Genomic DNA, 57671 nt, shown 5'->3' with positions numbered 1-57671 from the left:
GCTTGACCTGGTTCAGCAGAATGAGCAGATAAAAAAATATGCCGAGCTTATTAACCAGGATGAAGAAGCGATTGTTTTACGCAGCGCTGTAACAAGATCTGCTGAAGCACAATTGAGCAACGGTGTTATAACCACCCACGAGTACATCCAAAAGGTAGCCGCTGAACATTTGGCAAAACAAATCAAAATATTGCACGAAATACAGTTATTACAGGCGAAGTATAATCAAAAATTTATAACGGGAAATTAAAACAGCCCTGATATATGAATAAGATCATTTTCATTTATAGTAAGTAAAAATAAAATAATAAAAATGAGAAATTGGATAGTATTTTTTGCTGTTGCAATATTTCTGAATGGCTGCAGGCAAAACAACAATTACGATGCTTCCGGCAATTTTGAAGCCGATGAGGTGATCGTATCTGCACAGCAGAATGGTGTATTACTCTCCTATAATGTGAGAGAAGGCAACCTGTTAAAAGCCGGGGATCATGTAGGCCAGATTGATGTTAAGATAGTAGAACTGCAAAAACAGCAGGCGGACGCCAGCATTGCGGCATTACGCGAAAAAACGGCAATGCCTAATGACCAGGCTGAATTAGTGCGCCGGCAGCTTGATGTGCAGAAAGCACAGCTCGCACAGCAATTAAAGGAGAAAACACGTACCGAAAATCTCGTAAACGCAGATGCCGCTACGCGCAAGCAGTTAGACGATATCAATGCATCGATAGACCAGTTACAAAAACAAATTTCTGTCACACAACAGCAGCTCAAACTGAACACCTATACCACCAATATGCAAAACCGCAGTATATTAAGTGAGAAAGCCCCGATGGAAAAGTCGGCTGCTCAACTCCAGGAGCAGATCAATAAAGGGCAGATCATAAATCCTGTTACCGGAACGGTACTGGTCAGCTATGCTTTACAGGGAGAAATGCAGACGGTTGGGAAGCCATTGTATAAAATAGCTAACATGGATACGCTTGATTTGAGAGCATATATAACAGGAGCGCAATTATCTCAGGTAAAGATCGGGCAACAGGTGAAAGTGAAAATTGATAATGGTAAGGATAAATACAAAGAATATCCGGGAATTATTGTTTGGATTTCGGAAAAGTCTGAATTTTCTCCTAAAACCATTCAAACCAAAGACGAAAGAGCCAATTTGGTTTACGCGGTTAAAGTAAGAGTCAGGAATGACGGTTATTTGAAAATCGGGATGTATGGCGAAGTTTTATTTTAGCTGTTCGCCCAAAAACAGGCAGTGAGAACCTCCAAACATTGTACCGTAATGGTATTTCACACATTCAAAAGCGATTAGCTAATGGCTAAAAGCCAGTAGTTAACATCTGGCTGCAGTGAATGGAAAACAATGAGTGTATTATAAAAAATATAAGGGGCAAAATCCCGAAGGGAAAAATAAAAATAATGCTGTCGATATCAGCCTTTCAGGTTTTTACTAACCCCATGTATCGGATTTATATTTTGGTTAAAATAACAAAAGTATGCCTTCAGTAATTGTAAAAAATATAACCAAAACCTATGGTGATGTTAAGGCGGTGAATGATGTTTCCTTTGAAGTAAATAAAGGAGAATTGTTTGGCCTGATCGGTCCTGATGGTGCGGGTAAAACTTCTGTTTTCCGTATCCTGACCACCTTGTTGCTTGCTGATAACGGTACTGCTGCCATTGAAAATTTTGATGTAGTAAAAGACTACCGGCAAATACGCAACAGGGTGGGTTATATGCCCGGACGGTTTTCTTTATACCAGGACCTTACCGTAGTCGAGAACCTGGATTTTTTTGCTACTGTTTTCGGAACTACCATCCGGGAAAATTATGAGCTGATAAAAGACATTTACGAGCAGATCAAACCATTCAGCAACCGGAGAGCAGGAAAACTGTCGGGTGGTATGAAGCAGAAGCTGGCATTATGCTGTGCCCTGATTCATAAGCCGGATATATTATTTTTAGATGAACCGACCACGGGCGTGGATGTGGTTTCCCGAAAAGAGTTTTGGGAAATGCTGGCGAAGCTGAAAAAGCAGGGCATTACGATCGTCGTTTCCACGCCTTATATGGACGAGGCTAGATTATGCGACCGGATTGCGTTGATACAGGGCGGCAAAATCATGTCCATTGACCAACCGCAAACTATTGTACAAAATTATCCGAAACCGCTTTTCGCAGCCAGAGCCAACAATATCTATAAGCTGTTGGAAGATTTTCGTTCGGATGATGCCATCGAAAGCTGTTATGCGTTTGGAGAATATGTGCACCTTACACTTAAAGCAAATGATGCAGATGCGCTAAGTATTATAAGAATTGCAGGTAAGGACCATCTGGAAGGACTTGAAGCAAAAATTATCACGCCCACTATTGAAGATTGTTTTATAAGGTTAATGAATAACAGAGAGTGATATATATTACAAATACACAGGTCATTATTTTTTACCTGTGCATCTGCAGTAAAAAAATAGAATATGGAGCATAAAGTAATTACCTGTAAAAATCTCACCAAACAGTTTGGCAATTTTAAGGCAGTAGACAGCATCAGCTTTGAGGTGGATAAAGGCGAAATATTTGGTTTTCTGGGTGCCAACGGTGCGGGCAAAACTACGGCCATGCGTATTCTTTGCGGATTGTCTTATCCAACATCGGGAACTGCATTGGTGGCGGGTTTTGACGTATACAAACAGCAGGAACAGATTAAAAAGAACATCGGCTATATGAGTCAGAAATTCTCTTTATACGACAATCTTTCCATGCTTGAAAATATTGAGTTTTACGGTGGCGTGTATGGTGTATCCCGCGCCGAAATAAAACAACGGAGCAAAGAGCTCGTAGCTTCACTAGGGCTGGAGAATGAAGCCAGGAAAATGGTTGGTTCACTGCCTTTGGGCTGGAAACAGAAACTGGCTTTTTCGGTAGCCATTTTTCACCGGCCCAGAATTGTTTTCCTGGATGAACCTACGGGCGGGGTTGACCCTATTGCAAGGCGGCAGTTTTGGGATATGATTTACCAGGCTGCGGCAGACGGCATCACGGTATTTGTAACCACCCATTATATGGACGAGGCCGAATATTGCAACCGCATTACCGTAATGGTGGATGGTCGTGTTGAAGCGCTGGGCACACCAGCAAATTTGAAAAAACAATTCAACGCGCACTCAATGGATGATGTATTTTATCAACTGGCAAGAGGAGCGAAGAGAGGGGAATAGCATAGGAAATAAGGAATGAAAGAATTATAAAAACAAATGAAACAATTATTATCCTTTATAAAAAAAGAATTTTATCACGTATTCCGTGACAGAAGAACCTTGCTGATACTTTTCGGGCTCCCGATTGTGCAGATCTTGCTGTTTGGTTTTGCATTAAGCAGCGAGGTGAAAAATATCGGCATTACCATACAGGATAATGCCCGTGATGTACAATCGGAGCAAATCATCGCTAAAATACAATCCAGTTCCTACTTCAAAATAAAACAGCCTGTATTAAATTATCCTGATATTCAAAAGCGCTTCAAATACGGAAGCATCAAATGTGCCGTAATATTTCCTGCTGGTTTTGGTTCGGATCTTTACAAAACAGGAGGGGCAAAAATCCAGCTTATTGCCGATGCTTCCGATCCCAATACAGCAACCATCGTTACCAATTATTTAACCGCCATCATCAGCAATTACCAGCAGGAGCTCAATCCGAACAGCAAACCGGCGTACCAGATTGTACCGGAGTTAAGACAATTATATAACGAAGAGCAGAACGGTTCGCTTAACTTTATCCCGGGTGTCATTGCATTGATTTTTATGATTGTCAGCACCGCGCTCACATCCGTTGCAGTGGTTCGTGAAAAAGAGCTGGGCACTATGGAAATCCTTCTGGTATCGCCATTTAAACCCATTATGGTATTGATAGCAAAAGCAATTCCGTACCTGATACTTTCGCTCATCAATTTTACTCTCATATTGTTACTTTCTGTATTCCTGCTGCATGTGGAAATAAGAGGCAGCCTGATGTTACTTTTTGCTGAAAGCATCCTGTTTATCATTACCTGCTTGTCGTTGGGCTTACTTATTTCTAATGTTACCAATTCACAGCAAACCGCTATGCTGATATCGATGATGGGAATGATGCTGCCCACCATGTTGCTTACCGGGTTTATGTTCCCGATAGAAAATATGCCATGGATATTTCGTGTTATATCCCGCATTATCCCGTCAGGATATTATTATGCTATTGTAAAAGCCGTAATGCTGAAGGGGCTGGGCTTTAGTTATGTGTGGAAAGAAACGCTGGTATTGGCAGGAATGTCCGCTTTATTGCTTACTATATCATTAAAAAAATTTAAAATCAGGCTTTCGTGAAAGTATTGCAGTTCCTGTTACAAAAAGAATTCCGCCAGATATTCAGGGATAAGACGATCCTGGCCATGATGTTTGCTATGCCCGTTATCCAGCTTATCATCTTGCCTTTGGCTGCTGATTTTGAAGTTAAGAATATTAATATGGCTTATGTAGATAACGACCACAGCAGCTATTCGAAAAAGCTGGTTAACAAAATTGCTTCATCAGGTTATTTCCGCATGGTGGGAGATCCGAATTCCTATAAAGGAGGTCTGAAAATGATTGAAGAGGGTGCCGCCGATTTAGTGCTGGAAATCCCGCCTCACTTTGAGCGAAATTTGGTTCGGGAAGGCAGTCAACAGCTCAATATTTCGGTAGATGCGATTAATGGTACAAAATCGGCATTAGGCGGAGCATACCTGGTTTCCGTTATAGCCGACTTTAATAGTAACCTGGACGTGAATATCAAATCGCCCACAAGTACTGTTTCTGCCTCAAAAGCATCCATCAGCATTGCCGGCTCCAACTGGTACAACCCACGTGCCGAGTACAAGTATTATATGGTTCCCGGCATATTGGTATTGTTGCTTACCCTTATCGGCGGATTTATTACGGCGCTCAATATCGTGCGGGAAAAAGAAATCGGCACCATTGAGCAGATTAATGTAACACCTGTTAAAAAATGGCAGTTTATTCTCGGTAAGCTTATACCGTTCTGGATTGTAGGAATGATCGTATTTACGGTAGGGTTAACAGTAATGTATATTTTCTACGGCATTTTCCCACAAGGCAGTTTGGCCGTACTTTACCTGTTTGCTGCAGTTTACCTGGTGGCCTTGTTAGGTTTGGGCTTATTGATTTCTACTTTTGCCGACACGCAGTTACAGGCTATGTTCATTGCCTTTTTCTTTATGATGATATTTATGCTTATGAGCGGATTTTTTACCAGTGTCGACAGTATGCCGGATTGGGCCAGGGCAATATCTAATCTTACACCGGTAACGCATTTTATCACGGTAGTCAGGCTGATTGTATTGAAGGGAAGTGGTTTGGCAGCAGTAAAAAAAGAACTGCTCTACCTGATTGGTTTTGCTATTGTACTAAACGGATTTGCGATATGGAACTACAGGAAAACGAGCTAAAACCTGTTGAATCCCCACATCATATACAAACAGGTTAGCAGAGGCCTCTTCAAATTCTTCATCCTGATTTACAACTCGTGTTGCTCAAAAAAAGGCATCACGCCAAGCATCAGGCTCGTATTCTTTTTGGTTTGCTGTTATTTGTTATGTTACCGTCTGAAAACCAACCGGGATGCCGCCCCCGGATCTTATTTTCAGCTTTCGGTATGCTGGTGCTGAGTGGCCTTACAAGCAATTTGCAAATGACTTTATACTTAGACCCCTGCGTATTTTTGTATGTGAAATATCTGTTTAAACCTGCTGCGATGTTCTATTTAAGCAATGCTGAATATTTTTGTTGATTGTCGAAAATAATCAAAGAGGTATAGCCCATAATACAATTGCGATGGGAGTTCGCCGGGTGCTACGAAAAAATGGGTGAGCAATATTCCAACCATTACGGGAAATACTAATAATACGCCTAACGTCCTTGTTTTGGGAAATCTAATGAGCAGGCAGCCCAGACCGATCAGCGGCAACAGCCAGGAGATCTCCAGAAAAGCAGCATTGTCTTTTATCAACGCATCAGGCAGATCATCATGCAGCGGCATATAATTGAAGAATTTGCTTAAACCACCGTGAATCAGTAAAAGCGCGAATATTACAGAATGTTTAAAATTTCCCTTTTTTAATAAAATTTTTACATCTTTTTTAAAGCTTTTTCAAAAGTGTTCAGGTTACGTGAAGTGAAAGCATGCTTGAGGTCTTTGCGTCCGAGTATTTTCCCGAATGTAGAATCGAGCGTATTCCCTTTGGGTACTTTCCAGTAAAAATGGTTAGCTGCGATCCGGCCTTCTTCTCCATTTATTTTCGCGGATCTTTCAAATTCCTCCTTTAACCTTTCTTCGATTCCGTCAACGCCTAAAAAAGCATAAATGTGAAAACCGGCGTCGGCTGTAAAAGGTTTTTGGCTGAAAATAGATGCTACTTCATTTTTATCTTTTATAAAAAGAAAGGCTTCATAACCAAAATACGCTGACATGGCTTTTTCTAATAGTTTCTTTAATTCGTTCCTGTTTTTCGAAGATGAAAACAGGATGTTGCCTGAAGCCAGGACCGATGATACATTTTCCATGCCGCCTTTTTCAAATACTGAACAGGCTTCTGCCATTTTCATGGCAGTCCCTTTTACATTTACACCCCGAAGGAAAGCGCAAAATTTAGTATTTTCACTACTGCTCTTCTTTTTCATATTTTGATATATTTTTGATCAGGGTAATTTCCAGAGTCGTTCAAAGTGCTGGGCCTGTCTACCCTTACCATTGAATACATGGACAGCTCAACCGGAGCTTTTATAGTTCCCGTCATTCCCCGAGCTCGGTTATATATATTTTCCATAGCTTATTTCTTTTGAATTTTTGCCAGTAGCTTATCAAGGGTATCAAAACGGTCTTTCCATATTTTTCGGAACTGCTCCAGCCACCTGTCTATTTCCTTCATTTTATTCACTTCAAGCTGGTAATAGATCTCCCGGCTTTTATGTTCCTGTTTGATTAGTTCGCATTCCGTAAAAATGCGTAAATGTTAGATATGGCTTGCCGGTGGTATCAAAATGTTCAGCTGTAGCATTGGGTGTCATTGCCTGCAGGGCAATTAAAGTGTTGATTGCCTGTCTGGTGGGGTCGGCAATTACCTGAAAAATATCCTGTCTGGTTTCCATTGCAATTATTGAGGTTCGTAAATGAGTTGCACAACGCCTGATTTAAAAGTGTTGGCTGTAATCAGTTTCAGCGCTATCCGCTTTTTCAGGTCTTCAAATAATGGCTTCCCGCTTCCTAAGACTATAGGATGCACCGATATCCTGTAAATATCTATAAGACCGGATTCGATAAATGTCCGGATGATGCCGGCTCCACCATAAAGCCAGATGTTTTTGCCTTCCTGCTGTTTCATCGCCTCAACTTTTTGAGCTATGCCGCCATTTATAAAAATGGCTTTATGATCGGTTCTTCTTTGCGTTGAAAAAACGTATTTTTTTTTAGAGTGAATATTTTGCCAGAGTTTTACTTCCGTTTCATGCGCATTTTTGCCGGGCTCAAAATGTCCCCAGGCGTCATAGCTGGCTCTTCCGTAAAATATGGCATCAATAGTGGATAAAAAGCCGTCGAAGTTCATATCCTCTTCCATGATGCACCAATCGGTTTCGCCTTTCGGGCCTTCAATAAACCCATCTATAGTAACCGCCAGGTCTAGAATTACTTTTCGCATCTTTTAAAGTTGTTGAACCTACAAATCTATGCAACTTTATGGTTTCTTTTTTTATGCAGACTTCTATTTTAAAACCATCTTTCAATGAAGCGGAAAAATTTCAATTATGTTAAATTTTTTTAAAATTAGTTTATAATATTTCCCGGTTTTATAAATTAGCATGCCGTTTTTACAAAATTTTACTGGTTATAATTATTGAACAGAGATTCTTTGACGCTATTATTTATAAATTTTAGTTATTAGATTATGTTAACAGGATCCTTTTTTACCCGTTTGCGCAAATGGCGCTTATCTATGTTTGTAACTGTTTATTTCTCGGCATTTTTGTTATCAGGCGTTGCCCTTGCGCAGCAGCCGCCCGCCGGTGCAGATGGAAAATCATCTTTTACGACCAAACTGATGAATATTGAAGCCGCTGCCAATGAAACATTCCGTTACAATACTTCTTTGCATAATGGTGCCGCAGTTTCACGAGTTTATGAATTAAAAGCTGATCTGCCTATTGGCTGGCTTATTTCTTACAGAGTAGATGGCAGCCAGGTCACTTCACTCAACCTTAATAGTGGTCAAACCCAGGATATATCTATAGAGATTAATGCAACAGCAGCTGCAAAACCTGATAAATATAAGATACCTGTAAGGGCTGTATCCAGCGCTGATACTTTATTGCTGGACCTGGAAGCAGTGGTAAAAGGCTCTTATAGCGTAGAGCTAACCACTCCTACAGGACGGTTAAGTGACGAAGTAACATCAGGCAGCCGGAAAGAGCTTCACCTGGTGGTAAAAAATTCGGGGACGCTTCCTTTAAACGACCTGGAGCTTTCTGTGCAGGCACCTTCAAAATGGGAAGCTACTTTCGAACCTTCAAAAATCAAGCAGCTGGAGCCGGGCAAGACATTGGATGTAACCGCCACATTAAGCATACCTGATAAAACTATTGCAGGCGACTATGCCACCACCTTTACCGTTAAAAATCCTAATGCCAATGCTAATGCAGCATTCCGCATAGTTGTAAAAACATCACTGCTTTCGGGCTGGATAGGTATACTCGTCATACTGCTGTCCATTGCCCTTGTGTATTATCTTATCCGTAAATACGGCAGAAGATAAGTATGAGGCAAAGTATACTCTTTTCGGTAAAAAAAATACAGGCTGATTTTCTTTTTGCCTTGCGGGATTAAAAACATAACGATTTACAGATGATGGATCCTATCATACAATTGAAGGGGCTGACAAAATGCTATGGTACGCTGAAAGCAGTGGATGAGCTGAACCTGGATATTCAAAAGGGAGAAATATTTGGCCTGCTGGGTCCCAACGGTGCCGGTAAAACCACTACTATATTAATGATGCTGGGCCTGACAGACCCTACTTCAGGTACTGCTTATGTTTGCGGACATAATGCGACCAGCAACCCTATTGCTGTTAAAAGAAGGGTGGGTTATATGCCCGATAGTGTAGGATTTTATGATAATATGACTGCGCTCGATAACCTGGTATATATTGGCCGGCTGAATGGTATTCCGGAACACGAAATAAAAACACGCGCACAGGAAATGATGGAGCAGGTGGGTCTTGCAAATGATATGTATAAAAGAACAGCCACCTACTCGCGTGGTATGAAGCAGCGCCTGGGACTGGCAGATGTGCTGATCAAACAGCCCGATATTATCATTTTGGATGAGCCTACACTTGGTATTGATCCCAGTGGTGTAAAAGACTTTTTAGTATTGATCAAGCAGCTGAGCAAACAGCAGGGGCTTACGGTTTTGCTTTCCTCTCATCATTTACACCATGTACAACAGGTGTGTGACAGGGTGGGCATTTTTGTGGGCGGCAAATTACTGGTTGAGGGTAATATGGACGCTTTATCCGGCGACCTTTTTAATAAGGAAGGGCATGTAACAACTATTACTCTGAAAGAAATAATACCTCAACCCTGGCACCTGGAACCGGAATTAAAAGACTGGGAGGCGATCAGGCAGATCACCGTAAAAGAAAAAACAGTAGAGGTGGGGTGTGGCAGTGATGTTACTCCGGACATCGTTCGTTTTTTTGTAGAGAGAGGATATGATATTATGGGCGTGCATAAAAAAGAGTACGGACTGGACGATATTTATCAAAAATATTTTGAAAACAATTTAACTGAAAATACAGCTAATGGAAAGTCAGGCGGTTTCTTTCAAAGATCGTTCTTCAAAAAAGGCAAAAAGCAATAAAATATTGCAAAGTGCATCAAATGCAGGTCCTTTCCGCGTAATGGTAAGCAAGGAAATTGCGGATCATATACGCAGCTGGCGCTTTATTGTGCTTATAACATTAATTGTACTTACTTTTTTTGCGTCAATGTATGTATCCCTGGGAAATATAAAAGCAGCTATCAGCAATACAGATGATCCTGACCGGATTTTCCTGTACCTGAAGTTATTGACCACTACCGATAATTCGATACCTCCCTTTCATGTGTTTTTAAGCTTTTTAGGCCCGTTGCTGGGTATCAGCCTTGGATTTGATGCCATTAATGCAGAACAAAACAGCGGCACGCTTACGCGGCTGATGGCACAGCCTGTATACAGGGATAACCTGTTGCTTGCAAAATTTGTGAGCGCTCTTATAGTCATAAGTACCCTGTTCCTGTCGTTGACACTGCTGATGATAGGAGGTGGGCTGGTTTTAACCGGGGTTCGTATGGAACCCCAGGAGCTGCTGCGCATACTGGCCTTTATAGCGCTGAGTATTGTTTACGTGGCTTTCTGGTTAAGCCTTGCTATTTTATTGTCCGTTAAGTTCAAACAGGCGGCCACTTCAGCACTTACGGCCATTGGCATCTGGCTATTTTTTACCGTATTTTACCAGATTGTTGTAAATCTTGTTATAAGGGCGTTTTTACCCGATCCGGATTTTCTTTCACAGGATCAGATCGTAGCATATAATGATTTAATATTGAACCTGCTGCGCATAGCGCCCGGACAGCTTTATACAGATGCCACTACTACGTTACTGATGCCCTCTGTTCGTAGCCTGGGGCCTCTTACAATGGAACAGATGGCCGGAGCTATTCCTGCACCGCTGCCAATTAAAGAAAGCCTGATGATCGTATGGCCGCAGCTAAGCGGCTTACTGGCTGCAGCTGTGGTTTGCTTTGCGCTGGCATACTACCTTTTTATGCGCCGTGAAATACGAAGCTGATAAATGATTACTGTACCGCACAGGAAATGAAGACATCTCCTAAAGTCTTCCTGTTTGCGCGGAAGAAAAGTCATATTTCCTGACAATGTTTCTTTGTTGAAATGACAAAGTGTAGTGTGTGGTGCAATCTGGTACAGCATTTGAATTTTTTATTTCAGTTCATTGAAAATTTTATTGTTTAATCTATTTAAAAAAGGAGGTCTGATTATGTCACTCGTTAAAAAAAACAATGGTTTTTTAACTACCCCCTCTTTGTTCGGCGACTTTTTTAGCCGTGAACTTTTTAATTGGGGCAACAATAACTTTTCATCCACCTTAACCACCGTACCATCGGTGAATATTAAAGAAAACAGCGATAATTTTGAGGTGGAAGTAGCAGCGCCGGGAATGGAAAAAGAAGATTTTCATATTACGCTGGAAGGATCTGCGCTTACTATTTCTTCATCGAAGAAGTTACAGGATGAGGTTAAGGAAGATAATTATACGCGAAGAGAATTTAGTTATCAGTCTTTCCAAAGAACCTTCCAGTTGCCTAAGGAGGTGGTAGATGCGGAGCACATTGAAGCCAGGTATAATAATGGCCTGCTGAAACTGGTGATCCCTAAATCAGAGAATGCCAGGAAAAAAACTCCCCGCACAATCGAGATCAGCTAATTGATCAACCTGTTTTGGTGCTATGCCAAAACAGGTTTTTTTTGCTGCAAAGAAGAGGTTACCCGATCCTTAATCTTTCTTCTTCCAGGTCTAGCTTCATCAGATAATTCCTTATGAGCTCTTCATCAACTTTTAGGTTATTTTTATTCTCATCCCGGAGCCAGGTGCGTTGCTGCTCCAATGTCTTAAAATAAATTTCTTTTGCCTGGTCAGACAATTTATGTATGGCATCCTCCCGGTCTTCCTGTTCCAGCCGATCCATCAGTCTGTGAAAGTATTCGCTCTCCACTTTTTTATCTTTATGATTTTCATTTAAATAAGTAAATGCTGCATGCCGCATACCTTTTCTCAGAAAGGTTTCCATTTCTTCCTCAGACAGGCTGTCCTCCTTTTTATCAGCTAATTGCAGCTTTTTGATCAATGCAGGTAAAGTAAGGCCCTGCACGATTAATGTAACGAGTATCACGATAAATGTAATAAAAAGTATCAGGTCCCGATGCGGGAATGCCAGCCCGTTATCCATCTGAACCGGGATCGATAAAGCGGCCGCCAGCGAAACCACGCCCCGCATACCTGTCCAGCCTAATAATAAGGGTGCTTTAAAGCCGGGATCAGGATCGGCTACGTTTATGAAGTTCCGCATAATTAAAGTAACGATAACCGCTCCAAATGAAGCTAAAAACCTCACCATTACAAGCACGCCGGTAATTAAAAGCCCGTAGCCAATAGCTGCCGACAGGCCAATACCCTCATTATTCAGCCCGTGCATAATTTCGGGCAGATCCAGTCCTATTAGCAGGAACACAATTCCGTTGATGAGAAAAGCAAAACTTGCCCATACATTAGCGCCCTGTAACCGGGATTGGGAGGTGCGGAGGAACCGGTGCCTTCTCACAGATAAAAATAATCCGCCGCTTACTACAGCCAGCACCCCTGAAGCATGCACTTCTTCAGCAGCGATATACATAATGTAAGGAGTCACGAGTGTGAGTATGGTATCCATATTGACATCGGTAGGAAATAAACGATGCACTTTTAAAAAAATAAATGCGAGCAGAATGCCCAGGCCCACGCCGCCAACTACCATCCACCCGAAGCTCAACGCCGCATCCTGCCACAGGAACTGGCCCGTAGCTACCGCGGCCATTGCAAACCGGAAAATGATCAGGGAAGAAGCATCATTAAATAAGCTTTCTCCTTCCAGAAGCGTACCTATCTGTTTAGGCACTTTTACAAATTTCAGGATAGCACCGGCGCTTACTGCATCGGGAGGGGAAACAATTCCTCCCAGTACAAATCCTAATGCCAGCGAAAAGCCGGGAATATAAGAATTGGCAATAAAGGCTACAGACATAGCCGTAAGGAAAACCACTATAAAAGCAAAACTGGTAATAATACGCCTTAGCTTCCACATCTCTTTCCATGAAACAGCAAATGCGGCTTCATATAATAAGGGTGGCAGGAAAATAATAAAAATCAGTTCAGGGTTAATTTTTATTGCAGGTATGCCTGGAATAAAGCTGATCAGTAAGCCAGCTATAACCAATAGAATCGGGTAGGCTACTTTTAATTTGTTAGCCAGCATTATAGCGGATATGATGATCAGCACGAAGCCTAAATAGAATACAAAATGTTCAACCATATAATGTTTATTATCATCCTGTTTAAACTTTTCTTTTATTGCATTTTAACGAAGTAGTCTAACTGTGTTTTGCTGTTTCAGGTTTATACAAAAGCTAAACTAAATATTTTTATCTAAAGAAGCGAAGCCAGGAGCGCCCCAAAAATTCAGAAGACCCGCCTGCCTGCTGGTCTCTCATTCCTCCCGACATTCATCGGTATCCATTCGGGGCGACGGTAAAAATCCTGCTCTGCAAATGCCCGTTCTTTGGTGTATTCATTCATCGATAAGCGATGAAGACGATGTGATTTTCACATCGGCATATCGCCATGCTTCGTCAAAAGCGGCTTTTATTTTTTGAGCTTCACCGGTTTTACCTTGTTTAGTAAGTGCGTTGTATAAACCTATCAGCCCCCAGCCGTTCCTCGGCCATGCCTGCAGGTCTTCCCTGTATGCCATTTCGGCTTCGCTGTATTTTCCCGCTTTTAACAGCACTGCGCCCAAATGGTGCCGTATGGAGAAAAACCAGTCGGGCGGTTCGTTATAGTTCAGGTTATCTTCAATGGCAACGGCCTCCCTGAGCAGGAAAACAGATTGATCTGATTGATACAGTTTGGATGCTATTTCGGCAGCCAGCACTTTAACGGCAATCTGTACAAGGTCTGCCGTGGAGTTAATTTCCCAGATCGTGAGCTCTTTCAATGTAGTGTCGGCAGACAGCCAACTGAGGCTGCTCATTTCTTTTTGTGCACCTGCTATATCATTTTTGCCCAGTAAAGCCATGCCTTTTGCATAATGCCAGATTGCCTGGGGGTACACAAGGTCTTTGGGTGGTGCCGGAAGTGAAAGAAGGGTGTCCCACATCGAAAACTTTACAGCGATGTAGTAGGGTATGGTGTAATAATGCTGTAGCGTGCCCCAGCCCGGCATGCGCATAATTTCTTCCGGGGTATGCTGTTGTAATTGTGTTGCTGCCATCCATGCCCATTTCAAATTACCCTCCAGCGTGGCTGTTGCCGCCAGGAAATGGTAATTGTGCGGATAATAAGAGAGGGGGTAAGCTCCCTGTGCATGGCAGGTGGTAGTATAGCTGCTGTCCGCTTTCACTGCACGGATATTGGAAAGAGATCCGAGGTGGTAATCACCGGTTTTGATATAAATATGTGAAGGCATGTGCAATAAATGTCCCGATCCGGGAACCAGTGTTTCCAATAGCTTTGCGCTGCCTAAAGCTTTTTCGGGGGTGGCAGAGGCTTCCAGTGCATGCACATAAAAATGATGTGTGCCGGGGTGTGTTGGATTGATCTTTACCAGGTGCTCCAATACGGCAATCAGTTCGGGGGTCCATGCTCTGGGCGTTTGGGTTTTCTTATCGTACAGATCCCAGGGGTGCAGGTTCATCAGCGATTCGGCATAAAGAGCTCCAACGTCGGGATCAGCAGGATATTGACTGTACACCTTTTTCATGGCTTTAGAATAGGCTATATCCAAAGCGCTGCGGTCGGCGGGTGGCTGCGCCACATAGCGCAACGATATTGCCTCTATAAGCGCCGCTTCTTTCGGGGTGCAGTTTTGGCAAAGTGATTGTGCTTTAACCACTGCTGTATAAGCCCGCTGAAAATTATCTTCTTCCATTCCGGCGTTGTAATTAGGTCCCAGCACATAGGCAAGGCCCCAATGAGCCATGGCACAGGCCGAGTCGAGCCTTGTCGCTTCATAAAATGACCTCGCCGCTTCTGCATGGTTAAAGCCATAAGCAAGCATCATTCCCTGGTTAAAATATTCCTGCACTTCTTTATTGCTGGTTGAAATTTTAAAATCAATACCTCCAAGCCCATCAAATTTAGGGGCTTTTTTGCCTGATGTATACCAGTCTTTATCGTTGGTTGCCGGGCTGTAACATCCAATAACTCCCCGAGCTTTTTCTTTGGGTTCATTGGTGCCGCTACAGGAAATGAGGAGTAGCACCAGCGGGATTGAAAAAAAACGGGTCATAATAAACAGGTTGAATGTACTGGTTTTTCGGAAATTTCTCACATGTATGATCTTTGGCGCAAGCTTATGAAGCTCCTCGTAGTCCTGACTAAGTTACGATAAAAAACCAATGCGGCAACATGCATATAAATTGAGCACCGACCATGTTCTTCGAAAGTGTCAAACTGAGTTTATAGCTGTTTTTGTTGATGTACAAATTCATATTAGATAAATATTTATTTAATGCTGGTGGTATTTAAGTCCCGAAGTTTTTTACTTTCGCAGTATGAGAAGCCTGGCGGCCATATCATTACTATTTATCCTGATAACCACAAATACAGTGTTTGGAGAGCTGCTCAGGCTGCCAACGCTTATTCATCATTATCTCGAACACTGTGAATGGGATAAAAACGATTCTGTGATTGATTTTTTATCCAAGCATTATTCAGGCGCAATTAATCATCCCGATGACCAGCACAACGATCATCAAAAGCTTCCTTTTAAATCTGCAGACGGCTTTACGGCACAGGTAGTTACTATAGTGCCACCTGCATTATTCGAGCTGCCAAGGATAGTACCTGGAACAAATTCTTTTAAAAAAATACCTTCTCTTAGACAGGATTATTCTAATCATTATTTAGACAGTATCTGGCAGCCTCCCCGCTTGAGTTAATCATTTTTAAATTTTTTTTTTAATGTAAGGCGCATAACGCTTTGCTGTATATGTGCGCATGTTTTAATTACAGTGCGACTGTCTGAATGATTAACTAAACAAGATGTTGAATAAAATTATTGCGTTCTCTATAAAGAACAAACTCATTATCGGCCTTTTTGTAGCGGCTCTTGCAGGATATGGTATTTATGAAGTAAAGCATTTACCTATTGATGCTGTTCCGGATATTACCAACAACCAGGTACAGGTAATTACAGTAGCCCCTGCACTGGGAGCTACGGATGTGGAAAGGCTGATCACGTTCCCTATAGAACAGGCTAACAGCAATATTCCCGGGCTGACCGAGCTGCGTAGCTACTCCAGCTTTGGCCTTTCGGTAATTACCGTTGTATTTGAGGAGGATATCGATATTTACTGGGCACGGCAGCAGATAACCGAACGGCTGCAGCAGGTGCAGGACCAGTTACCCAAAGGATTTGGTACGCCTGCCCTTGCGCCGGCTACCACAGGCCTTGGCGAAATTTATCAGTATACGGTTCGCGCTGAGAAAGGTTTCGAAGCTAAGTATGATGCTATGGAATTGCGTACCATTCAGGATTGGATCGTGCGCAGGCAGCTGTTAGGCGTAAAAGGCGTGGCAGATGTGAGCAGTTTTGGCGGGCTGCTGAAACAATATGAAATCGCCGTAGTACCTGCCCGGCTGTTGGCGCATAAAATTACGATTACAGATGTATTCAATGCCCTGGAACAAAACAATCAAAATACCGGTGGATCTTATATAGAAAAAGGACCAACTGCGCTTTTTATCAGGAGTGAAGGTTTGGCAGGTAGTAAGGAAGATATTGAAAATATTGTTGTCAGAAATCTTCCCAACGGTGTGCCGCTGCTGGTAAGAGATGTGGCTAATGTGCAACTGGGTCATGCTACCCGTTACGGGGCTTTGACCTATAATGGGGAGTACCAGGTATCAGGAGCGATCGTGCTGATGCTGAAGGGGGCTAACAGCAATGAAGTGATCCAAAATGTAAAGGAACGTATTGGACAGATTAAAAAAACATTACCGGAAGGCGTAACGATAGAACCCTTTATCGACAGGACCAAAATGGTTAACAATGCCATCAATACGGTTATTAAAAACCTGCTCGAAGGTGCTTTGATTGTAGTGTTTGTACTGATCCTGTTCCTGGGGAATTTCCGGGCAGGCCTGCTGGTGGCTTCGGTCATTCCTTTGTCTATGCTCTTTGCTATCATTATGATGAACCTGTTTGGTGTAAGCGGTAACCTTATGAGTCTGGGTGCGCTCGACTTTGGCTTGATTGTAGATGGTGCCGTGATTATCGTGGAAGCGGTCATGCACCGGCTTACACACAGCAGGCATTTCAGGAAGATCAGCAGGCTTTCCCGGCCAGAAATGGATGCAGCGGTAAAGGTTTCGGCATCAAGAATGATGAACAGCGCTGTTTTCGGGCAGATCATTATCCTGATTGTTTACCTGCCTATCTTCACTTTACAGGGTATTGAAGGCAAAATGTTCAAACCCATGGCTCAGACAGTTGCCTTCGCCTTGTTTGGCGCTTTTCTGCTTTCGCTTACTTATATCCCCATGATGAGCGCTTTGGTCCTCGGCAAAAGGATCACGCACCAACCAACCTTTTCTGATAAAATGATGTATCGCCTGGAACGCTTGTACCAGGGTTGGCTGACAAAAATATTACGTTTTCAAAAAATGGTATTAGCCGTAGTGTGCGTATTATTTGCTTTATCGCTTTGGGTATTAACGCATTTGGGTGGAGAGTTTATCCCGGCTTTGCCTGAAGGGGATTTTGCGGTGGAAACAAGGGTATTGCCCGGCAGCAACCTGAATACTTCTATTGATGCCATTTCTAAAGCATCCAAAATATTATTGAAAGAATTTCCTGAAGTAGAGCAGGTAGTCACCAAAACAGGAACCAGTGAAGTGCCTTCCGAACCGCTACCGATAGATGTGTCGGATATGATCATTGTGCTTAAAGAACGCAAAGAATGGCGTTCGGCTAAGACCTACGAAGAGCTGGAAGCTAAAATGACAAAAGCTGTGGAGACGGTTCCCGGTGTTACGTTCAGCTTTCAATACCCGGTAGCCATGCGTTTCAATGAGTTGATTTCAGGAGCAAGGCAGGATGTGGTATGCAAAATTTTTGGTGAGGATCTGGATACGCTGGCTTATTATGCCGCTCAGTTGGGAAAGATCTGTAATACCGTTGATGGCAGCAGTGGCCTGTATGTAGAAGCAGTTACCGGCATGCCGCAGATCGTTATTCAATATAATCGTGCAGTAATGGCACAATACGGCTTAAATATCAGCGATGTGAACCGTACGGTAAATGCAGCTTTTGCAGGGGAAAGCAGTGGTACAGTGTATGAAGGAGAAAAAAGATTTGATCTTGTTGTCCGTCTTACAGGAGACAAAAGAAAAGACCTTACCGATGTACAGGACCTGTTAATCGCAGCACCGCAGGGCACACAGATACCATTAAGGACGGTTGCCAATGTGGATATTATTGAGGGCCCTGTACAAATTCAGCGGGAGAACTCCAGGCGCAGGATCATTGTGGGCTTTAACGTCCGGGGCAGAGATGTGCAAAGCACTGTAGCCGAGCTGCAGCAAAAAGCAGCACATCAAATACAATTGCCTCCCGGCTACTCGATCACTTATGGAGGTGCTTTTGAGAACCTGGAAGCGGCAAAGTCAAGGCTTTACATAGCCGTACCTGTTTCGCTGGCGCTCATTTTTATTTTACTATTCTTTGCATTCGGCTCTGTAAAGCAGGGATTGCTCATCTATTCTGCTATTCCGCTTTCTGCTATTGGCGGTATACTGGCATTGGCGGTAAGAGGTATTTCATTTAGCATCAGCGCAGGAGTAGGGTTTATCGCGCTGTTTGGGGTAGCGGTCTTAAACGGAATTGTGCTGATTGCTGAATTTAACCGCCTTAAAGCCGAAGGCTATACCAATCTGAAGCGTATTGTGATCCAGGGAACAAAAATCCGGCTGCGGCCGGTATTGATGACTGCCTTCGTAGCGTCTTTAGGTTTTTTACCTATGGCTTTAAGTACCGGTGAAGGAGCGGAAGTACAACGCCCGCTGGCAACTGTTGTGATCGGCGGATTGCTGATCGCTACTTTTTTAACCCTTTTTGTTTTACCCATTTTATATATGATGTTTCATAAAGCTTCCCCGGTTAAAGGAAGATCGAAACCCGTTACAGGATTGATATTATTGTTTTCAATCCTTTCATTCTCCGGTACAAATGCTCAAACGCCTGTCAGTTTACAACAGGCTATTGATATGGCCTTAAACAATAACCTTTTGATGAAAAATGAGCAATTGCGTACAGCCTATCAGAAAAAGCTCATTGGATCTGCAGCAAATATACCGGCTACAGCCATGAACGCGCAATACGGGCAGATCAACAGTTTTTATCCTGATCTGTCTGTCGGCGTTTCACAAACCGTTAGTTTCCCCGTGGTATATGCCCGGCAAAAGACCTTGCTTACAGAGGAGTGGAAAAGCAGTGTTTTAAAAGTTGGTATGCAGGCATCGCAATTAAAAAAGCAGGTAACACAGCTTTATTATCATCTTATCTTTTTGCGCTGCAAGCAGCGGCTTCTGCAAAAGAACGACAGCCTGTTTGCTGCATTTTTACATAAAGCCACGCTACGTTTCAATAAAGGTGAAAGCAATGTACTGGAAAAAACAACAGCCGAAAACCAGCGGGGACAAATTGCTTTACAGCTATCGCAGTTGCAGCAGGATATGGAGCTGGCCCAGTTACAGTTTCAATTGCTGCTGAATACTTTTGCTGATCTGGTCCCGGTAGAAGAAAGGACGCCTGTGGTGAGCATATCTATAACCGACACTGCACAACTGTTGCTTCACCCGGAAATGCAGTACCTGAAACAACAGGAACAGGTAGCACAGGCGGTTACGAGTGCAGAGCGCAGCAGATTATTACCCGATTTTATTTTAGGGTACGGTATTATGGGTATGAAAGGGATGGGGGCCGATAATAAAGCGTATAACAGTTCCCTGCGTTTTCAGTCGGTACAGTTGGGGTTAGGCATTCCTATTTTTACAGGTGCGCAAAAAGCAAAGATCAGCGCGGCAAAGATGAGTGAGGATATTGCTGCAGGTGAATATATGGCAGGTATGAAAAGCTTTACAGCAGCCTACCGTTCTGCTTTTATTAATTATCAGAAATTTCAGAATGCCTTACAATATTTTGAGACAAAAGCATTGGCCCATGCTGAAACGATCACTTCGGCAGCCCACCTACAGTTCCTTAATGGAGCGATCAATTATTTAGAGTGGGTATTGCTTATAAACCAGGCCATCGGTATAGAAAGTGATTATATAGAAGCAGCGAACAACAGGAACAATGCCCTGGCCGAACTTGATTTTTACATCAGTAAATGAAAATGATTAAAAATTGACCATAAAAAATTTCGGACAATTTTATAGGGCAATGAGATTTTTATGTAAAATCCCTTTTCACAACAATCAATAAAAATATATACATGAAAAAGCTTATTATATATATACTTGTGGTTATGCTGATCGCTGCATGCGGTAATAAACCATCTTCAGAAGAAAAAAGACCGCCAGCTATTGGGAAGAACACCGTTGTACTTACTGATGCTCAATATAAAAATGCGGGTATTGAAACAGCAAAGCTCAATACCCGGAGCATTGCCGCTGTGTTAAAAGTAAATGGCAAAATAGAGGTGCCGCCACAAAACAGGGTATCTGTAAGTGTGCCATTGGGCGGATACCTGCAATCTACCCGGCTTATGCCTGGTATGTATATCAGCAAAGGGCAGGTGCTGGCTGTTATGGAAGACCCGCAATATATACAGCTACAGCAGGACTATCTTACCGCCAAAGCCCAGTTCGCATTTAATGAAAGCGAGTATAGGAGGCAAAAAGAATTAAATGAAAGCAAGGCCGCAAGCGATAAAGTGTACGAGCAGGCCAGGGCCACCTACCATACGCAAATCATTTTAATAAGGTCTCTGGAAGAAAAGCTAAAATTAATAGGCCTGAATCCCGGCCGCGTAACAGCAGGTAATATTTCAAAAAGTATTCCTGTATATTCACCTATTTCCGGTTATGTAGCAGCTGTTCTTGTCAACAGGGGCAAATATGTTAATCCCAGCGATGTGCTTTTTGAACTGGTTAATACGAGCGATATACACCTGGCCTTAACTGTCTTTGAAAAAGATATCAATAAGCTGGCAACAGGGCAAAAATTACTGGCATATACTAATAACAACCCGTCGAAAAAGTATACCTGCACCATTATGCTTATCAGTAAGAACCTTGCCAGCGACAATGCAGCAGAGGTACACTGCCATTTTGAGAATTACGATAAAAACCTCCTGCCCGGAACATTTATGAATGCAGACATAGAATATTCAGGAAGCACAGCAATGGCTTTGCCGGATGAGGCCATCGTTCGTTTTGAGAATAAACAATATGCCTTTGTTTTGAAAGACAAAAACCGGTTTCAAATGCAGGAAGTTCAAACCGGTGTTTCAGAGAGTGGTTTTACAGGTTTGCTTAATGCAGATGCTCTTGCACAACACACTTTTGTAACAAAAGGAGCTTATACCCTGCTGATGGCTCTGAAAAATGCAGGGGAGGAATGATTCTGCAGGACAACAACCTTTTAAAAACGGACGATAGCAGAAAATATACGTCAGGCAACCTTTCATTTTTATATATCGTCAAAAAAACTAAAATTTGGCGTTATAATTGATCTATAAATTTAAACTGATAAAAATGAATACAAACAGAAACCTCGCAGCACTTTTTATGGTAGCTGTAATTTTTTTAGTATCCTGTTCTTCTGCTAAAAAAACAGCTATAGCGCCCCGTAAAGATTTTAAAGGTAACTGGGCCATTACGTCGGCAACTTTGGAAGGTGTTGAAGGAAAAGTAAATGTAACGGCCTTTGATGATGTTCCTCTTCACTGTTTTGAAGGCAGCAGCTGGGTGCTTCCCAATAATGGTTATGGCTCTTATACAATTAATGGCGGTGGCGATTGTGCAGCCGGTGCCAGGCAGATTTTGTGGTCGCAGCGTGTAAACGGAGGTACTACTTTATTTAATTTTAAAAGGATGGATGGTGTAAAGAAAAGCGATTCTAAACATGTAACGGAGGGATACTCTTTGGAAGTTACATCATTTAATGAAAACGCTTTTACAGCAAAAAGCCCGATCTTTTTTGAGGGAAAGACCGTATATATTGTTTATAATTTTGAAAAAAGATAGCTCATATAAAACCTGTATATAGGTCGAGGCCGCTTCAGAACAAACCGAAGCGGCTTTTTTGTGCGTATAGAAAAATATATGAAGGATATTGTGAGTAATGAGTAAGATGACAGAGAACGGATGACAGCGTTGAAAGGGTTAAAGTTCAAATCTTAGTACTTAGAAGATAGTACTTAGACGTTAGACAGTAACGCGCGACCAATAACCAGCAACCAGTAATCAGCATCTATGAACCATCAACCCTATAGTGCGGAAATTCTATACTTAGATAATAACGGCAATGCTCTTTTGCTGAAAGCTGGAAGCAAAAGCTTTAAACCTTCGGCCTTTACTAGTGTCATGTTAAGTATACCTTTCCGTAACGGATGTCAGGCTGAGCTTGCCGAAGCCTACTCCCAATACACCCTTCGTCAGGCTCAGGGTGACAATCAACACGACATTTTACACTTGACATAACACTAGTAACCTGTATCCAGTAACCAATATCCAAAACCATAAGCTATTGTCCTTATCAATGTGAAGGAGCACAGTGGCTCATATCCTGCGGACTGCTGAATGCCGGGCTTATATAAGGAATGCCAAGATTAAGCCCCCTCAATATCATCAGCACCGCTACAAATGCTATAAAATAGGGAACGGCTTTTTTCATTTTTGATCTTAAAGAAAAAGAAATAAAATGCCCAGTCAGCATGAGCAAAATCATAAGGGGAATGGTTCCTAAACCAAACGAAGCCATAAAAAGTCCCGATTCTACCGGCCCGCCAATAATTAAGGCAGAGGCAACGGCCATATATACAAGTCCACAGGGCAGCAGTCCGTTCAGAATGCCGAAAATAAAGAGGTTTAAAACAGTATTTTCTTTTTTAAAAAAGCCGGAAAGATATTTTTTAAGCTTTGTTTGAAATACGGTAAACACAGGCAGGGAAGGCAGATGCCGGCCTGTAATAAGTAATAATAAAACAATAACTCCTGCAGCTACCGAAAACGCCTGCTGGTAGCCCATCAATACCAGCCTTGATCCGGTCCAGCCAAGCAATGTGCCCATTACAAAGTAAGTGGCAGTGCGCCCTGTATTATAGGCTAATGCAGAGAAAAAACGGCTCTGCCGGCCTGCATTTCCCAAAGGCAGTGAAAGCGCCAGGGGGCCGCACATGCCCACACAATGCAGGCTGCCGGCCAGGCCCATTATTAGTCCCATAAAAATGATCTGCATCATTTAATCAATATTATAGCTTTGCTCGTGGTAATAAGCGGTACCGCTATTGCTCCATTCTATCCGTACTTTATATAATCCTTTTGAAAACGAAGCTACAGGTATTTTGTACAGGCTGCCACTTTCTTCTTTCATTTGAATACGCTTATCGCTTTTGCTGTCTGAAAGTCTCATGAACTGGATATTGCCTGAATCCAGTTGAGTTGTTGCTGCCTCCGGGAAGTGTATTTGTACATACCCTTCTGCTGTTTGTATCGCTACTGTATCTGCAAGCGCATGGAGGTTTTTTTTCGCATCTATCACACTTTGATATTTCATTTCCTGCTCGTAATAATTAGCATCTATCACCTCGTTGGTCTGGCGCATGGAAATGTATACCATGGAAATCATGCCTGCAAGGAAAACAATAAGAATAATGATTACTCTATAACCCCAGCTCATTTTTTTATTTTAGTTGTTACATAAACGGTCCCAGGAACGTAGACGTAATGGTTTGTGTTTTTTCCCCATTCGCATATACGCCGATATTAATTTTTGAGGACCTCTTTTTTATATTACTTACAGGAACCACTATGAAAAACGTGGCATCGTTCAAACTTTCTGCTTTAAGTGTATGATGATGCATGTCTATCATTTTTACTGTTCCGGGGATATAGCCTTCCACTTTTAGCTCATAGGGTACATCATAGTGGGTTTTGTTAATGATCTTGGCCTGGAACAGGTTCGACAAAGAATCTTTTCCTACTTCCTGGTACAATTGTCCTTTTACCCTTGATACAGAAACGTCAATGCTTTTTCTGGATACCAGCAGAAAGGTCATTACCCCTGTCAAAATTATTAGAAGTGCAGAGTAAAATTTCATCCGGCCGTTAAAACGGAATGGCTGCTTTTGGGAGATCTGGTTTTCGGAAGCCATGCGGATGAGCCCCAACGGGCGGTGCAGCTTTTCCATTACACCATTGCAGGCATCTATACAGGCCGTACATCCCACGCACTCCATCTGTACGCCATTGCGTATATCGATACCGGTAGGGCAAACATGCACACATAGCCTGCAATCCACGCAGTCCCCCAGCACAGCAGGCTGCCCTGCGTTCTTCCTGACCTTTCCCCTGGGTTCGCCACGGTTATAATCGTAAGAAACCTGCATGGTGTCTTTATCAAATAACACACCCTGCAGGCGGCCATAAGGGCAAACTGTGGTGCAAACAATATCCCTGACAAAAGCAAAAACAAAATAGAATAATCCTGTGAAAAACAGTAAACCAACGAAAAGACCTGCGTTTTCAGAGATGGGTGATTGAACCAGCTGCAATACTTTTTTTGCACCAAGTATGTAGGAGAGAAATGTATGAGCGATAAGGAGTGAAATGGCAATAAAGATAAAGTGCTTTAATCCTTTTTTTATGATCTTATTGCTATTCCACTGGCTTTCATTAAGCTTCTTTTGCTGAGCCGGCGTGCCTTCTATCCACCATTCTATTTTTCTGAAAACAAATTCCATGAAAACCGTTTGCGGACATACCCAGCCGCAAAACACACGCCCATATATTATGGTGAATAATGCAATAAAGATAATAAGGGCAATCATCGCAATGGCAAATATAAAAAAGTCGTCGGGCCAGAAGATCTTGCCAAAAAGTATAAATTTCGCTTCGGTAAAATTCAATTGTACCGCAGGCATACCGCTTATTTTAATAAACGGAAGTGTAAAAAATAACCCAAGGTATATAAAGGATAAGTAGTTGCGATAGCGGTACAGTTTGCCTTTAGGCTTTAGTGCATATATCCAGTTGCGCTTTCCTTTCTCGTTCACATTGCTATGCCTGTCGCGGAAGCTATTCCCAACTTTCTGTGGTCCGATATCTTCAACACTCGAGTTCATATACTTTAAAATGACTTATAATTTTGCTGTACCGTTGTTGGTACTGTCTGCTTTTGGCGATTCTTCCTTATACAGCTCTCCCTGCGCCTCTTTGGCACCTGCAGGTTTGGTTCCATGTATGGACTTTATATAGCTGGCAATCTGGGCAATCTGGTCTGCAGAAAATACATCTTTCCAGCTCATCATACCTTTTTCTACAACACCCAGCTTTATAACTTTAAAAACATCGCCCAGGCTGCCGCCATGCAGCCAGTAATCGTCTGTTAAATTAGGCCCTACACCGCCTTGTCCTTCATTGCCATGGCAGGCGACACAATTATTCGTGAATAATTTTTTTCCTTCTGCAATTCCTGCGGCATCCGCCATAGTTACCGTAGTTTCGTTTACATTATCACCTTTTAGCTTCATATAAGCTTCTTTTGCCAGATTGGCTTTGGTTACAGAAATTTCATACTCTTCGTATTGATTGGGAGCAGCATTTGCCACGTGGTAACGCCATAAGTATCCCAGGCCAAATATAATGGTGGCTATAAATGCGATTGTAAACCATGGGGGAGTGGCATTGTCCAGCTCCCGGATGCCATCGTAGCTATGCCCTACATCGAGCGAAGCTTCTTCTTCCATGGGTTTAAGCTTGTTGGCTTTAACCCACCATGAAGGCGCTCCCTTGAATTTTTTCTTTCTTTCTAATGCTTTTTCTCTTTGCAGGTCTTCTATCCCGGTAAAAAACCGTATCCAGTAAACCAGAACAAAAACCGTGATCAGCTCAAGTGTTAGGATCCCAAACAACAGATAACGGAATATGCTGGCATCAGAGAATATGCCAGTTGACGGCGCTGCGGCAACGGCCCCATCCTGCCCAAATGCCTGTAATGCACCTAACGACAGGAAAGCCAGCAACACAGATTTTACCACCTGACCTTCGTTACTTTTGGTAGCCTTTCTTTTTTTATACAGATCAAGAGAGGCTCTTAAAGTATATCCTAATACACCTATTACCATAGCCAGCACTGCAATTGCAAATACCAGCACCGAATTGGCGTCTAATATAAAGGAAGCGCTTGTTGCAGGAGCAGCAGCCTGTTCCTGTGCCAGGAGGGGGGCTACACCCGGGAGGGTAAAAAACACGAGTACCAGAGCAGGTTTATATATGGGTTGTAATTTTTTCATTGCAGCTATTTTAATTATCATCAAGAGGTAGATTTTCCATTTCTGAAATAGATTCACGGCTCGTTTTCATAGCATAAATTATAACGAGCACGAATACTGCCGTGAACAATACCAGTGAAATAATGGGGAATATGCTTACTCCGCTTATTTTTTCAAGATAGTTAATGAATTTCATCCTTTGATTTGTTATTTATTTAAGTGGTATGAAACCCGGTTTCATACCACCGTTTTTTTATTTGTTTGTCCGTTCAGCCTTAATGTCTGTGCCCAGGCGTTGCAGGTAGGCAATAAGTGCAACGATTTCCTTATCGCCGGGTATTTTGATTTTCTCTTTTTCCAGGCGGGCTGTAATCTCATTTGCCTGCTTTTTTAAATCATTCACCGCTTCGGCTTCATATCCCTTTTCATAGGGCACGCCTAATTTTCTCATGGCATGGATCTTAGAGATAGTAGCGCCTGTATTAATGCTTTTTTCGAACAGCCAGGGATAAGGAGGCATTACAGAGCCGGGCGCCATGGATGTAGGTTCCAGCATGTGATTAAAGTGCCAGCTATCAGGATATTTGCCTCCGATGCGGGCAAGATCCGGGCCGGTACGTTTGCTGCCCCACAAATGAGGGTGGTCGTACACTGACTCCCCTGCTTTGGAATATTCGCCGTAACGCGCTACTTCATATCTGAAAGGTCTGATCATTTGCGTATGGCAATTATTACAGCCTTCTTTTATATAAACGTCTCGCCCATGCAGTTCAAGCGGGGTATAGGGTTTAACACTGGCAATAGTAGGTACATTTTCTTTCACAAGAAAAGTAGGCACCATTTCCACAAGCCCTCCAATGCCCACCACAATAAAACTTAATACCAAAAGCATAACAGGTTTGCGTTCGATCTTTTCATGCCAGTGAGCTTTTGCCGGTGCTTTATAGCCCCTGGTTAAAGGTGCAGCGCTTGCTTCCTCGCTTGCTACAAATTTTCCCTGTTTGGCTGTTTTAACCAGGTTATATACTAAAAGAAACACACCTATCAGATAAATAGTGCCTCCTATAGCCCGGAGCGCATAAAAGGGAACTATGGATTGTACCACATCTATAAACTGATATTGCAACTGTCCTTCGGGTGTAAAGGCGCTCATCATGAAGTAGGTTCTGAACGCAGCCCAATACATAGGAACGGCGTATAAAATAATACCTAAAGTGCCTATTAAGAAATGAGTGCTGGCGAGCTTTCTGGAATAGAGGTTTGTATTGAACATCTTTGGTATCAGCCAGTACAGCATACCAAAGGTTAAAAACCCGTTCCAGCCCAGGGCCCCGATATGTACGTGTGCCACTGTCCAGTCGCTGTAGTGAGAAATAGCATTTACATTTTTCAAAGAGAGCATAGGTCCTTCAAAAGTGGCCATACCGTAACAAATAACCGCTACTACAATAAATTTCAGCACGGGATCTTCACGTACTTTATCCCAGGCTCCTCTTAAAGTAAAAAGACCGTTTAGCATACCACCCCAGCTCGGCAACAAAAGCATAATAGAAAGGGTAGTGCCTAAAGACTGGGCCCACTCCGGTAAAGCGGTATATAAAAGGTGATGCGGTCCTGCCCATATATAAATAAAGATAAGGCTCCAGAAGTGTACAATGCTTAAACGGTAAGAGTAAATAGGACGGTTGGCAGCCTTGGGCAGGAAGTAATACATCATACCGAGGAAGGGTGTGGTAAGGAAGAATGCAACTGCGTTATGACCATACCACCATTGTACCAGTGCATCCTGTACACCTGCATACCATGAATAGCTTTTAAGGCCCGAAAGTGGCAGCTCAAAAGAATTGACAATGTGTAACAAAGCAACTGTAACCCACGATGCCAGGTAGAACCAGATCGCTACATAGAGGTGACGTTCCCTGCGGGTAAGAATAGTGCCCATCATGTTAATACCAAATACTACCCAAACCAGGGTAATAGCAATATCAATGGGCCATTCCAGCTCCGCATATTCTTTTGAGGTTGTGTAACCGCTCAGCAGTGTAACGGCGGCCGCAACAATAATCAGCTGCCACCCCCAAAAATGGATCTTGCTGAGCGCATTGCTCCACATAGGGGTTTTTAACAGCCTGGGCATTGAGTAATAAACAGCAGTAAAAATGGCATTACCTACAAAAGCAAAAATAACTGCATTGGTATGCAGCGGGCGAACACGCCCGAAAGTGGTAAACTCCAATCCAAAATTTAAAGCAGGAAAAGCCAGCTGAAAAGCGGCCAGCACCCCAACAAGCATTCCCACAACACCCCAGGTGATTGTGGCAATGGCAAACATTTTCGGAATTTTGTTGTCGTAGCTAAATTTTTCTAATTCCATACACTTTGGTTATTTGTTGTTTGTTTTTTTATGGTCATCAAATAATATCCTGTTGGGAGGGGCGAAATCATCATCGTATTGGCCGTCCCGTATGCCCCATATAAGAGCGGCCAGGAAAATACCTGCAATAAATAGGCTCACGATGGCTGTAATAATAATGATACTCATAATAATTGTCATACAAAGGTCACAGGATCGCCCACTTTTAGGCTTGATCCCGAACATATAAAAACATGATTTATGTCATCTTTTCAACCTTTTTAAACCCCGGCCATACCATTCGGACATTAAAAAAGTAATTAAAACAATACTAATTGTACTTGATGGCATCAAAATAGCCGCTATTACAGGAGCCAGCAATCCCTGCAGCGCAAAATAAAGCCCGATAATATTATACAGGATGGATACTATAAAGCTTATAGTAATGACCTGGGCCGCTTTTTTTGAAAAAGCAAGCATTGCATCAAGGCGGGTAAAAGCAGCAGCGCTGATAATAGCATCAGAAGCCGGTGTAAACGAGTTGTTTTCTTCCATAACGGCAATACCTACATCACTTTTGCGCAGGGCACCGGCATCATTCAGCCCGTCTCCCGCCATCAGAACTTTGATGCCGGTTGCCTGTAATCCGGTTATATAGTTATATTTATCTTCCGGCGACTGGTTAAAAAAGATGTCTGTATCAGCGCCGGTCATATTTACCAGCCGGTCATATTCTGCATTGTTATCACCACTTAGAATGGACAGTTTGAATTTTTTCCGGATGTTTTGCAACATGTCAGTCAATCCGGGGCGATACACGTTCTCCAGTTCAAATACGCCTGGCACTATACCGTCTATCCATATAAAGACCCTGCTGGTATTGGATATCTCTTCGCTGACAGATATGGGCTGAACAAAGTCCCTGCTGCCAACTTTAATATATTGGTCATCTATCCACCCTGCAATCCCTTTTCCCGGCACATTAGAGAAACTGTCCACGGCAAGAAGCTGTTTTATCTTAAGATGTGCATAAATGGCCTTGCTGAGTGGATGGGTAGAATGCCTCAAAAGCGATGCGATCAGTTTTTTTTCAAAATCAGTAAGCGTTTTTCCCTTATAGCTTATATTAAAGTTTTTATTAAGTGTGATGGTTCCGGTTTTATCCAGCACTATATGCTTTACCCTGGCCATATTGGTAATAATGTCTGCATTTTTCAGATACAACCCTGAACGGCTGAGGATACGCATGACATTTCCATTGGTGAAGGTGGAGGCAAGCAACAAGGCACAGGGACAAGCAACGATCAGAGTAGTGGTCAGCGCATTCCACATGGTATTATACTCTCCTTTTATCAGCCAGAAAAGGGCGCTGGCAAAAGTGAGCGCAAAAACAATAAGCGTGAAATAATTACTGATGCGGTGCAGCAGCTTGCTGCCATCCAGATTGCTTTTACCTTCTTTGTTCCATAGATTGGTAAGGTAGCCTTGGTCAGATTTCTTTAATACCATTAGCTCAATACGCTCTCCCAGTTGTTTACCACCGGCATAGATCAGCGATCCCGGCTCTATTTGCCTGGGCATACTTTCGCCGGTTACGAAGCTGTAATCGATCAGCGCCTTACCTTTTGCCAGCACGGCATCGGCAGGAATGATCTCCTGGTCATATACCTCAATAATATCCTTCTCTCTAAGATCGCCGATCAGCACGGGTTCCACGCTGTCGTTTCGCTTTACATTTACGGCAATGGGGAAGAAAGATTTATAGTCCCTGTCGAAAACCAGCGATTGCTGGGTACGGTCCTGCGCCCATCGGCCCACCAGCATAAAGAATACAATACCGCTCATACTATCGAAATAGGTATTACCGTCCAGCACAAAAAGATCGTACAGGCTTCTTACAAACGTGAGTAAAATGGCCAGCGCGATAGAAGTATCTATATTCAGGTATTTGGTTCGGATTGAACTGTAAGCATTGGAAAAAAACTCCCGCGAGCAATAAAAAAAAACCGGTAAGGCAAGTATCAGCCCGATATACCGGAAGGCAGTGCCGGTCTTTTCCTGGAGATAATTGCTTACAGAAAAATACTCCGGCAGGCTAAGCATCATAATATTCGCAAAGCAGAACCCTGCAATACTGATTTGGGTAAGGCGTGAATAATTTTTGGTTTGCCTGCTGCTGGTAGTGTTCATGCTCAGGTAAGGTTCGTAGCCTATAGCGCTCATCGTTTCCACTACTTCGCGCAGGGTGGTTTGGGTTTTGTCATAAACCAGAAAAACCTCTTTTTGCACAAAATTGACCCTTGCATTCAATATCCCTTTTTGCAGGCTGTCCAGGTGTTCTAATAACCACAAACAGCTGCTGCAATGCATTTGGGGAACAGAAAAAGTTATATGTACCTGTTGATCATCTGCAAAAGCCGTCAGCTGATTGATCACCTCTTCTTTATCCAGGTAAGCGAATTTATTTTTTCGCTTCTGCAGCAACTGCTGGCTCCCGGGATGTTCATTAAGCTCGTAATAAGTACAGAGATCGTTTTCATGTAAAATTTCGTATACCAGTTTACAGCCGGAACAGCAAAAAGTTTTGTCGTCAATATGCAAATGAGTGTCTGTGCACAGATCTCCACAATGATAGCAGGTAGTAGTTGTATCTGTAACCTTAGTGTTCAATAGTAATTTTTTGAGTTAACTGCAAAAGAACCATTTCCTCCCGCAGAACCGCTGATAGTTATCATCCTGGAGCATGATTGTCATCAAAGTGTAAAAATAGTGATATTACTTAATACCTTAAAACTGAGTGCATAAGAATTTTAAATTTGGCTATGCGGTAAAACACAAAAAGATGGCAGCGGCTTATTATTGACACCTGCTTGCAGGCGGGTGCTTATTGTAATTGAACCAATTATTTCAGTTAATGAGTTCCTGTATTTGTTTTATCAACGACACTGCGAAAAAATATACAGCAACTGAAATTCTTATGGCTGCTTATCAAATGCTACTATGGTAGCTACTGCCTGGTTGGCATTGGCATTTATTTTAAAAGCAATTCTTCCATCCGGGGTAGCGGTTTGGGAAGAAGCAAGAGTCATGGATCGGATCGCATCATTTACTTTTGCTCCATAAGTGCTTTGCGTGCTGTTATTGATCGCCTCGTTAAAAAGCGTATAGTTCAGCTCCTTTTTACTGGTGATAATGGCTATATAATCTTTGCTGCCTATATGATCCGCTTCAAGTGACTGGGATTTTGGGAACAGCCTGTAACCGGTTATGCCGCAATAAGGAGAGTGTTTGGAAACGGTTTCGCCTGTTTTCAGGTAAGGAAAAAGCACAAAGCTTTTGCCATCGGTTTCCTGTCCGAAAATATAGACATAGCATTCTGTTGAGTTTTTTACCTCCATTTTAAACCGGGTACCCACTTTGATAGGTGTAGTGGTTTGAAAACCATTATTCCCGGTTGATTTCAACTTTATATATTGTTGAGAGGCGTTGTCGACCAGTCCGATGGTACATTCCAAAGGCAGGGATGCAACTGCTGATGATTTAGGCAAAGGATCTATTCCATAAGCTTCGCGCACATATTCCTTAAAATCTCCGTACCTCACCCAGGCAATACCGTTCGATCCCCATTGTGGCGTCCAGCTGTTCATGATCTGGAAAGCTCCGCCATATTTCCTGTCATCGTAGCCAATAACACACATGGCATGGCCCCCTAGGCCTACCTGCGACTGATCAAGCCCAGCCGGCTGCCACAGGTCTTTGCCCATCATATCCTGCATAAAGCTTTGGCCTACCATCATACCAATCACTACCGGGGCATCTTTCGATAAATGTTCTTTTACAGCACGCACGCTGATCTGGTTCAGATTGTCTCCTTCCGTAAGCCTTGTAAATCCGTGGATGGTATTTTGACGTCCTGCCTGTATCGCTGCGCCGTCGGGTGTTCTGCTGCAATCCTGGTCGCTGTATGGATATTGCGCCAACGGAACTCCGCCGTTTATTTTCATAGCCTGCATGGCGCGTTGTATATACGAACCCTGGCAGTCGTCTCCCAGCCTTATCTGGTTATATAAATACGAAGGACTGAATGCAATGCTGTTGGGGTCTTTCCCCGTAGCCGCTGCCGTTAAAATAGTTTGGGCTGCGTAAGCGCTGCTCCAGGCCACACAACTGCCCTGTGCCCCCTGGTCGCCACGGCGGGGCGCAAAACGTAATAATGATACGGCTTCGGGAAGCGGGTTTTTAGCGTTGTCATCGGCCAGTCCTTCATAAATGGAGGCCTTGTTAAATTCGTTAGGGTTATAGCTGTAGCCGCTTTGTGAAAACAACTGCTGTGCCGCGTCGCCAATATTCAGGTTGCCGCAGCCACTGCCGCCACGGCCCGAAAAAAACCATAAAGCGGCGGCTATAACAATTAACAGAAATATTCTTTTGCCGCGGAAAAGGCTGAACAATAAGGGCAATAGTGCAAACAGGCCGCCACCTCCGCCCGAATTGGAAGAGCCGCGATCGCGGTCATTATTATAATCATTATCCTGTCCCTGGGGGTCATCAGTCATTCGAATGGGCATACAGTAAAATTTTGATCAAAGAATGGTGTATATAGTTATTGATAATGTGAATATACGGATTCTGAAATGCCTGTGTGCAGATTTTTATCGTCTTTGCATGGGCTTGCAGGATCCCGGAATTTAATATTCAGTTTTCAGGGGTTCGGATCGGGGATTCTATATTTCAGATTTAGCGCTTAAAACCTGTGAATCCTGTTGTACATTATACTATCTTTGCGCCTCTCCGGAGGGTGTCCTTCGGACAAAAAAATTAGAGCTCATAATGAAGTTTGATCGTAATACCGTTGTTGGTTTTTCTCTTTTGGCAGTACTGTTTTTCTTTTATTTTTTTTATAATAGTAAACAACAAAAAGCAGCAATGGCAGAGCAGGCCCGCCATGATTCTATTGCAAAGGCTATGCAGCCTAAGGTGGACAGTGCTGCGGTTCGGTTGGATGGGCTGCGGGCTGATTCTCAATTAAATATCACCAGGGCCGGAATGTTTCAGCAGGCAATAAGCGGAAGCGAGCAACTGGTATTTGCCGAGAACAGCGTTTTTAAAATTGCCTTTACTAATAAGGGAGGGCAACCTAAGTATGTGGAGCTTAAGCACTTTAAGAATGCTGAAACCCAACAACCGGTGAAGTTAGCTGCGGCCGATTTTAATAAGATCAGTTATGCCATAAATACGGCTGCCAACCAAAGTTCGCAAACGGCTGATTTATTTTTCAGCAATGGTAAGGTAGAGCAGGGGCCTTCCGGCTCTCAGATGGTAAGCTTTGAGCTAAAAGGAGGCGACAGCGCACAAAACAATACATACATTGTGCACCAGTACATTATTTATCCCGATACCTACAAAATTGATTTTAATATCCAGCTTACACAGCCAGGACAATTGCTTACGCAGGGCAACCTGAATCTGGCCTGGCAATATGAGGCCCATCAGCAGGAGTCGGACCTGGATTTTGAAAGACAAAATACACAGGTAGGATACATGGAAGACGGCAACTTCGACTACCATACTATAGGAAAAACCGATATTGTGGAATTTAATAAATCGGTGGAGTGGATAGGGGTACGGCAGCGCTTTTTCAATACGTTCCTGATCGCTAAAAATAAATTTTCGGGAGGAAGAATGGAATGGAAAATGCCTGGAGGGGATGGGCATATTGTTTCCCAGTCTACGGCTAATATGCGTATTGCCGTTGCACCTGAAGCTACGGCTTCTGTTCCGTTAAGTATATTCTATGGTCCTTCAGATTATAATATACTAAAGAGAGAAGGAATGGGATTAAGCAAGCTGGTAAACCTGGGCCAGGGTATTTACGCTTTTGTGCGGCCCCTGAACCAGTTCGTTATTATTCCCATCTTTAATTTCTTTAAAAGCTTTGTAAGCAGTTATGGAATCATCATTGCGCTGCTTACACTTATCATCAGGCTGGTAATCTCCCCACTAACGTACAGCAGCTATTTGAGCGGTGCTAAAATGAAAGCGTTGAGGCCAGAGATAGCAAAGCTGAAAGCAAAGCATGGAGATGATCAGCAGGCCATGAGCATGGACCAGATGAAATTATTCAGAGAGGCCGGCGTAAATCCCCTGGGAGGATGTATCCCTGCATTACTGCAGATTCCCATTTTCTTTGCATTATATAGTTTCTTCAGCGCTAATGTAGATCTGAGGGGCGTGGAATTTTTATGGAGCAATGACCTGTCAGCTTATGATGCGCCTATAAAATTTGGCTTTAATATACCATTATTAGGTAATCACCTCAGCTTATTTACGATAGCTGCTGTTGTAACCAGCTTGTTGATCTCGGTATACAGCATGAGTATGACGCCCGATCAAAATAACCCGATGATGAAGTATATGCCGTATATTATGCCGGTATTTCTTTTATTCATTTTTAACAGGCTGCCATCGGCGCTTACCTGGTATTATACCGTATCCAATATTATTACATTGATCTTACAGTTTGTTATTCAGAACTATATTATAGATCACGATAAGATCCTTGCTAAAATTGAAGCCAACCGTAAAAAGCCCAAAACTAAATCCAAGTGGCAGGAAAGGCTGGAGCAAATGCAGGAACAGCAGAAGCAGATGCAGGAAAAAAACAGGAAAAGATAGTATTGAATCCGGGTTATTTAAAGCCCGGATTTTTTTTACGCAACTTATTGTTTATCTTGTAGCGTCTTAGATAGTGTGAATTAAATAGTAATGAAAGGCAGATTATTTATTGTATTGATTCTGGTTGGCATATCAACGCTTTCGTTTGCTCAGAAAAAGCTTACAGAAGCCACGATATATTATGATGTGGTAGTAAGTACAGATAATGCAACCCCAAAAGTTGCAGATATGCTGGATGGTTCTACCAATATCATTTATGTAAAAGGGCATCTGAGCCGGTCTGATTTTATCAGCTCTTTAGGTTCGCACTCCACTATTTATGATGCGAAAGAAAATAGCGCCACGAATATAAGAGACTACGGAAACAAAAAATTTTTAATTACCTATACCAGCGCCGAATGGAAATCTTATAATAAGAGATATAACGGTATCAGCTATAAAATAGAAAACGAGTTTAAAGAAATAGCTGGTTATAAATGCCAGAAAGCTATTGGTAAGCTTTCAGACGGAACGACGTTCACGGTATTTTTTACCAGGGAACTTATTCCTGTAAACACCAGTTTTCAAAGTATTAATAAAGGCCTGCCGGGATTTGCCATGCAGTACGATGCCTCACGCGGAAATGATAAAGTAACTTATACCGTTTCTAACATAGAGTTTTCGGTAGTGCCCCTGGCAAAGTTCGATATACCTAAAACCGGATACAGGGTAATGACCTATACTGAATTTACCAAGCAGCAGAATGCTAAATAGAGGCAGAGCTTGCTTCTGAATAAGCAGGCTTTCTTTTACCAGTTAATATATGTTTAACCCCCTGTTTCGCGTTTTTCTTACAATACAAGTTTTCCGTTATTTATTTATTGATGGTAAACACCAATACTAGAAGTCAATAAATGAACAGCTTTGGCGCTTTCAGCGCATGATGTTCAAATAAAAATAAAATCCCGGCTTTGAACCGGGATCTTTTATATTGAATGCAATTGATCTTATTTTCCGGGGTAATTTCTCAGCAATTCGTTCGGATTAAAAGTTATTTTATTTAAAATAGCCTTCTTCTTATAAGGAAGTAAATTACTGGTCTGGCCTTTCTCAAAAGAAAGGTTATTTAAATAACCCTTATTTGCCGGGGATTCTGTATTAATTAAATTCTCTCCTTTAAAATACATTCCTGATCTTAGTGAAAAAGAATGAAGCTGGGTTCCTGATTTATTATCTAAGGAAAAGCTTTTAGTGGGCTTTTCTTTGTTGAAATTATCAGCAGTACCTTCTCCCTCTGCATACGCTGCAGCAGATAAGGAAAAGATAAACAATAAATTAAAAAATATGGCCTTTAGCATAACATTATAGGTTAAGATTTTTAAAGACAAGTCAAAGATACGAAATTTTATGAGAATATATGAAAAACTTTAAAATTTTATTAACAATTGTGCAATTGGCTAATAATCAGATGCCCTAATAGTTTTGCACACCTGAGGAAAACTTACAAGCCATATTGTTGTTGAAGTAGTATAAATTAGTAATTGGTAACAGTTTGGATGTGGTAATGTAAAATAAAAGGAGGGTATTATGAAGGATTTTTCCCAGCATGATGAAGAAAAGGACCAGGAACTGGACGAAATATTACAACGCTATGAAAATTTAAGAAAGGGGAGAGGCGGTTCTTATCTTGAAGAAGAGGCTTTCGAGAAGATTATCGAACATTATGAGGCTCAGGAACAATATATCAAGGCTTTCCAGGCAGTTGAAATAGCTACAGAACAATTTCCCTATTCAGCATCACTGATCATTAAAAAGGCCGATCTCCTTTTAAACAGACGCCGGTATGAAGAGGCACTCGGCTTATTGGAACAGGCATCTATATTAGATCATAATAATATTGATATATATATATTAAAAACAGAAGCTTTTCTGGCCCTGGACCGCCAGGAAGAAGCCGTAGCCCTGCTCAATGAAGCATTAGCGTTTTTCACTGGAGAAGATAAGATAGATCTGCTTTTTGAGCTGGCTGATGTATATGATGATTATGAGGATTTTGATAAAGTGTTCGATTGCCTTAAGGAGATACTGCGGCAGGAGCCGGAAAATGAAGAGGCACTGTATAAAATCTGTTTCTGGACAGATTATACAGGCCGCAATGCAGAAAGCATAGAGATCCATAAAAACATCATTGATGAGCATCCGTATAATGAACTGGCCTGGTTTAACCTGGGTGCTGCGTTCCAGGGAATAAAGCTTTATGAGAAGGCTATTGATGCCTACGAGTATGCCCTGGTGATAGACGAAAAAATGGATTATGCGTATCGGAATATAGGAGATGCTTATATCCGTTTACGTAAATATAAGGATGCCATAGAGCACCTGGAAAAAGTACTGGAGCTATCCAAGCCCGAAGATGTTATTTATGAAGCAATAGGGTATTGTTATGAAAAGATGAAAAACTATGCGCAGGCAAGGTTTTATTACCGCAAGGCTTCGCACTTAAATCCTGATGTGGGGTACCTGGCATACAAAGTGGCTTTCACCTATTATAAAGAAGAGAAGTATGAGCTTTGTATAAAACAACTCGAGGCAGCTTTAAAGCTAAAACGTAATAAAGCCGAGTATAATATTTTAATGGGCGATTGTAAGATGAAGCTGGGTTTTGAGAAAGAAGCGATTCAGTATTTTTCCAATGTGGTAAGGCTTAAGCCCAGGTCTGCTATTGGCTGGGAAGCGCTTATAAAATGTTTATACAGCGCCGGTTATTATGAAGAGGCTTTGAAGCAGGTAGATCATGCTGTACTGATGACGAAAGATAAGCCGGTGTTTATTTATTTCAGAGCCCTTTTAGAATTTGCACAGGGCAAAAAAAAGGAAGCATTAATTCACCTGGAAGCCGCTTTAATTCAAGCTCCTGCCCAACTCAAAAAAATACTCCAGGTCAATCCGGCCCTGCTTCAGCACCAGCAGGTGGCCGATCTTATCCTGAAATATAAAAAACGCAAGGGTGGAAAATAGGGGGCTGTGTAACACGCCGCGCTTTGCATCACTGTGGCTGAAGAATCAGGCCGTTAACTTAACAGGAACGTCATTTCACCGCAGGGAGGCATCTTCTCAAAATGTTGGGTGGTTTCGTTTGGGAGATCTTTCCTTCGTTGAGATAACGGTTTAAGTGCATGACATGGGTTGCATAATCTTGATATGACGCATTATCTTTCCTATTATTGAACAATATATAATACATTTGCCGCTATACTAATTTGAATTTTGGGAATGAAGTTTAATCTGACTCAGTTACCGGAAAGGAATCAACAGCCCCGGACCTCCGGGCTTACAATGGTGATGGATAAAGGCCTTAGCCTTGAGGAAGCTAAAAATTTTATGGATGTGTCACATCCTCACGTGGATATTGTAAAGCTGGGTTTTGGAACTGCGGTGGTTACTCCCCGGCTGGAAGAGAAAATAGCCTTATACAAAACGCATGGTATGGCGGTTTATTTTGGCGGCACCCTGTTTGAAGCTTACCTGGTGCGGAACCAGGTTCAGGATTATATTAATACCTGCAGAAATTTTGGGGTGGATTATATGGAAGTGAGCGATGGCTCTATCATCATTCCTCATGCTGAAAAATGTGGCTATATAGAAAAACTTACACAGTACGGCACTGTTTTAAGCGAAGTAGGAAGTAAGGATGCCACGCACATTATACCGCCTTACAAATGGATCGAACTGATGAAAGCCGAGCTGGAAGCAGGTTCTTCGTACGTAATAGCTGAAGCAAGGGAAGCGGGTAATGTGGGTATTTACAGGGGCAGTGGTGAAGTGCGTGAAGGCCTGGTACAGGAAATACTGACGCAGATCCCTTCTGAAAAAATAATCTGGGAAGCACCGCAAAAGGCACAACAGCTGTATTTCCTGGAATTGATCGGATGCAATGTGAATCTTGGTAATATACCTCCTAATGAAGTAATTGCTCTTGAAGCCATGCGTATAGGGCTTCGTGGCGATACCTTTCATTTATACCTGAACAAGAAAACTACTGCCTGATGGATCTGTATGGCCTTATTGGTATGCCCCTGGCCCAATCCTTTTCAAAAAAATATTTTACCGAAAAATTTGAAAAGGAGCATATCAGCAATGCGTTGTACGAGCTGTTCCCGTTAGATAATATATCTTTATTAACCCAACTGCTGGCCTCAAATCCCCAATTAAAAGGGCTTAATGTAACCATTCCTTACAAAGAGCAGGTGTTGCCTTTTTTACATGCGCTTAGTGATGAAGCCCGGGAAATGGCCGCTGTTAACTGTATCAAAATAAATAAGGGGCAGCTTAAAGGATTTAATACCGATGCACCGGCTTTTAAGGAATCCTTATTACCCTTGTTACGGCCACATCATAAAAAAGCATTGATCCTGGGCACAGGCGGTGCAGCCAGGGCGGTATTGTATGTGTTAAAAGGCCTGGGTATTGAATATGCATTCGTTTCAAGAAAGAAAGGCGCAGGATTTACTTATGAGGAGCTGGACCGGTCTGTTATTGAAGAATATCCGTTGATCATTAACTCAACACCTTTAGGAAGTTTTCCTAAGGTGGATACCGGTCCGGCTATTCCTTATGAATATCTGGGCGCTCAAAACTATCTGTATGATCTGGTATATAACCCTTCCAGAACACTTTTTTTGCAAAAAGGAGCAGAACGGGGTGCTACTGTAAAAAATGGCTATGAAATGCTGGTAGGGCAGGCAGAGCTTAGCTGGCAGATCTGGAACAACGGCAATTTATAAAAAGTTACAAAAGTTCCATCATATATATTATTGTTCGGTACCGTTGAAGATGATATCTTCCCGATAAAAATTTTGTCCCACTTCTTTTTGTATATTCAGGAATAATATGATATCTTTATATTATACAGCCCCGGCCTATTAAACTGTTATCTCATCTTCTATAAGCCCTTTGTCCGGGGAGCGTGTCAGTATTTTCAGGAATAGTGATTTAAACGTGGTTATTGGTTAAAAGATCGGAGCGATCCGGTATAATCATTACAAAATGACCCTAAACGAATTTCTGGTTGCCGGTAATCTGGACCAGCTTAAAGTATTACAGTGCAGTACTTTGCTGCAAAGCCGTTCTGATGGTTGTTTTAACTATGATGTTTACAGCGTATACGACTTTTATATTTCGGTTAAAACAGGTAAGAAGGAAAAGAATGTGATAAGCATCCTGTATTCAGAAGAAATGGAATCCGCGCCAACCCGCTGATGCTGCTACGTGTTCTTTTAAAATTCATCCGGCAGCGCTCTTATAGTTCTTTTAGACTATGCGGGAAACCTGCGGATTAATTTTTCAGCCTATGACGATTCACAAAAGCTTTCAGGATGCCTTGTTTTCTTAAGAGCAGAAAGTAAGAAACTTTATATTACCAATTTAAACAGGCAAGGGCTATATTTTATGCTTTAACTGCTGCCAGCTCTTTTTCTGCATTTTTATATAATTGTACTTTTTTGCGGTTGTACCACCATTGAGAAGCAGTCTTTTTCATTAGCGTATCAATATTACGCATACCAAAAAGATTCCACGCACCATGCAGCTTTCCGCTGAGACTGCTTTGCAAGGCGCGTAAGCTCATAGCAAATCCGGCATCTATATATTCCATGTGGTGCCAGTAGCCTGCGGGCATGAATAAAGTATCGCCATGTTCCAGTATCACTTCAAATCCTTTGGCAAGCTTTACAGCAGGAAAGCTGTCGTAGTCAAAGCCTTTGCTGTAATGCGCATAATTAGCAAGGCTTAATACTTCCCATGGTTTGCGGTATAATTTATACTGTTCTTCAAAGGGGAACAGCAGTACCCTTTTCCTGCCTATAAACTGTGTATGCAGGATATGGCTGAGATCAATATCAAAGTGCATATGTGTAATGGCGCCCTGACCGCCTACAAACAGCATCGGGAATTTTTTTACAAAGCCTTTCAGGTACTCGTCGGGCCATGTAAAATCTTTTACAATCTGGGGCGCATGCTGAAAAATATTGAACAGGAAAATGCGTAAGTCCACCGGACCTTTTTTTACCATTTGCAGGTATTCTCCAAACTTCATGTACGCGTCAGCCGTATTTACGGGCGTATAAGAATCGCTTTTTACATTGTTATAAACGCCCACTTCTTTTTCTCCGACAATATCTATAAAATAATCCCAGTTCCATTTGTTGTATGCAGGCCACTGCCGGGCCAGGTTTTTTATAACAAGTGGCTGCAAAGTTTTATAGTACTTTTTTTTAAAGCCTTCGGGCGAAATGTTTTCAACGGTATCTACGGTTTGTAGGTGCATATGCTGTCAGAGATTAAAAGTAGCCGTAAAATTATCAATAATTACCAAAACTGAAAAACGTTAATCAGGCACATGTGAGAACGGCGGTACGATGCACTTCTTTATAGTTTTAACTGCTGCATGCGCAGCATATATTTACCGATTACATCAAATTCAATATTTACCGTATCCTTTTTGCGGATTTCGCGTATGTTCGTGTGGTGGTAGGTGTATGGGATTACAGCCACTTTAAAACTGTTGCACCCTACGTCAAAAACAGTAAGGCTGATGCCATTGATGCAGGCCGAACCTTTTTCAATTACCAGCGGGGCAAATTTTTCATCAAACCTGAACGTATATTCCCAGCTGCCGTTTTTGGAGATTAATTCAATGCACTCAGCCGTTCCGTCTACATGTCCCTGAACAATATGCCCGTCCAGCCGGCCGTTCATTACCATACAGCGTTCTAGGTTGAGTATACTGTTTTCTTTGAGTGCGCCCAGGTTGGTCTTCTTCAGTGTTTCCTCGATCGCGGTCACAGAATGGATATGGTCCGAAACGCTTTCAACAGTAAGGCAAACGCCATTATGGCTCACACTTTGATCTGTTTTAAGTTCAGGGCTGATAGCGCTTTCTATCCAGAAAGTGGTATTACTTCCTGATCGTTCTATTTTCCTGATCGTTCCTGTAGCTTCAATAATTCCTGTAAACATGGCGCTAATTTCAGGTACAATAACATTCTGTCCAAAATATTTGTTTATAAAAAAGATATTCCTATCTTTGCACCCTCAAAAAAATTACCAAAGGAGGTATATATATTATGTTAATCATTGATTCTAAGGACTGCGAAAACATTGACAAAGCGCTGAAAAAGTATAAAAAGAAATTCGAGAAATCTAAAGTTCTTTTAGAGCTGCGTGAACGTCAGAGCTTTACAAAGCCATCTGTAAAACGCCGCGGAGAGGTTTTGAAAGCAATTTATAAGCAGCAGATCGCCAGCGGTAAAATTGAATTATAATTAGAATAAGATTTTGAATAAATTGCAGTCCTGCACATAGTGCAGGACTTTTTTATGCCTGAAAGATTAAAGGAATATATCAGCCCTTTCGTTAATTACCTGAAATTTGAGAAAAGGTTTTCGCAACATACTGTTATTGCTTACGAAGGCGATTTGCAGGATTTTGATCTTTTTTTGCTAAGGGTATTTGACGGCGTTCCGTTCACAAGTGTTGGCTACCATCACGTTAGAAGCTGGCTGGCCGATCTTAAAGAGCATGAGCTTACTTCTAAAAGTATTAACCGGAAAATCTCAACGCTTAAATCTTTTTTTAAGTTTCACTTAAAAACCGGTACTATATCAACCAACCCTATGGCTCAAATCATCGCTCCCAAAATCAGCAGGCGATTACCCGTTTTTATCAGGGAAGATGACCTGGCAGTTGTTAGAGCATCGGTAAGCGCCTCTGCCGAAAACTGGAAATCGCTGAACGCCAGTATGCTGGTCGGGCTTTTTTATGCTACCGGTATGCGCCTGAACGAGCTGATACGGTTAAAAGAGCAGCAGGTTGACTTCAGCCGCCGGCAGGTAAAAGTGTTGGGCAAGGGCAATAAGGAACGAAGCATACCACTGCATAACGAAACATTAGCGGCCATACAAAATTATATAGCTCTGAAACGAAAAGAGTTCGCAGCGCCGGAAGAGGAACTGCTGGTGACAGAAAAAGGAAAGAAGCTGTATCCCAAATATGCCTATTTGCTGGTAAGGCAGGTACTGGCCGAAATTCCCACACTGGATAAAAAAAGCCCGCATGTGCTCCGCCATAGCTTTGCCACCCATCTCGTGAACCACGGGGCAGAGCTGAATGCGGTGAAAGAACTGCTGGGACATGCCAGCCTGGCGGCCACGCAGATATATACGCATAACACCATTGAAAAACTAAAAGAAGTGTACAAAAATGCCCATCCGAAAGCCTGAATTTATGGGAAAACTTTAGCAAATATTTTTTTGAGAGTGGTTATTCTTTTCAGTAACTTTAGTACATAGCTGGAACAGTTCTTTGAAAAGTTTTTTTTATTAATTATTCACTCTTAAATATATGAACTATGAATGTGAACATTCAAACGGTTAATTTTGATGCCGATCAAAAACTGATTGATTTTGTTAAACGCAAAATGGAGAAACTGCATACGTTTCATGATCGCATTATTGAGTCGGATGTGTTTCTAAAACTGGACAATGTGGTACACCAGATCAAGGACAAAATTGTGGAAATTAAAGTACATGTGCCCCGACACAGCTTCTTTGTGAAATCAACAAGCAAATCTTTCGAAGAGTCTTTTGAGGCAGCTTTTGATTCGCTTGTGAACCAGGTAAAAAGAAGAAAAGAAAAAATGATTGCCTGATTAAAATTAAAATACAGTAAGCCTCGCAAAAGCGGGGCTTTTTTTATGTCTTTTTTGTTGGTTATAAGACGCCGGCACTAGTGAAAAGCATGCATACAGGATATTCCTTTTTGACTAACGACCGGGTGTGTCGTTTCAGCCGGGCAACCCAGGAGCGGAAGAAAATATTACCTTAGAAAGGGTATAAAAAATCTCCTGAACCATTCGCCCAGGAGATTTCTCGGTAAAGGAGGTATTAATTACTTCAGCTCAATGTCTGCCAAAACCGGAAAATGATCCGAGGGAAATTTGCCAAAATAGGTATCGGTTAAGATTCCCCATCTGCTGGCGGTAAACTGCTTCGTTATGAAAATATGGTCTATAACTGCACTGCCGCGTGGTGTTCTGAACCCGTTGGCCGATGAATTGTTGGCATAGGGAAATTTTACTTTAGTATAGGCATCCGTTAACAGGGTAGAAGTAGCCAGGTACTGGTACCATTCACTGTCCCTGTTGCCGTTAAAATCGCCTGTGAGCAGTACCGGGCTATCGCCTGCTATTTCGCCAATCATTTTCAGGAGCAGCTTACTGCTCTCGCGCCGGGCTATTACACCCTGATGATCATAATGCACATTAAAAGTATAGAAGTTCTTTTTAGTCAACCTGTCTTCCAGGTATACCCATGAACAGATGCGGTTACAGCAGGTTACGTCCCAGCCTTTGCCCGGTTGCCCGGGTGTTTCAGATAACCAGAAGTCGCCGCTTTTTAGCAATTTGAAGCGATCCTTTTTATAAAAAATAGCGGAGTGCTCGCCGGCGTCTTTGCCATCATCACGGCCTTTGCCATAACGGGCATACTCAGGCAGTGCATGGCTGATATCTTCGAGCTGGTTAAGTAACCCTTCCTGCAAACCTAATATATCAAAACCGTGAAAGCGGATCAGATTGGATACAACAGGTGCCCGATCTTTCCACAGGTTACCGGAGTCTTGCGGGTTATCATAGCGGATATTAAAAGTGCCTATGGTAATTTTTTGTGCCCTGATGCCGCAGGTAACAGCCAGCATGAGGGCAGCGATGGTCCATGTTTTCAGATTCATAATCTTATATTTTAAGCTGTTTTATTCCCAGCCTGGGTTTTGTTTTAAATTAGGATTGCGTTGCAGGTCGTTCAGGGGGATAGGATAGTAATAATTACGCTCGTTCCATTTCCTGGGGATCTCGTTCATCCATATCAGCTCACCGGATGTGCCATTTTTCAATAATTGTGAGTTCACTGCATTACCGATCCTGGATGATACATCTACATAAGTAACGCCGCTTACACCTGGCGTGGGGCGGGAACCCTGGTAAAATGCTACATCCGGCATACCGTCTTCATTTAAGTCCATAGGCGTATTTAATGAAGGCACATAAAACCCATTCCATTCCTGCTGCATTAATTCTCCTCTTTTCCATCTCAAAAGGTCGGAGAAACGAAGCCCCTCAAGGCTTAATTCAATACCCCGTTCTCTTCTTACTTCCAGTATGGAAGGGTCGGTAATGCCCGGGAAATAATTAGCCACCAGGTAAGGATCGGCAACGGTGGGTCTGGTAGTTAAGCCACCGGTAATGCCTGCTCTTGCTCTTAGCACCCCTACCGTCAATGCCCAATCGGCATCGGTTAAGGTACCCAGTTCTGCTTTTGCTTCAGCATAGTTCAGTAACACTTCCGCATAGCGGAACAAAGCGATGGCATTGGTATTTAAAGCACCTGCATCAAAGGCCATATCGTCAAGGGTCCATTTAATAGGTTGGTATCCTGTAAAGGTATAAGAGAATACCGGCGGTGCCGGTACCTGCTGTCCGTTGCTGATCCTTTTATAATCGCCCAGGCGGATGGTTTGCTTTAATCGCAGATCGCGATTCTTCACTTCATCTTTAAACAGCATGGTAGGATAATCCGGGTCGTTGGTAAAAGGCGTGCCATCCAGCTTTAAGTAGGTATTGATGAAAGTGCGTATAAAGCTGGCTTTGGCGCCATAAGTGCCGCTGGTCCACCACCAGTTAGCCTCATTCAATACACCCAGATTTACGTCGGCAACAGCTGCCTGTAAGACTTCGTTGGTTAAAGGGGTATTGCTTGTAAATACCTGCCGGTACGATACACCGGGCCCACCGGCAGTATTAATAGAGAATCCACCGTTTTTGATGATCTGCTCGGCTGCTGATGCAGCTTCGGTCAGCCATTTAGCAGCGGTACCGGTAAGGTTTAATTCGGTGTGGTATTTTCTGAAAGTGCCTTCAAACAAACAAACCCGCGACTTATAGGCATAAGCCACCCACTTCGTGACAGTAGTACGACTGGCATCGTTGGTAGTCAGGATATTGGCGCAGGCAAAATCGAGGTCGGCCAGTACCGAGTCCATTACCAGTTCCCGTTTATCACGACCAGCTGTCAACAGCGGATCATTGATATCCGGCGCCTTACCGATCCACGGTACATCGCCAAAACGCTTCACTTTTTCCATATAGAAGTATGCCCTGAAATAACGTGCAATGCCCAGGTAGTTATTACGTGTGGCTTCCGGTACTGCAGGGTCATTACAGTTTTGAATAAAGTAGTTGATATTCCGGAGGTCTGTCCAGGTCCATCCGGAGCTGTTATTCGCAGCAAACCCTCCCTCTCGGATGAAATCCTGTACAGATCTTACTGCCAGGTAGTCTGACATGGCATCCTGGCTGGTAGAGTTCCTGGGAAGAAAGCCTAGTCCATAAAACGAGTTGGTATATAATTTCAGCCCGTTCTCTGTGCCAAATACAGCTTTCTTTGTAGCGGTTGATTGTGGTACCTGGTCCAGCTTATTGCAGGCAGCGAACCCCAGGCTGCCCAGCAAAATTCCTATATATAATTTTTTCATTTGTTATTTTTTGTGCGTTAAAATCCAACGTTTAATCCGAATGAATAGCTTTTTAGCATAGGATAGTTATAACCATCTCCGTTAGTGCTGTTGCCATTCAGATCCTGGTCTGAAGGAACTGCATTTTCTACGTCGATGGTGTTCTTAACAATTTTGTACATAGGGGAGTAGGTGAACAAATTCTCACCTGAGAAAAATACCTTCACCGAGCGGGCGCCGATATGGTTCACCCAGTTCGAAGGCAGATTGTAACCGATCTGGATATTCTTTATCCTTAAATAGGCCACGTTCTGCAGGTACCGGGTTTGTGCTACACCCAGTGTGCGGGTGGTATTGTTGGATGCTGCCCGCGACATGGTTCTGGGAAAGTAAGCATCGGTATTTTCAGGTGTCCACATATTGCCCAGATGGAACTTGGGAATATTGTTATAAGGCCGGTTATACTGCCCCCAGAACATTTCTGTTTCTGTGCTGGGATACCACTGTTGTTTACCTACCCCCTGCATAAAAACCGAGAAGAAAATATTATTCCAGTCTGCCCCCAGGTTAACGCCATACATGTATCTTGGTGCTGAGTTACCAATAATTCTGCGGTCGCCTGATTTGCCTGCTTTGTTTTCACCAACATTGATAAAACCATCCCCGTTGAGGTCTTTTAATTTTATATCACCCGGAAACCAGAGACCGGAAGGAGAGGCCCTCATTTGCGGACTTTGTTTGGCATGCGAAGCAATATCTGCTTCATCAATAAAGAAGCCTTCGGTTTCATAGCCCCATATCTCGCCAAGTGTTTGACCCTCATAATAATCGCTTAGCAGTTTATCTGGGTTATTGTACTTATCTATTTTTGTTTTGTTATCTGATAACGTCAGCCTTACATTATACCGGAAAGGTTTTTCAGAACTGCCGAATTGATCATTCCAGGTTAAAGAGGCTTCCCAACCGCGGGTAGTCAGGTCGGCATAGTTGCCTTTAGGCACATCGGCGCCAAAAACGGCAGGAGGTGTTAACCCGAATGTAAACATGTCAGTGGTTTTACGGATGTAGGCATCGCCCATAAAAGTCAGCCTGCCCGATAACGTAGTCAGGTCTAAACCAATATTCGTTGTGGTAGAAGTTTCCCAGGTAAGCCCTTCGGGTACAACCGCCGGGTTACGGGTGGTTTGCGGCCTTGATCCGTTCAGTATAACACCCGACTGGCTGATATTGAAAATTTCCTGGAAGGCATAGGAAGCTATATTACCATTGCCCAGGGCTCCGTAAGAAGCCCTTATTTTAAGATCGGAAATGGCTTTTTGAGATACGTTCCAGAACGATTCTTTATTAATTCTCCAGCCCGCAGATACAGAAGGGAAAAAACCATAACGCTGGTTGGAGGGAAACTTGGAGGACCCATCATAGCGCGCATTCACCTCAACCAGGTAGCGATCTTTAAAGGAATAGTTCAACCTGGAGAAACCGCCCAGTATAGCCCATTGCTCATAACCACCGCCCGTAGTGATGGCCTGGCCCAGTACCAGGTTTAAGTCATTCGCATCTTCAAAAATAATACCGTTGCGCTGTACTGCAATACGGTTGTAAGTAGATTGCTCATAGTTATAACCGGCCATTGCTTTCAGGTAATGATTATCTCCGAACCGGTTTTCATACTCTGCATAAATATTGGTAGCCCAGTATCTGGTTTCCCGGGAGTCAAACAATAAATCGTTGGTAGTAGTACCTACATAAGCGGTAACTCCTTTGAAATTACTGTAAGGTACCTGTACCCGTTTTTGGTCACGGTTATTATTGGTATTACGGAAGGTGAAATCTGCATTTACCCGGAATTTGTCATTAAAGAAGTGGCTTCTTAAACCTGTGATATTCCTGAACACTTCACGGCGGGTATCGATACCGTTTTTACCGTAGATAAAATCACCAACGGTATACGCGGCAGCAAATGTTAAGCTGCCATCCGGGTTAAATATCGGCATAGTAGGTTTACCCTCATCAGCAATATTTCTCCAGATACCGCCTCCTTCACCAACATTGATGGGGTTATGATAATTCATAATAGAATAGTCGGTATTGTTCTCAATGTTCAACCAGGGGAATACCTGTATGGTACCTCTTGCGCGGATATTCTTCATATCATAGTCATCACTGTTGTAGCGAAACAGGCCATTTTGTTTTAAGAAACGACCCGATACCAGGAAAGTAGCTTTATCGCTGCCCCCGCTTACCGAAAGATTGTTCTCAAATGCTGCTGTATTTTTTTTGTACAATTCAGCGTAATAATCCGTGCTTCCATAGTAGGTGTACTCGCCGGTAGTAGGGTTTACTTCTACAGTATTATAAGGCTGTCCCGATTCTACTCTTCTCTTAAACTCATCCAGGTAAGCCTGTGAGAATTTTTGTGTTTTGTTAGCGTTTTGAGGAAAGGCACCATCACCATTCACAAACGCTTCAGCAAACATTTTTGCCCAGGTATAACCATCGGTTACAAAATCGGGCCTGGTTACAGGCGATTTTAATGCGTAATTGCTGCTGTAAGAAACGTTAGTTCTGCCCTTTACCCCTCTTTTGGTAGTGATTAATACCACGCCAAATACCCCTCTTGCTCCATAAATAGCTGCCGATGCCGCATCTTTCAGGATAGAAACCGTTTCAATATCATTAGGATTTAAGAGGCTGGGGTCGCCTTCAAAACCATCGATCAGCACCAGTGCACTACCGCCCTGACCGATAGAAGTGGTACCCCGTATATTATAGCTTGGAGATTGGGTGGGTTTGCCATCCATCATTTTAAGATTCAGGTTGGGCAGCATGCCCTGTAGTCCCTGAGTAAGGTTGGTTACCGGCCTGTTCTCCAAGCTTTTTGAAGTGATCTGGTCCACCGCGCCCGTAGCATTTTCTCTTTTTTGAGTGCCATAACCTACTACAATTACCTCTTCCAAAGCCGCATTAGACATGGATGTCAGCTGAATCTGAATGGGGATATTGGTTTCGCCTTTTACTAGATAATTGTCTATTATTTGTGGCTGAAATCCGATATGTGTTACCCTGAAATGGTAAGTTGTACCGGCAATAAGCTGAGTAAAGCTAAATGCGCCTTTTTCATTAGTAACAGTACTCTTTTGTAAGGCGCTGTCCGATGCATTGATCGCCGTAATGGTTACGTTAGGCATTACGGCTCCGCTTTGATCACGCACGGTGCCCGTAACAGTTGTGTTTGTTTGTGCCCAGCCTTTGAGTGAAATGCCCAGTAAGAGCAATAGGAGGACATCCAGATAGCGATGCCGCTTCAGTCCAATTTTCATTGTTTGGTAGTTTAGTTAATTATATTTTATTGGGATACTTACAGAAACTGCTTATTTTATTTACGGAGATCTTCAGTTTTCACCTAAAACAACCCGAGCCTCTAAGGTTGTTAAGATCCTGCCTGATATATGTAATGGTTTTGAATTGGAGTACAAATCTATTCACATAACCGGTTAACCAGCTGATTTGTATTTTAAGAAATTATAAACAATTTGTTACGTGAATGATTCATTTATTAAATAGTTTTTTAAACTGAAAATTATGAGTGACGATTGTATAGAATGGTTTACTCCGGATACTGAGGCTGATGCTTTCAAATTGGAGCGCCATTCCCTTAGGTATTAGATAAAAAATATGTTATGTAGTAATAATAAAAAACTCTGTTGACCTTCAACATGCCATATGCTTTATGTACAGCGCATTGATTTAAATGTAAGCTTACCAAAAAAACATGGATGTACGCATGCCGCTGTTTTTAGGCGATACCGGCCTGCACTATGTATGCTATGCCGGAGAAGGCTTGTTTGCTACTTCCCTGTTTTGTTTTCAATAGGTGTTTCACTTATTGGCTGATGTGTTCCACACGGGCAGCACATTTACCCGTCAGTCCGGCTGTTTTTTGCAGAAAAATCGGGAAAAAGAATTCGCTGAGATTAAAGAAGACACTAAGCTTAAGAAAGCCGGGGTAGCATTCCCTTCTACATTAGCCTGAGACCCAATGCCGCAGCAACCTGGTGATCGAAATTTTTTGACAAGTCTTGAAATTCATTCGATCCTGTGCAGTCTTAAGCATATATTACCGGGAATGTTACATAAATAACTTTACAAATACTGGCTTCATAACCAATACTAAGGATATTACTGATTGTAAAGCCGTTTCCCAACCTTAAAAATACGCTGAAGCTTGTTGAGGCTTTAATGATGGATCGGATTTTTAGTATATCTATTCAAACAACAGATTTTTATGTGATCGGCCTGATGAAACCATTTTTTTCATAGCGAACAAACTTCGCTAGTGCTGGCGATAACATTTGGAGTTGCGTGGCATTTCGTGCCTTTTTAAAACGAATATGGCATCCCGGCCCATTATAATGTTGCCGGATATTCAGGCTAAAACAGGAAGTAAGTAGTATCGATATTTTTTTTATAAAAATATTGTATGGGTATTTTGAGGTTTCGAAAATTCCCCCTACTTTTGCCTTCCAAATTTTGAAGAGCTTCTTTTTTGTCTTGTAAAAAAACAGTTTGAATGCTCTGAAAATAAAGTTCTTAATATAATATGTAAATAAGCCGAAGTAGCTCAGTTGGTAGAGCAGCTGATTTGTAATCAGCAGGTCGGGGGTTCGACTCCCTTCTTCGGCTCTTTTTGTTAGGTAACAGGTTGACAGGTTTATAAGTTTTGACAAGGGAAGCTTTATCAATATTTAACTTGTAAACCCTGCCCGTCTGGTCAGGCGGGTTTTTAACCGAACAAAGGGTAGGTGGCCGAGTGGTTAAAGGCGACAGACTGTAAATCTGTTCTCTCCGGAGTACGGAGGTTCGAATCCTTCCCTGCCCACTTTTTAAATTAGCTAATTTACCGATGTGGTATTAGCTAATAAGAGAAAGTTCTTTATTTTGATGAATATGTGTGGTATGCATTGGCTTATTAGCAAATTAGCATATGGGCACATTGACCAGCGGGAGTAGCTCATTTGGTAGAGCGGTAGCCTTCCAAGCTTCAGGTGGCGAGTTCGAGCCTCGTCTCCCGCTCTGTGTAGATGACAGAAATGAGATGACAGTTGACGGAATTACTGTCAGCTAACAACGGTCATCTGTCAACTTAATATTTGACAAGCCGTTGTAGCTCAGTGGTAGAGCACTTCCTTGGTAAGGAAGAGGTCGTGAGTTCAATTCTCATCAACGGCTCCTGGTGAAGTTGAAAGGTTAGCAAGATGTTTTATTAACTTGTAAACTTATCAACTTTTAAACTGTTGAATAATGCACAACAGCACAAGTGTGCGACGCAATACTGCTCTATAGAAGCATCATTGCCAGGCACATAATAATTAAAAACAACTTTAAAAACAGATAACAATGTCAAAAGAGACCTTTAAGAGGGAGAAACCCCACGTAAACATTGGTACTATTGGTCACGTTGACCATGGTAAAACAACTTTGACTGCAGCTATTACCGAAATTCTTGCAAAAAAAGGATTGGCTACAGCTAAGAAATATGATGATATCGACGGTGCTCCTGAAGAAAAAGAAAGAGGTATTACAATTAATACTGCACACGTAGAATACCAAACCGATAGCCGTCACTATGCACACGTGGATTGTCCTGGTCACGCTGACTACGTAAAAAATATGATCACTGGTGCGGCTCAGATGGACGGTGCTATCCTGGTGGTAGCGGCTACTGACGGACCTATGCCTCAAACTAAAGAGCACATCCTTTTGGCTGCACAGGTAGGTGTACCTAAAATGGTGGTTTTCTTAAATAAAGTTGACCTTGTTGACGATCCTGAACTTTTAGATTTAGTAGAAATGGAAGTTCGCGATGAGTTGAGCAAACGTGGTTTTGACGGTGATAATACTCCGATCATTAAAGGATCTGCTACCGGTGCTTTAGCTGGTGATGAAAAATGGGTTGGAGCTATCACTGAATTAATGGACGCTGTTGACAGCTGGATTCCGCTTCCTCCACGCCCGATTGATCTCCCGTTCCTGATGTCTGTAGAAGATGTATTCTCTATCACAGGTCGTGGTACTGTTGCTACCGGCCGTATTGAAAGAGGTAAAATTAAAACAGGTGAGCCTGTTGAGATTGTAGGTTTAATGGAAAAACCATTAACTTCTACTGTAACAGGCGTAGAAATGTTCCGTAAGATATTAGACGAAGGTGAAGCTGGTGATAACGCAGGTTTGTTATTACGTGGTATTGAGAAAACCCAGATCCGCCGTGGTATGGTAATCTGTAAGCCAGGTTCTATCACTCCTCACACTGAATTTAAAGCAGAGGTTTACGTGTTAAGTAAAGATGAAGGTGGACGTCATACGCCATTCTTCCAGAAATACCGTCCTCAGTTCTACTTCCGTACTACGGATGTAACAGGAGAGTGTTCCTTACCGGAAGGAACTGAAATGATCATGCCGGGAGATAACACTACCCTGACTGTAAAACTGATCACTCCGATCGCGATGGAAAAAGGTTTGAAATTTGCGATCCGTGAAGGGGGCCGTACTGTAGGTGCTGGTCAGGTTACTGAAATTTTGAAATAAAAGCCTACCTAAATCCTCCCGAAGGGAGGACTTTGGAAAAGCTTCGAATACTTTTGCAAAGTACCTTAGGCAGTAGCTTGGGTACTTTGTTTTTAAAAATAGTTCTTTAAATTTTGCCTTTTTAAGCCTTCCTTCAAATGGCGGAGAGGTTTAGAGGGCTTTTTACGGGCATAGTTCAATGGTAGAATAGCGGTCTCCAAAACCGTTGATCAGGGTTCGAATCCTTGTGCCCGTGCGATTTATAAGTTCAAAGTTTGATGTTATTAAAGTTTAACGGTTTTACATAGAGTCTTAACTTTTAAACTTTAACTTAAACAGTAACAAGATGATTAAATTCGGAAATTATTTAAAAGATAGCTACAAAGAATTAGCAGAAAAGGTAACCTGGCCTAACTGGGCACATTTACAGCAGTCTACAATGATTGTGCTGGTTGCCACGATAATCATTACGCTTATTGTTTGGCTAATGGACTTTTTAGCGGGTGGCGGCCTTAATTTCTTATACAAAATTTTATACAGCTAAGAAAAATGGCAGAGAATATTGTTGAAAATAATGCTGCTGAAACTCCGCAACAGGATACCAAATGGTATGTATTGCGTGTAGTAAGCGGTAAGGAGCGGAAAGTTAAGGAGTACCTCGATAAGGAAATTTCACGTAGCCCGTTTGAGAAATTAGTAAAACAGGTATTTCTTCCGGTGGAAAAGGTATATAAAGTGCAAAACGGGAAAAAAGTGATGCGTGAGAGAAACTATTATCCCGGTTATGTAATGATAGAGGTATTAGACGGCAAAATGAGCGATGACCTGAGAGACCTGGTGGTGGGTACGAATAGTGTCATCCATTTCCTGGGCAAGGATAATCCTATATCTCTTCGTAAGGCAGAAGTGAATAAAATGCTGGGCCGTATGGATGAAATGAACGAGGCCGGTGGTGTAAGCATGATAGAACCTTATATTGTTGGAGAAACTATTAAGATTGTGGAAGGACCTTTTAATGATTTCAATGGTATCATTGAGGAAGTAAATGACGAAAAGAAAAAATTAAAAGTGATAGTAAAAATATTCGGACGTTCAACACCTGTTGAGTTAAATTATATGCAGGTAGAAAAGATTATCTGAGATAAGGTCTTGTATAAGAGGTTTTTAACAGCCATCTTCACTGGGAGATGGCTGTTTGATTTTATGGTTATTAAGTTTTTTTTAAGATTCATGCGCAACTTCTTTGGCATAGTTTTTTGTCTAACTGGAAAAGAATTATTAATTAAATCCAGTGTTATGAAGAAAGTAAATGTTTTATCGATAATGGCTTTGCTGATCACCATTCTTATAACTGTATCCTGCACCAGCAGGAAAAAAGATGCTGATGCAGGGCCTATGCAGGGGCAGGACACATTAGGACTCGCCGAGTACCAGAAATGGAAAATGGAAGCGGAAATCCGCGAAAGAATAGCTGCTGAAAATGAATTAAAAGAAGAGGAAAAAGCGGCTACAGTTGCAGCGGCAGCAGGTTCCCGAAAAAAGGTTTCTTCATCAAGAAGTTCCAGCAGCAGGAGCCATACTACATATACAAGTAGCGGAAGCAACCGTGGATCAGCAGGCTCTGGTAACGCATCTGTACCAGCTCAGCAGGCGCCCCAGAGAAAGGGGATGAGCCATACTGCCAAAGGTGCTATAGTGGGTGCTGCATCGGGTGCTGTTATTGGTGCAATAGCTAACAAAAATAACCGGGTCGGCGGTGGTGTAGTAGGCGGTGTTATTGGTGCAGCTACCGGGGCTGGTGTAGGTGCTATTGTAGATAAAAAGGAAAAGCAAAAAAGAGGATATTAAGAAACTGATAAATATCCCGGCAGCTAGCGCATGACATCTGTTCCTGTTATTTCAGGACACTTGAAATTTTTTATCTTTGTTATATTGGATATTAATTTTTGGGGGTCAGCTTTTTACATGTATTTTATTTTTAATCAACAACGGGCGGTTATCGCCCGGTATAAAAACTAAATCAAAATGAAAAAATTATTTACTATTACTGCAATGGCAGCAATCGCTGCTTCATGCAACAACTCATCTAACAGCAATGAAACGGCTGATACCCTTGCTTTATCAGGTGCAGATACGGCTTCTGTTACAATAATACAGCCGGAATATGTAGAAGGTGATGTAATCAGAAGGGACGGACAGGTCATGGTATTCTCAAATGGTACATGGGCCGTTGTTGAAAAAGATATCGTACTGGATAATGGTGTTGTGATTAAGACCAATGGAGATATTGTTAATAGGGACGGAAAAGTAATTGTAATAGAAGAAGGGGAGCGGATTAGTAAGGCCGGTCGTTTTTTTGATAAAACCGGTGCTGCTATAGAAAATGCATGGGATGCTACCAAACGTGGTGTTACGAATGCTGCAGAAGCCACAGGAAATGCTGTGGAGAAAGGGTATAATGCTACCAAAGAAGGAGTAAAGGATGCTGCAGAAGCTACTAAAGAGGGCGTGGAAAAAGCAGCAGACGCCACAAAAGAAAAAGCGCAGGAAGTAGGCAAGGCTGTTAAAAAAGGTGCTCAGAAAGTAGGCGATAAGGCTAAAGAGATCAAAGAAGATATTAAGAATTAGTACCTGCGGAGGTCTTAAATTTTATATAGGCATTGTTCAGCCTTGCGATAAAGGATGCTTGTTCATCAGTTTTTTTATATTTTGATGCAAAAGCTTTCCAGTCTGTATTCCGCAGATCTTCGTCTAGCGCCAGGCTTTTCAGGTAATGTATAAATGCCATTAATTGTTCTTTTTCGCTTTTATACATAGCGCTGATAAATGCCTGTAAAGTATCAAACCCGGCCAGTTCATAATTATAACCCATTATTTGAAACCTGCCCCAACCGGCGGACATTAAAGCTGCTTCTTTATTATATAACATGGCTTGATGTAAGCGGTCATGCTGTTCAGATGCAGCACCATAATTCCCGGCTTTGGGGCAGGATATTTCAGGAGCCAGCGTATCATAAACACCGCCTGTTCTCCGTGAAAAAACATCATGGTGGAACCAAAGCATTGGTTCATTATTGGGTAAAAATGCTTCAGCGTTGCCTTCTACTTCTGCTAAAGCTTTAATAGTTTCTATGGAACAGCTTATGATAACAGCTGCTTGTAAAAAATCCGGTTCAGACAGGCCCTTTTTCATTAATTCATACTCCCCTATTTGAAAAGCAATATTTGTCACCATAATTATGCCATGTACAGGTATCTTTTAACTAAAACTTTACCTAGAAATTATCATTATTTTTAAGTAGCTCATAACCATCAGCATTGGCTTTTCCGGTTTTATCGTCAATGAAAAGTTAAAAAGTTTTTTACCATAACTTTTCAGTATCTGTATTCAGCATAATACCTGTTTCAGCTATTACCTTTGTTATATAACTTCAACTGTTTACGCTCCTTCAAATTGAATAAAATGAAAAAGCTACTTTCTCTTTTGGTCATTGTCGTAATATTAGCATCCTGCGACAAAGCCGATGTGACAGCAGCAATAAAGGAACCTTATAAACTGGATATTGAAGAAATGGTAAGCTTTATGGGAAAGCCTTATGATAGTATCCAGTCGAAGTTGATTGCTACGAATGTGATCGTGGTTGAAAGGGGAGGCGACAAGAAAGCCACTCTAGCTGTACTGGACAAAGAATCGCCCAATCCTAATTTTGTTTGTGAAATAACAGAGCGGAAGGGCGTTATCTCTAAAATAGTTATCAGCAGCACCATAGGTACTCATGGTACTTTTAAAAATACATTTCACTACTTCGATAACTTGTTAAGCGCCAAATATCCTCTTTCCAGGTTTTATGCTATCGACCCTGATGGCGGTGTTAATACCAACAATAAAACAAAAGAAGAGCTGTATGGCTATCTGGTATACAATACCTCGTCAGGTGCAGCTTTGGAGTTCAAAACTTCTACTACAAAAATTCTTAATTTTTGCTTTAAAGAAGCCGATAGAGCCTTTGCATTGTCTATTGAAGAGGGTCTTCCTGAAAATATGTAATACAGTGTAGGCTTTTATTTTATTAGCAAAAGGATATAAAAAATGCCTCATTTGGAGCAAAAATTGCTTTAAGTGAGGCAT

General features: G+C 42.2%; 50 protein-coding genes and 5 tRNA genes (1 of these 55 running past the window's edge). 34 read left to right on the top strand and 21 right to left on the bottom strand.

Translation table 11 applies throughout. The annotated features are described in order from the left end of the window. The 6 genes from ACYVBM_RS22230 to ACYVBM_RS22205 form a co-directional block, all read left to right on the top strand. Positions 1 to 250 carry the final stretch of a TolC family protein gene (locus ACYVBM_RS22230; RefSeq protein ID WP_460687902.1) on the top strand. 1022 nt of this gene lie to the left of the window's left edge, so only the last 250 of its 1272 coding nucleotides appear in the window; its start codon lies off the left edge, out of view; its stop codon occupies positions 248 to 250. 63 nt (positions 251 to 313) lie between these two features. After that, positions 314 to 1243 carry an HlyD family secretion protein gene (locus ACYVBM_RS22225; protein ID WP_460687901.1) on the top strand — a complete coding sequence of 310 codons (930 nt, stop codon included), beginning with the start codon at positions 314 to 316 and terminating at the stop codon, positions 1241 to 1243. Between the two features lie 262 nt (positions 1244 to 1505). Beyond that, positions 1506 to 2420: an ABC transporter ATP-binding protein gene (locus ACYVBM_RS22220; RefSeq protein WP_460687900.1), complete on the top strand. Its 915-nt coding sequence runs from the start codon at positions 1506 to 1508 to the stop codon at positions 2418 to 2420. A 63-nt stretch (positions 2421 to 2483) separates the two neighbouring features. Further along, positions 2484 to 3224, top strand: coding sequence for an ABC transporter ATP-binding protein (locus ACYVBM_RS22215; RefSeq protein WP_460687899.1), 741 nt, complete (start codon positions 2484 to 2486; stop codon positions 3222 to 3224). Between the two features lie 36 nt (positions 3225 to 3260). Further along, on the top strand, positions 3261 to 4367 hold the full coding sequence (locus tag ACYVBM_RS22210) for an ABC transporter permease (protein ID WP_460687898.1): 1107 nt from the start codon (positions 3261 to 3263) through the stop codon (positions 4365 to 4367). After that, complete coding sequence (locus ACYVBM_RS22205) at positions 4364 to 5488, top strand: ABC transporter permease (protein WP_460687897.1); 1125 nt, start codon at positions 4364 to 4366, stop codon at positions 5486 to 5488. The genes ACYVBM_RS22210 and ACYVBM_RS22205 overlap by 4 nt, the downstream gene beginning before the upstream one ends. Before the next feature lie 314 nt (positions 5489 to 5802). Here ACYVBM_RS22205 and ACYVBM_RS22200 read toward each other — a convergent pair whose 3' ends face one another. The 4 genes from ACYVBM_RS22200 to ACYVBM_RS22185 all read right to left on the bottom strand — a co-directional run bounded on the left by ACYVBM_RS22200 (position 5803) and on the right by ACYVBM_RS22185 (position 7735). After that, positions 5803 to 6078: a hypothetical protein gene (locus ACYVBM_RS22200; RefSeq protein WP_460687896.1), complete on the bottom strand. Its 276-nt coding sequence runs from the start codon at positions 6076 to 6078 to the stop codon at positions 5803 to 5805. Positions 6079 to 6167: 89 nt separating this feature from the next. Further along, positions 6168 to 6719: a DUF1697 domain-containing protein gene (locus ACYVBM_RS22195; protein WP_460687895.1), complete on the bottom strand. Its 552-nt coding sequence runs from the start codon at positions 6717 to 6719 to the stop codon at positions 6168 to 6170. Between the two features lie 285 nt (positions 6720 to 7004). Further along, positions 7005 to 7187 (bottom strand): hypothetical protein, encoded by a 183-nt coding sequence (locus ACYVBM_RS22190; RefSeq protein ID WP_460687894.1) that lies wholly within the window; start codon positions 7185 to 7187, stop codon positions 7005 to 7007. A 5-nt stretch (positions 7188 to 7192) separates the two neighbouring features. After that, positions 7193 to 7735: a dihydrofolate reductase family protein gene (locus tag ACYVBM_RS22185; RefSeq protein ID WP_460687893.1), complete on the bottom strand. Its 543-nt coding sequence runs from the start codon at positions 7733 to 7735 to the stop codon at positions 7193 to 7195. Between the two features lie 246 nt (positions 7736 to 7981). Here ACYVBM_RS22185 and ACYVBM_RS22180 point away from each other — a divergent pair, with 246 nt between their 5' ends. The 4 genes from ACYVBM_RS22180 (at position 7982) to ACYVBM_RS22165 (ending at position 11578) form a co-directional block, all read left to right on the top strand. Beyond that, complete coding sequence (locus ACYVBM_RS22180; protein WP_460687892.1) at positions 7982 to 8845, top strand: COG1470 family protein; 864 nt, start codon at positions 7982 to 7984, stop codon at positions 8843 to 8845. 89 nt (positions 8846 to 8934) lie between these two features. Further along, positions 8935 to 9954, top strand: a complete 1020-nt coding sequence (locus tag ACYVBM_RS22175; RefSeq protein ID WP_460687891.1) for an ABC transporter ATP-binding protein — start codon at positions 8935 to 8937, stop codon at positions 9952 to 9954. Next, the gene (locus tag ACYVBM_RS22170; protein ID WP_460687890.1) at positions 9896 to 10924 is read left to right on the top strand and encodes an ABC transporter permease; all 1029 of its coding nucleotides are present in this window, start codon (positions 9896 to 9898) and stop codon (positions 10922 to 10924) included. The genes ACYVBM_RS22175 and ACYVBM_RS22170 overlap by 59 nt, the downstream gene beginning before the upstream one ends. A gap of 207 nt (positions 10925 to 11131) precedes the next feature. Next, a complete protein-coding gene (locus ACYVBM_RS22165; protein ID WP_460687889.1) occupies positions 11132 to 11578 on the top strand; it encodes an Hsp20/alpha crystallin family protein in 447 nt (148 codons plus the stop codon). A gap of 58 nt (positions 11579 to 11636) precedes the next feature. Here ACYVBM_RS22165 and ACYVBM_RS22160 read toward each other — a convergent pair whose 3' ends face one another. Both ACYVBM_RS22160 and ACYVBM_RS22155 read right to left on the bottom strand, forming a co-directional pair. After that, positions 11637 to 13220, bottom strand: coding sequence for a Na+/H+ antiporter (locus ACYVBM_RS22160; RefSeq protein ID WP_460687888.1), 1584 nt, complete (start codon positions 13218 to 13220; stop codon positions 11637 to 11639). 255 nt (positions 13221 to 13475) lie between these two features. Next, positions 13476 to 15194 carry a tetratricopeptide repeat protein gene (locus tag ACYVBM_RS22155; RefSeq protein ID WP_460687887.1) on the bottom strand — a complete coding sequence of 573 codons (1719 nt, stop codon included), beginning with the start codon at positions 15192 to 15194 and terminating at the stop codon, positions 13476 to 13478. A 265-nt stretch (positions 15195 to 15459) separates the two neighbouring features. Between ACYVBM_RS22155 and ACYVBM_RS22150 the strand changes: the two genes are divergently transcribed. The 4 genes from ACYVBM_RS22150 (at position 15460) to ACYVBM_RS22135 (ending at position 22159) form a co-directional block, all read left to right on the top strand. Next, on the top strand, positions 15460 to 15846 hold the full coding sequence (locus ACYVBM_RS22150; protein ID WP_460687886.1) for a hypothetical protein: 387 nt from the start codon (positions 15460 to 15462) through the stop codon (positions 15844 to 15846). Positions 15847 to 15949: 103 nt separating this feature from the next. Further along, entirely contained in the window at positions 15950 to 20302 is a 4353-nt protein-coding gene (locus ACYVBM_RS22145; RefSeq protein ID WP_460687885.1) for a CusA/CzcA family heavy metal efflux RND transporter, read from the top strand. A 101-nt stretch (positions 20303 to 20403) separates the two neighbouring features. Then, positions 20404 to 21534 carry an efflux RND transporter periplasmic adaptor subunit gene (locus ACYVBM_RS22140; RefSeq protein ID WP_460687884.1) on the top strand — a complete coding sequence of 377 codons (1131 nt, stop codon included), beginning with the start codon at positions 20404 to 20406 and terminating at the stop codon, positions 21532 to 21534. Between the two features lie 133 nt (positions 21535 to 21667). After that, positions 21668 to 22159 carry a hypothetical protein gene (locus ACYVBM_RS22135; protein WP_460687883.1) on the top strand — a complete coding sequence of 164 codons (492 nt, stop codon included), beginning with the start codon at positions 21668 to 21670 and terminating at the stop codon, positions 22157 to 22159. Between the two features lie 511 nt (positions 22160 to 22670). Here ACYVBM_RS22135 and ACYVBM_RS22130 read toward each other — a convergent pair. The 8 genes from ACYVBM_RS22130 to ACYVBM_RS22095 form a co-directional block, all read right to left on the bottom strand. Beyond that, a complete protein-coding gene (locus tag ACYVBM_RS22130) occupies positions 22671 to 23375 on the bottom strand; it encodes a sulfite exporter TauE/SafE family protein (protein WP_460687882.1) in 705 nt (234 codons plus the stop codon). Then, positions 23376 to 23813 carry a FixH family protein gene (locus ACYVBM_RS22125; protein ID WP_460687881.1) on the bottom strand — a complete coding sequence of 146 codons (438 nt, stop codon included), beginning with the start codon at positions 23811 to 23813 and terminating at the stop codon, positions 23376 to 23378. 16 nt (positions 23814 to 23829) lie between these two features. Continuing rightward, positions 23830 to 25257, bottom strand: a complete 1428-nt coding sequence (gene ccoG, locus ACYVBM_RS22120; protein ID WP_460687880.1) for a cytochrome c oxidase accessory protein CcoG — start codon at positions 25255 to 25257, stop codon at positions 23830 to 23832. Positions 25258 to 25272: 15 nt separating this feature from the next. Then, positions 25273 to 26427: a cbb3-type cytochrome c oxidase N-terminal domain-containing protein gene (locus tag ACYVBM_RS22115; RefSeq protein ID WP_460687879.1), complete on the bottom strand. Its 1155-nt coding sequence runs from the start codon at positions 26425 to 26427 to the stop codon at positions 25273 to 25275. A gap of 232 nt (positions 26428 to 26659) precedes the next feature. Beyond that, positions 26660 to 28780 carry a cytochrome-c oxidase, cbb3-type subunit I gene (gene ccoN, locus ACYVBM_RS22110; protein WP_460687878.1) on the bottom strand — a complete coding sequence of 707 codons (2121 nt, stop codon included), beginning with the start codon at positions 28778 to 28780 and terminating at the stop codon, positions 26660 to 26662. A gap of 9 nt (positions 28781 to 28789) precedes the next feature. Then, a complete protein-coding gene (gene ccoS / locus ACYVBM_RS22105; RefSeq protein ID WP_460687877.1) occupies positions 28790 to 28948 on the bottom strand; it encodes a cbb3-type cytochrome oxidase assembly protein CcoS in 159 nt (52 codons plus the stop codon). A 75-nt stretch (positions 28949 to 29023) separates the two neighbouring features. Continuing rightward, positions 29024 to 31429 carry a heavy metal translocating P-type ATPase gene (locus tag ACYVBM_RS22100; RefSeq protein WP_460687876.1) on the bottom strand — a complete coding sequence of 802 codons (2406 nt, stop codon included), beginning with the start codon at positions 31427 to 31429 and terminating at the stop codon, positions 29024 to 29026. 305 nt (positions 31430 to 31734) lie between these two features. Then, the gene (locus ACYVBM_RS22095) at positions 31735 to 33327 is read right to left on the bottom strand and encodes a C1 family peptidase (protein ID WP_460687875.1); all 1593 of its coding nucleotides are present in this window, start codon (positions 33325 to 33327) and stop codon (positions 31735 to 31737) included. A gap of 262 nt (positions 33328 to 33589) precedes the next feature. On the opposite strand from ACYVBM_RS22095, the gene yidC reads away from it, so the two are divergent. Further along, the gene (gene yidC, locus ACYVBM_RS22090) at positions 33590 to 35434 is read left to right on the top strand and encodes a membrane protein insertase YidC (protein ID WP_460687874.1); all 1845 of its coding nucleotides are present in this window, start codon (positions 33590 to 33592) and stop codon (positions 35432 to 35434) included. Positions 35435 to 35524: 90 nt separating this feature from the next. Beyond that, positions 35525 to 36187 (top strand): hypothetical protein, encoded by a 663-nt coding sequence (locus ACYVBM_RS22085; protein WP_460687873.1) that lies wholly within the window; start codon positions 35525 to 35527, stop codon positions 36185 to 36187. A gap of 233 nt (positions 36188 to 36420) precedes the next feature. Here ACYVBM_RS22085 and ACYVBM_RS22080 read toward each other — a convergent pair whose 3' ends face one another. After that, positions 36421 to 36771, bottom strand: a complete 351-nt coding sequence (locus ACYVBM_RS22080) for a hypothetical protein (RefSeq protein ID WP_460687872.1) — start codon at positions 36769 to 36771, stop codon at positions 36421 to 36423. A 229-nt stretch (positions 36772 to 37000) separates the two neighbouring features. On the opposite strand from ACYVBM_RS22080, the gene ACYVBM_RS22075 reads away from it, so the two are divergent. The 4 genes from ACYVBM_RS22075 (at position 37001) to ACYVBM_RS22060 (ending at position 40672) form a co-directional block, all read left to right on the top strand. Continuing rightward, the gene (locus ACYVBM_RS22075) at positions 37001 to 38431 is read left to right on the top strand and encodes a tetratricopeptide repeat protein (RefSeq protein WP_460687871.1); all 1431 of its coding nucleotides are present in this window, start codon (positions 37001 to 37003) and stop codon (positions 38429 to 38431) included. Between the two features lie 255 nt (positions 38432 to 38686). Further along, positions 38687 to 39460 (top strand): phosphosulfolactate synthase, encoded by a 774-nt coding sequence (locus ACYVBM_RS22070; RefSeq protein WP_460687870.1) that lies wholly within the window; start codon positions 38687 to 38689, stop codon positions 39458 to 39460. Further along, positions 39460 to 40197, top strand: a complete 738-nt coding sequence (locus ACYVBM_RS22065) for a shikimate dehydrogenase family protein (RefSeq protein ID WP_460687869.1) — start codon at positions 39460 to 39462, stop codon at positions 40195 to 40197. Before ACYVBM_RS22070 ends, ACYVBM_RS22065 begins: the two co-directional genes overlap by 1 nt. A 262-nt stretch (positions 40198 to 40459) precedes the next feature. Continuing rightward, on the top strand, positions 40460 to 40672 hold the full coding sequence (locus tag ACYVBM_RS22060; RefSeq protein ID WP_460687868.1) for a hypothetical protein: 213 nt from the start codon (positions 40460 to 40462) through the stop codon (positions 40670 to 40672). Between the two features lie 187 nt (positions 40673 to 40859). Here the strand turns inward: ACYVBM_RS22060 and ACYVBM_RS22055 are convergent, their stop codons facing one another. Then, the gene (locus ACYVBM_RS22055) at positions 40860 to 41738 is read right to left on the bottom strand and encodes a cupin-like domain-containing protein (RefSeq protein ID WP_460687867.1); all 879 of its coding nucleotides are present in this window, start codon (positions 41736 to 41738) and stop codon (positions 40860 to 40862) included. A 101-nt stretch (positions 41739 to 41839) separates the two neighbouring features. Beyond that, positions 41840 to 42430, bottom strand: a complete 591-nt coding sequence (locus ACYVBM_RS22050) for a riboflavin synthase (protein WP_460687866.1) — start codon at positions 42428 to 42430, stop codon at positions 41840 to 41842. A 107-nt stretch (positions 42431 to 42537) separates the two neighbouring features. On the opposite strand from ACYVBM_RS22050, the gene rpsU reads away from it, so the two are divergent. The 3 genes from rpsU (at position 42538) to ACYVBM_RS22035 (ending at position 44120) form a co-directional block, all read left to right on the top strand. Continuing rightward, a complete protein-coding gene (rpsU, locus tag ACYVBM_RS22045; RefSeq protein ID WP_460687865.1) occupies positions 42538 to 42735 on the top strand; it encodes a 30S ribosomal protein S21 in 198 nt (65 codons plus the stop codon). A gap of 54 nt (positions 42736 to 42789) precedes the next feature. Then, a complete protein-coding gene (locus tag ACYVBM_RS22040; protein ID WP_460687864.1) occupies positions 42790 to 43692 on the top strand; it encodes a tyrosine-type recombinase/integrase in 903 nt (300 codons plus the stop codon). 128 nt (positions 43693 to 43820) lie between these two features. After that, entirely contained in the window at positions 43821 to 44120 is a 300-nt protein-coding gene (locus ACYVBM_RS22035) for an HPF/RaiA family ribosome-associated protein (RefSeq protein ID WP_460687863.1), read from the top strand. A 239-nt stretch (positions 44121 to 44359) separates the two neighbouring features. Here ACYVBM_RS22035 and ACYVBM_RS22030 read toward each other — a convergent pair whose 3' ends face one another. The 3 genes from ACYVBM_RS22030 to ACYVBM_RS22020 are packed head-to-tail and all read right to left on the bottom strand — an operon-like array spanning position 44360 to position 50298. Beyond that, positions 44360 to 45199, bottom strand: a complete 840-nt coding sequence (locus ACYVBM_RS22030; RefSeq protein WP_460687862.1) for an endonuclease/exonuclease/phosphatase family protein — start codon at positions 45197 to 45199, stop codon at positions 44360 to 44362. Positions 45200 to 45220: 21 nt separating this feature from the next. Further along, positions 45221 to 46999 carry a RagB/SusD family nutrient uptake outer membrane protein gene (locus ACYVBM_RS22025; RefSeq protein ID WP_460687861.1) on the bottom strand — a complete coding sequence of 593 codons (1779 nt, stop codon included), beginning with the start codon at positions 46997 to 46999 and terminating at the stop codon, positions 45221 to 45223. Between the two features lie 17 nt (positions 47000 to 47016). Next, the gene (locus ACYVBM_RS22020; protein ID WP_460687860.1) at positions 47017 to 50298 is read right to left on the bottom strand and encodes a SusC/RagA family TonB-linked outer membrane protein; all 3282 of its coding nucleotides are present in this window, start codon (positions 50296 to 50298) and stop codon (positions 47017 to 47019) included. A gap of 1290 nt (positions 50299 to 51588) precedes the next feature. On the opposite strand from ACYVBM_RS22020, the gene ACYVBM_RS22015 reads away from it, so the two are divergent. From ACYVBM_RS22015 to ACYVBM_RS21970, 10 genes are all read left to right on the top strand, one after another. Beyond that, positions 51589 to 51661, top strand: a tRNA-Thr gene (locus ACYVBM_RS22015). A 113-nt stretch (positions 51662 to 51774) separates the two neighbouring features. Continuing rightward, positions 51775 to 51857: transfer RNA gene (locus ACYVBM_RS22010), tRNA-Tyr, on the top strand. A 121-nt stretch (positions 51858 to 51978) separates the two neighbouring features. Then, positions 51979 to 52051 (top strand) — tRNA-Gly (locus tag ACYVBM_RS22005). A gap of 84 nt (positions 52052 to 52135) precedes the next feature. Beyond that, positions 52136 to 52207: transfer RNA gene (locus ACYVBM_RS22000), tRNA-Thr, on the top strand. A gap of 168 nt (positions 52208 to 52375) precedes the next feature. Then, entirely contained in the window at positions 52376 to 53563 is a 1188-nt protein-coding gene (gene tuf, locus ACYVBM_RS21995) for an elongation factor Tu (RefSeq protein WP_460687859.1), read from the top strand. Between the two features lie 164 nt (positions 53564 to 53727). Beyond that, a tRNA-Trp gene (locus ACYVBM_RS21990) sits at positions 53728 to 53798 on the top strand. Positions 53799 to 53888: 90 nt separating this feature from the next. Then, on the top strand, positions 53889 to 54086 hold the full coding sequence (gene secE / locus ACYVBM_RS21985; RefSeq protein ID WP_460687858.1) for a preprotein translocase subunit SecE: 198 nt from the start codon (positions 53889 to 53891) through the stop codon (positions 54084 to 54086). Positions 54087 to 54091: 5 nt separating this feature from the next. Continuing rightward, positions 54092 to 54682: a transcription termination/antitermination protein NusG gene (gene nusG, locus ACYVBM_RS21980; RefSeq protein WP_460687857.1), complete on the top strand. Its 591-nt coding sequence runs from the start codon at positions 54092 to 54094 to the stop codon at positions 54680 to 54682. A 156-nt stretch (positions 54683 to 54838) separates the two neighbouring features. Continuing rightward, positions 54839 to 55390, top strand: coding sequence for a YMGG-like glycine zipper-containing protein (locus ACYVBM_RS21975; protein WP_460687856.1), 552 nt, complete (start codon positions 54839 to 54841; stop codon positions 55388 to 55390). A 177-nt stretch (positions 55391 to 55567) separates the two neighbouring features. Then, complete coding sequence (locus ACYVBM_RS21970; protein ID WP_460687855.1) at positions 55568 to 56170, top strand: DUF6799 domain-containing protein; 603 nt, start codon at positions 55568 to 55570, stop codon at positions 56168 to 56170. Here ACYVBM_RS21970 and ACYVBM_RS21965 read toward each other — a convergent pair. Continuing rightward, positions 56160 to 56777 (bottom strand): N-acetylmuramidase domain-containing protein, encoded by a 618-nt coding sequence (locus ACYVBM_RS21965; RefSeq protein ID WP_460687854.1) that lies wholly within the window; start codon positions 56775 to 56777, stop codon positions 56160 to 56162. The two genes, ACYVBM_RS21970 and ACYVBM_RS21965, sit on opposite strands and share 11 nt — an antisense overlap. Positions 56778 to 57005: 228 nt before the next feature. Between ACYVBM_RS21965 and ACYVBM_RS21960 the strand changes: the two genes are divergently transcribed. Continuing rightward, positions 57006 to 57590: a hypothetical protein gene (locus tag ACYVBM_RS21960; protein ID WP_460687853.1), complete on the top strand. Its 585-nt coding sequence runs from the start codon at positions 57006 to 57008 to the stop codon at positions 57588 to 57590. Positions 57591 to 57671 lie beyond the last annotated feature (81 nt).

Source organism: Niabella aquatica, assembly GCF_054779315.1.
This window is presented reverse-complemented; position numbering and strand designations above follow the sequence as displayed.

What these genes read in the sequence shown, in the direction of transcription:
- ACYVBM_RS22225 (WP_460687901.1), top strand. Translation starts at nt 314, where the DNA reads ATGAGAAATTGGATAGTATTTTTTGCTGTTGCAATATTTCTGAATGGC.
- ACYVBM_RS22220 (WP_460687900.1), top strand. Translation starts at nt 1,506, where the DNA reads ATGCCTTCAGTAATTGTAAAAAATATAACCAAAACCTATGGTGATGTT.
- ACYVBM_RS22215 (WP_460687899.1), top strand. Translation starts at nt 2,484, where the DNA reads ATGGAGCATAAAGTAATTACCTGTAAAAATCTCACCAAACAGTTTGGC.
- ACYVBM_RS22210 (WP_460687898.1), top strand. Translation starts at nt 3,261, where the DNA reads ATGAAACAATTATTATCCTTTATAAAAAAAGAATTTTATCACGTATTC.
- ACYVBM_RS22200 (WP_460687896.1), bottom strand. Translation starts at nt 6,078, where the DNA reads ATGCCGCTGCATGATGATCTGCCTGATGCGTTGATAAAAGACAATGCT.
- ACYVBM_RS22195 (WP_460687895.1), bottom strand. Translation starts at nt 6,719, where the DNA reads ATGAAAAAGAAGAGCAGTAGTGAAAATACTAAATTTTGCGCTTTCCTT.
- ACYVBM_RS22190 (WP_460687894.1), bottom strand. Translation starts at nt 7,187, where the DNA reads ATGGAAACCAGACAGGATATTTTTCAGGTAATTGCCGACCCCACCAGA.
- ACYVBM_RS22185 (WP_460687893.1), bottom strand. Translation starts at nt 7,735, where the DNA reads ATGCGAAAAGTAATTCTAGACCTGGCGGTTACTATAGATGGGTTTATT.
- ACYVBM_RS22180 (WP_460687892.1), top strand. Translation starts at nt 7,982, where the DNA reads ATGTTAACAGGATCCTTTTTTACCCGTTTGCGCAAATGGCGCTTATCT.
- ACYVBM_RS22175 (WP_460687891.1), top strand. Translation starts at nt 8,935, where the DNA reads ATGATGGATCCTATCATACAATTGAAGGGGCTGACAAAATGCTATGGT.
- ACYVBM_RS22170 (WP_460687890.1), top strand. Translation starts at nt 9,896, where the DNA reads ATGGAAAGTCAGGCGGTTTCTTTCAAAGATCGTTCTTCAAAAAAGGCA.
- ACYVBM_RS22165 (WP_460687889.1), top strand. Translation starts at nt 11,132, where the DNA reads ATGTCACTCGTTAAAAAAAACAATGGTTTTTTAACTACCCCCTCTTTG.
- ACYVBM_RS22160 (WP_460687888.1), bottom strand. Translation starts at nt 13,220, where the DNA reads ATGGTTGAACATTTTGTATTCTATTTAGGCTTCGTGCTGATCATCATA.
- ACYVBM_RS22155 (WP_460687887.1), bottom strand. Translation starts at nt 15,194, where the DNA reads ATGACCCGTTTTTTTTCAATCCCGCTGGTGCTACTCCTCATTTCCTGT.
- ACYVBM_RS22150 (WP_460687886.1), top strand. Translation starts at nt 15,460, where the DNA reads ATGAGAAGCCTGGCGGCCATATCATTACTATTTATCCTGATAACCACA.
- ACYVBM_RS22145 (WP_460687885.1), top strand. Translation starts at nt 15,950, where the DNA reads ATGTTGAATAAAATTATTGCGTTCTCTATAAAGAACAAACTCATTATC.
- ACYVBM_RS22140 (WP_460687884.1), top strand. Translation starts at nt 20,404, where the DNA reads ATGAAAAAGCTTATTATATATATACTTGTGGTTATGCTGATCGCTGCA.
- ACYVBM_RS22135 (WP_460687883.1), top strand. Translation starts at nt 21,668, where the DNA reads ATGAATACAAACAGAAACCTCGCAGCACTTTTTATGGTAGCTGTAATT.
- ACYVBM_RS22130 (WP_460687882.1), bottom strand. Translation starts at nt 23,375, where the DNA reads ATGATGCAGATCATTTTTATGGGACTAATAATGGGCCTGGCCGGCAGC.
- ACYVBM_RS22125 (WP_460687881.1), bottom strand. Translation starts at nt 23,813, where the DNA reads ATGAGCTGGGGTTATAGAGTAATCATTATTCTTATTGTTTTCCTTGCA.
- ccoG (WP_460687880.1), bottom strand. Translation starts at nt 25,257, where the DNA reads ATGAACTCGAGTGTTGAAGATATCGGACCACAGAAAGTTGGGAATAGC.
- ACYVBM_RS22115 (WP_460687879.1), bottom strand. Translation starts at nt 26,427, where the DNA reads ATGAAAAAATTACAACCCATATATAAACCTGCTCTGGTACTCGTGTTT.
- ccoN (WP_460687878.1), bottom strand. Translation starts at nt 28,780, where the DNA reads ATGGAATTAGAAAAATTTAGCTACGACAACAAAATTCCGAAAATGTTT.
- ccoS (WP_460687877.1), bottom strand. Translation starts at nt 28,948, where the DNA reads ATGAGTATCATTATTATTACAGCCATCGTGAGCCTATTTATTGCAGGT.
- ACYVBM_RS22095 (WP_460687875.1), bottom strand. Translation starts at nt 33,327, where the DNA reads ATGCCCATTCGAATGACTGATGACCCCCAGGGACAGGATAATGATTAT.
- yidC (WP_460687874.1), top strand. Translation starts at nt 33,590, where the DNA reads ATGAAGTTTGATCGTAATACCGTTGTTGGTTTTTCTCTTTTGGCAGTA.
- ACYVBM_RS22085 (WP_460687873.1), top strand. Translation starts at nt 35,525, where the DNA reads ATGAAAGGCAGATTATTTATTGTATTGATTCTGGTTGGCATATCAACG.
- ACYVBM_RS22080 (WP_460687872.1), bottom strand. Translation starts at nt 36,771, where the DNA reads ATGCTAAAGGCCATATTTTTTAATTTATTGTTTATCTTTTCCTTATCT.
- ACYVBM_RS22075 (WP_460687871.1), top strand. Translation starts at nt 37,001, where the DNA reads ATGAAGGATTTTTCCCAGCATGATGAAGAAAAGGACCAGGAACTGGAC.
- ACYVBM_RS22070 (WP_460687870.1), top strand. Translation starts at nt 38,687, where the DNA reads ATGAAGTTTAATCTGACTCAGTTACCGGAAAGGAATCAACAGCCCCGG.
- ACYVBM_RS22065 (WP_460687869.1), top strand. Translation starts at nt 39,460, where the DNA reads ATGGATCTGTATGGCCTTATTGGTATGCCCCTGGCCCAATCCTTTTCA.
- ACYVBM_RS22060 (WP_460687868.1), top strand. Translation starts at nt 40,460, where the DNA reads ATGACCCTAAACGAATTTCTGGTTGCCGGTAATCTGGACCAGCTTAAA.
- ACYVBM_RS22055 (WP_460687867.1), bottom strand. Translation starts at nt 41,738, where the DNA reads ATGCACCTACAAACCGTAGATACCGTTGAAAACATTTCGCCCGAAGGC.
- ACYVBM_RS22050 (WP_460687866.1), bottom strand. Translation starts at nt 42,430, where the DNA reads ATGTTTACAGGAATTATTGAAGCTACAGGAACGATCAGGAAAATAGAA.
- rpsU (WP_460687865.1), top strand. Translation starts at nt 42,538, where the DNA reads ATGTTAATCATTGATTCTAAGGACTGCGAAAACATTGACAAAGCGCTG.
- ACYVBM_RS22040 (WP_460687864.1), top strand. Translation starts at nt 42,790, where the DNA reads ATGCCTGAAAGATTAAAGGAATATATCAGCCCTTTCGTTAATTACCTG.
- ACYVBM_RS22035 (WP_460687863.1), top strand. Translation starts at nt 43,821, where the DNA reads ATGAATGTGAACATTCAAACGGTTAATTTTGATGCCGATCAAAAACTG.
- ACYVBM_RS22030 (WP_460687862.1), bottom strand. Translation starts at nt 45,199, where the DNA reads ATGAATCTGAAAACATGGACCATCGCTGCCCTCATGCTGGCTGTTACC.
- ACYVBM_RS22025 (WP_460687861.1), bottom strand. Translation starts at nt 46,999, where the DNA reads ATGAAAAAATTATATATAGGAATTTTGCTGGGCAGCCTGGGGTTCGCT.
- ACYVBM_RS22020 (WP_460687860.1), bottom strand. Translation starts at nt 50,298, where the DNA reads ATGAAAATTGGACTGAAGCGGCATCGCTATCTGGATGTCCTCCTATTG.
- tuf (WP_460687859.1), top strand. Translation starts at nt 52,376, where the DNA reads ATGTCAAAAGAGACCTTTAAGAGGGAGAAACCCCACGTAAACATTGGT.
- secE (WP_460687858.1), top strand. Translation starts at nt 53,889, where the DNA reads ATGATTAAATTCGGAAATTATTTAAAAGATAGCTACAAAGAATTAGCA.
- nusG (WP_460687857.1), top strand. Translation starts at nt 54,092, where the DNA reads ATGGCAGAGAATATTGTTGAAAATAATGCTGCTGAAACTCCGCAACAG.
- ACYVBM_RS21975 (WP_460687856.1), top strand. Translation starts at nt 54,839, where the DNA reads ATGAAGAAAGTAAATGTTTTATCGATAATGGCTTTGCTGATCACCATT.
- ACYVBM_RS21970 (WP_460687855.1), top strand. Translation starts at nt 55,568, where the DNA reads ATGAAAAAATTATTTACTATTACTGCAATGGCAGCAATCGCTGCTTCA.
- ACYVBM_RS21965 (WP_460687854.1), bottom strand. Translation starts at nt 56,777, where the DNA reads ATGGTGACAAATATTGCTTTTCAAATAGGGGAGTATGAATTAATGAAA.
- ACYVBM_RS21960 (WP_460687853.1), top strand. Translation starts at nt 57,006, where the DNA reads ATGAAAAAGCTACTTTCTCTTTTGGTCATTGTCGTAATATTAGCATCC.